Here is a 55,558-nt window from a genome sequence, read left to right on the forward strand (position 1 = left end):
TCAAGGTGCTGGACAGCAAGGTCAAGCAGGCCGCCACGCTGGCCAAGTGCGACCTGCTGACCGACATGGTCGGCGAGTTCCCCGAGCTGCAGGGCATCATGGGCGGCTACTACGCACGCCACGAGGGCCTGCGCGACGGCGTCGCCATCGCCATCGAGGACCACTACAAGCCGCGCTTCGCCGGCGACGCGCTGCCGCGCAACCACACCGGCACCGTCGTGGCCCTGGCCGACAAGCTGGAGACCCTGGTCGGCCTGTTCGGCATCGGCCAGCTGCCCACCGGCGACAAGGACCCGTTCGCGCTGCGCCGCCATGCGCTGGGGGTCATCCGCATCCTGGTCGAGAAGAACCTGCCGCTGGACCTGCCGGCCCTGATCGAGGCGGCCCTGCCGTCGTTCGGCGAGCTGATCGAGAACCCGGTCGGCACGCATGAGGCGCTGCTGTCCTTCTTCACCGACCGCCTGGCCGTGAGCCTGCGCGACCAGGGCTACAGCGCCCAGGAAGTCGACGCCGTGCTGGCGCTCAACCCCGCGCGCCTGGGCGATGTGCCCAAGCGCCTGGAGGCCGTGCGCGCCTTCGCGGCCCTGCCCGAGGCCGCCTCGCTGGCCGCCGCCAACAAGCGCGTCGGCAACATCCTGAAGAAGGTCGAGGGCGAGCTGCCCACCGAGGTCAAGGCCGCGCTGCTGCAGGAGTCTGCCGAGCAGGCCCTGGCCGCTGCGATTGCCGAAGTGCAGCCGCAGGCCGACACCCTGTTCGAGCAGCATGACTACACCGGCTCGCTGAAAGCTCTGGCCGCCCTGAAGGCGCCGGTCGACGCCTTCTTCGACGACGTGATGGTCAACGCCGAGGATGCCGCCCTGCGCGCCAACCGCCTCGCGCTGCTGGGCCGCCTGCACGCCGCCATGAACCGGGTCGCCGACCTGTCGCGCCTTGCCTAAGACCCCCATGCGTGCCGATCACGCCCACGGCATGAAGCTCGTCATCCTCGGGCGGGACGGCACGCTCAACCGCTACCGCGACGACCACGTCAAGGCGCCCGAGGAGCTGGACCCGCTGCCGGGCGCGATGGAAGCCGTCGCGCGCCTCAACCACGCCGGCTGGCACACGGTGCTGGCCACCAACCAGGCCGGCATCGGCCGCGGCCTGCTGGACATGGCCTCGCTGAACGCCGTGCACCTGCGCCTGAACCAGCTGCTGGCCGAAAAAGGCGGGCGCCTGGACGCGGCCTTCTTCTGCCCGCACACGCCCGAGGAAGGCTGCGACTGCCGCAAGCCCCTGCCCGGTCTCATCAAGCAGATCGGCGAACGCTTCGATGTGGCACTGGGCACCGTGCACATGGTCGGCGCCTCCCTGACCGACCTGCTGACGGCGCAGAACGCCGGCTGCATCCCTCACCTGGTGCTGACCGGCCCCTTCGGCAGCCTCGGCACCGAGGAACTCGCCAACCTGCTCGTGCAGGTGCCGACAGCCCGCGTGCATGACGACCTGACGAGCTTCGCTGAAACCATCGTCCAGGAGGAGCGCCGCCGCCTGGCCGAGGCCCGCGGCGAGGCCCTCACCCCCGACACCCAGGCCGGAGACCTGCACTGATGTCCACCCTGCTGAGCGCCATCCGCTCGCTGATCTTCGTCATCGTCCTCATCGTGACGGTCATCCCCTGGGCGCTGGGCGTGCTGCTGCTGTCCATCTTCCGCCGCGGCGACCCGGTCTACTGGGCCTGCGCCGGCTGGCTCAAGGTGGCCATCTGGAGCGCGCGTTTCATCTGCGGCGTGCGCTGGCGCATCCAGGGCATGGAGAACCTGCCGACCGCGTCGGACCGCCGCGCCGGCGTCGTGCTGCTGTCCAAGCACCAAAGCACCTGGGAGACCTTCGCCTACCCGGCCTTGCTCAGCCATCCGCTGGCCTATGTCTTCAAGCGCGAGCTGCTCTACGTGCCCTTCTTCGGCTGGGCGATGGCGCGCATGGACATGATCCACATCGACCGCGGCCGCCGCACCGAGGCCTGGAACAAGGTGCTCACCCAGGGCAAGCGCCTAGGCGGCATGGGCAACTGGGTCATCATGTTCCCCGAGGGCACGCGCATCCCGCGCGGCCAGGCGGGCGAGTACAAGACCGGCGGCACCCGCCTGGCCATCGAGGCCGGCCTGCCCGTCGTGCCGATTGCGGCGACAGCCGCGCGCTGCTGGCCACGCAAGAGCTTTTTGCTGCGCCCGGGCGTCGTCGACATCTCCATCGGCCGGCAGATCCGCCCCGAGGGCCGTGCGCCCGCCGAGCTGATGAACGAGGTCAGGGACTGGATCGAGAGCGAGATGCGCCGCCTCGACCCCGAGGCCTACCAAAACCCTCCGCCCGCCGGCGTGGCCGGCGCCGCCAGCCAGCACTGAGCCCCATGCCGCCCAAGCGTCCGGCCCCGCTCCTGCAAGACAGCCAGCTGTCGCTGTTCGACGTGGCGTCGGAGATCACGCCGGCCGAGCCCGGCACGACGCGCTCGCAGCGCGAGCTGTGGCTGGGCCAGCACCGCATCGGCTACGAGCTCAAGCGCGCCCGCCGGCGCAGCATCGGCTTCGTCGTCGGGCCTCAGGGCCTGCGCGTCAGCGCGCCGCGCTGGGTGCCCGTCAACGAGATCGAACGCGCCCTGCACCACAAGGGCGAATGGATCCTGCGCAAGCTCGTCGAGCAACGCGAGCGCCAGCAGCGCATCCAGGCCTCGCGCATCGAATGGCTGGATGGCGGCAGCCTGCCTTACCTCGGCGCGCCGCTGACGCTGGTGCTGGCCCCCGCCGACCGCGAGGTGGTCTGGGACGAAGCCATGCGCTGCTTGCGCCTGCCGCTGCCCGGGGGCGCGTCGGCCGAGCAGATCCGCGACCTGACCCAGTCCTGGCTGCAGGCCCGCGCGCGCGAGGACTTCCTGCCGCGATGCCAGCGCTTTGCCGAACTGCTGGGCGTGACGATGAAGACGCTGCGCCTGTCGGCCGCCCAGACCCGCTGGGGCAGCGCCAGCGCCGATGGCAGCATCCGCCTGAACTGGCGCCTCATCCACTTCGCGCCGGCCATCATCGACTACGTCGTCGCCCACGAGCTGGCCCATCTGCGCGAGATGAACCACAGCCCGGCCTTCTGGGACACCGTGCGCTCCGTGCTGCCCGACTTCGAGCGCTCCCGCGAGGCGCTACGCGAGGAATCCATCGTCGTGCAGTGAGCCGGCCGGCTCAGGCCCGACCTGCAATGGTTTGCTTGTGAATATTCCCGCAGGGCCGTCACCGCAGCGCCTTCACGTTCAGCAACACTCCGCGCCGACGCTGTCATCACAGGTGCCCAATGCCGGCTCGGCCGGTGGGAGCGAGGTACCGGGCAAGACGAGACCGCCGCCGATCCATGATCGGCGGCGTTTCTTTTTGCGCGGGACGAATCAGCCAGGCCGGAAGCGGTAGACGCCGTCGGCGCCCAACTCGCGCTTCAGATCGCCCTGCAGCCACAGCGCGTTCAGGTGGGCGATTGCCTCGCCCATCGCGAAGGTGGTCTGGTGCAGGTCGAGCTTGCGCTTGAACAGCACGCTCAGCAGGCCCGCCGCATGGGTGGGCTCGGCCGCGCAGGCGGCCACGACCTCGGCCAGCCGCTCGTCATGGTGCTCGCGCAGTTGGTCGATGCGCTGGTGCAGGCCGGTGAAGGGCTTGCCATGCGAGGGCAGCACCAGCGTGTCGGCCGGCAGCGCCAGGTAGCGGGCGAGTGAGTTCAGATAGAGCGTCAGCGGATCGGCTTCGGGTTCGACATCGACGACGGACACGTTCGTCGAGATGCGCGGCAGCACCATGTCGCCGGAGATCAGCAGTCGGCCTTCGTCGCAGAACAGGCTGATGTGCTCGGGCGCATGGCCGTAGCCGGCGATGCAATGCCAGGTGCGCCCGCCGATCTCGACCTCGGTGCCGTCCATCAGCCGCCGGTAGCTGGCCGGCACCACGGGCACCATCTTGGGGTAGTAGTCGGCGCGGGCGCGGATCTTTTCGAGGGACTCGGGGTCGGTCAGCCCATGGCTGCCAAAGAAGGCCGCGGCCGAGGCCCCCCCCATGCCCACCGTCGAGCTGCTGGCCAGGCGCGCGAGGTTGAAGTCCGTCGCGCTCATCCAGAGGCGGCAGCCCCATTTTTCGGTGAGCCAATGGGCCAGACCGAGATGGTCGGGATGGAAATGCGTGGCGATGACGCGAAGCACCGGCAGGCCGTCCAGGCGCTCGGCAAAGACCTTCTCCCAGTTGGCCCGTGTGTCGTCGCTGGCAATGCCGCAGTCGACGATGGTCCAGCCCTCGCGGCCGTCGATGCGGTCGCGCAGCAGCCAAAGGTTGATGTGGTCCAGCGCAAAGGGCAGGCCCATGCGCACCCAGCGCACGCCCGGTGCCAGGTCCAGCGCCTCGCCGGGCTGGGGCAGGGTTTCGCCGAGGGGATAGTGGAGTTCGGATTCGCGTGGATTGCCCATGACCGTTCTAGACTGACGTTTACGTCAATCGAGTGTAGCCATGCCACCCCGCCGCCCTGTCACCGCCGCGACCGAAGCCCCTCAGCCCACGTTCACCATCACCGAACTGGCCGCCGAGTTCGACATCACGCCGCGCGCCATCCGCTTCTACGAGGACATGGGCCTGCTGGAGCCCGGCCGCAAGGGCCGCAACCGCGTCTACACGCCGCGCGACCGCACGCGGCTGAAGCTGACGCTGCGCGGCAAGCGCCTGGGCCTGGCGCTGCAGGAGATCAAGCAGCTCGTCGACATGTACGACAGCCAGGCCAGCGCAGCGCCGCAGCTGCGCGCCTTCCTGGCCATCCTGGCCCAGCACCGCCAGCAGCTCGAACAGCAGCGCCACGACATCGAGGTCACGCTGGCGGAGATCCAGCAGCACGAGAAACGCTGCCGCGCGCTGCTAGGCGCCTGATCGAGAGGACGGGCCCCGCCGGCCAAGCGTGACGTTTTTGCCGGGAGCGACCCAATTTCTGTCCCGGCCGGGACAAACCCCGCTGACGCCATCCTCAAGCCTGACTAGAGTCCGCCCCTCGGCCCAGGTGCCCCCGCCCGGGGTCGGACCGTCTTTGTGGAGCCGTCATGACACTCGGACCGCGCCCCCGCCTGGCGCTCGCCCTGCCCGCCATCACGGGGGCCCTGCTGATGCTGGCCCAGGCAGCCGTTGCCCAACAAGAAGCGCCCAAGGCGGAGAGCCTGGAGCGCGCTCAGAAGGCTGCCGACGCGGTCTTCCACTGGATCAAGCTGAACGCCGACAAGGGCGCCAACCGACAGCAGCCCGCGACGCCAGCCCCCGCGCCGGCACCCGCCCCCAAGAAGCCGGCGCCCGTCGCCGCGGCGCCCAAGCCGGCGCCCTCCCCTTCGGCCGCGCCGGCACCTGCGCCGGTGGCAGCCGCCGCCGTCGCAGCACCGCCAGCCGTCGCGGCGGCGGCCCAGCCGGCCTCCGAGCCCGAGCCTGATCGCGCGCCCGTCGTGCTTGCCTCCGCTGCACCGACACCCGCTCCCGCGGCGCCGATGGCGGCTGCGGCCCAGGCCGTGGAGCCGCCACCCAGGGCCGCGGCCCAGGAAGAGGCGGAGGAGCCGCTGAAGCTGCTGTCCAAGGTCGACCCCACGCTGCCACGCCAGATGCAGCAGTCCAGCTTCCGCAACGGCTTCGCGCAGGTGCAGTTCACGGTCGCACCCGATGGCTCGGTCCAGCAGGCCTCCGTCATCAAGGCCAGCCACAGCCGCCTGGGCAATGCCGCCGTCGACGCGGTGCGCCAATGGCGCTTCGCGCCCATCCGCAAGGCACGCGAAGCGGCCGTGGAGGTGGCCTTCAACAGCGACGGCGACTGAATCCAGTCTCGTACCGCTCCCGATTGACGCGGCCGCCAGGGCCGCGGATGCTCCCGCCGCCGCCAGAAGTCCTGCGGCAATCTTCAGGGAGATTCCATGTCCATCCGTCTGCTCGCCCGCGCACTCGCGGGCTTCGGTCTTTGCGCTGCCGTGGCGGCCTCGGCCGCCCCCTACTCCGGTCTCGTCGTGTTCGGCGACAGCCTGTCCGACAGCGGCAACAACGCGCTGCTGCTAACCCCGGTCTTCGGTGGCGCGCTGCCGGCCGTGGTCATCCCCAGCGACGCCACCTACAGCCAGATCCCTTCGGTGGCGGGCACCTATTCCAACGGCATGGTCTGGACACAATACCTTGCGCAGTCGATGGGCCTGCCGCTGGCGCCCTCGCTGGCGGGCGGCACCAACTTCGCCTTTGGAGGGGCCCAGACCGGCGTGGACGGCACCGACATCGCCGCCGTCCCGGGCTTCCCCTACAGCATGCGCAGCCAGCTCAACAGCTACCTGGGCGCAACCGGCCATGTCGCCGACCCCAACGCCCTCTACATCGTGGCTGGCGGCGGCAACAACATCCGTGCGGCGCTGGAGGCGATCGCCGCCGGCGCCGACCCCAACGCCACCGCGGCAGCCACGGTGACCGATTACGCCACCGACATGGCCGGCCTCGTCGCCAGCCTGCGGATCGCCGGCGCCCAGCATGTGCTGGTGCTGAACACGCCCAACTTCGGCCTCACGCCGCTGGCCAATGCGATGGGCGTCGGCAGCCTGGCCACCGGGCTGAGCTTTGCGATGGACACCGCGCTGGCGGGCGCGCTGGCGGGCAGCGGTGTACAGACCTTCGACATGTTCAGCTTCATGACCGGCGTCGTCGGTGCCGGCGCGGCCTCGGGCTTCAGCAACTGGACCAACGCCTGCGCGGCCGCGGTCAACGCCTGCGACGTCAACACCTCCCTGTTCTGGGACGGCATCCACCCGACGACGCTGGCCCACCAGCAGCTGGCGGCAGCCATTTTTGCGGCCGCCGTGCCCGAGCCCGATGTGGCAGCCCTGCTGGCGCTCGGCCTCGCCGTCCTCGCGGTCTCAGGCCGGCGGCGTCGGGCAGTTGTCCAGCAAGGCTGACATCGCTTCCAGAAACACCCGGGTGCGCAGCGGCATCAGCCGCCGCTCCGGGAACACTGCCCAGGCCGTCGAGCCGGGCAGATGCCAGTCCGGCAGCAGGCGCTGCAGCCGGCCCAGCGCCAGCGCCTCGCCAACGATGAGCCGGTCGATGCCGGCGATGCCGACACCGCTCTGCGCCAGCTGGGCCAGCAGGCTGGGCGCATTGGCCAGCGTGCGCTGCGCCGGCCGGGCCACATAGGGCTCCGCCCCGTCCCGCATCAACTGCCATGGCACGGCCTCGCCGGTGCGGGTCAGCAGCATCAGGCCGTGCATCGAATCCAGTGCCTGCGGCAGCAACGGCTCGCCGACGCGCGCCAGGTACGCGGGCGAGGCATACAGGCCCCAGTGCGTCGTCGCCAGCTTGCGCGCCGCGAGCTGGCTGTCCTCGTCCAGCTGGCCCATGCGGATGACGAGGTCAAAGCCCTCCCCGATCAGGTCCACGCGCCGCGGTGTCAGGTCCAGCTCCAGTTGCACCTCGGTATAGGCCAGCGCGAACTCGGCCAGCATGCCGGCGGCCACCTGCTGGGCAAAGTCCGCCGGCATGCTGACGCGCAACCGCCCGCTGGGCTTTTGCTGGCGGTGCAGGGCCAGGGCCAGCGCGCCGTCGACCTCGGCCGCCACGGCCCGCGCATGCTCCAGCACGCCCGCGCCGAAGTCGGTCAGCGACAGCTTGCGCGTGCTGCGCAGCAGCAGCTTCTCGCCCAGCCGCGCCTCCAGCGCCGCAATGCGCCGCGACACGGTGCTCTTGGGCCAGTGCACCCGCTCGGCGGCGCGGCTGAAGCTGCCAGCCTCCATGACCCGGGCGAACAGCAACAGGTCGTCGGCATCTGATTCCATGTTTTCACCTTATTGATCCGCCAGTGGAACAATCTTACGCAAATCGGCGGCTTCCGGTGCCGATTGAGCAATCCTAGAGTTCATCCCATCGCAACCGCCTGCCCAGGAGCACCAGATGAACATCCTGCAAATCAACGCCAGCGCCCGCCGTGCCACCGACGACCAAGGTTCGGTCTCCACCCGCCTGGCCAGCGAACTGACCGCCGGCCTGCGCGCCGCCAACCCCACCGCCACCGTCACCGTGCGCGACCTGACGCTGACGCCCCAGCCCGTGCTCGACGAGACCGCGCTCGCCGCCCTCTTCACGCCGGCCGACAAGCGCAGCCCCGAGCAGGCCGCCCGCGTCGCGCTGGACGACGCGCTGATCGCCGAGCTGCAGGCCGCCGACACGGTCGTCATCGGCGTGCCGATGTACAACTTCAACGTCACCGCCCAGTTCAAGAACTGGATCGACGCGGTGGCCCGCGCCGGCGTCACCTTCAAGTACACCGAGAAGGGCCCGGTCGGCCTGCTGACGGGCAAGAAGGTGTTCGTCGTCACCAGCCGCGGCGGCATCCACCGCGACCAGCCCAGCGACCAGATGACGCCCTATCTGCGCACCGTGCTGGCCTTCCTCGGCATGACGGACGTCGAATTCGTCTACGCTGAAGGCATGGCCTTCGCCGCCGAGCAAGGCCTCGCCGCCGCCCGCGCACAGATCACCGAACTCCTTGCAGCCTGAAGATTGAGGAACCCGCCATGAGCACCGTCGCCGCCCCCCTGTTGAACCAGCCCCGCGAGGTCGAGCGCCTCGTCGCCGGTCAGCCGACCAGCGACGGTGCCGGCGTCAAGCTCAACCGCGTGCTGACGCAGAACCTGCAGCGTCGGCTCGACCCCTTCCTGATGCTCGACCACTTCGGCTCGGAGAACCCCGACGACTATGTCGCCGGCTTTCCCGACCATCCGCACCGCGGCTTCGAGACCATCACCTACATGCTGCAGGGCCGCATCCGTCACCGCGACTCGGCCGGCCATGAAGGCCTGGTGGCCGATGGTGGCGTGCAATGGATGACCGCCGGCCGCGGCGTCATCCACAGCGAGCTGCCCGAGCAGCGCGAAGGCCGCATGGCCGGCTTCCAGCTCTGGCTCAACCTGCCCGCCAAGGACAAGATGCGCGAGCCCTGGTATCTGGACGTGCAGGGGCCGGACGTGCCCGAGTTCGAGCGCGAAGGCGTCACCGTGCGCGTCATCGCCGGCGAGAGCCATGGCGTGGCCGGCGCCGTCCGGCGCGAGCACACCGAGCCGCTCTACCTCGACCTGCACCTGCCCGCCGGCGCCCGCTTCGAGCAGCCGCTGTCCGCCACGCACAACGCCTTCGTCTTCGTCTACGACGGCGCGCTGCGCTTCGAGAGCGGCTGCCAGCTGCCGTCAGGCCGCATGGCCATCCTGGCCAACACGCCGGGCAGCGACGGCGTGCGGCTGCAGGCCGGCGACGCCCCGACCCGCGCCATCCTCGTGGCCGGCCAGCCGCTGGGCGAGCCGATCGCACAGTACGGACCCTTCGTGATGAACACCGAGGCAGAGCTGGTGCAGGCGGTGCGCGACTTCCAGGCCGGTCGCCTGGCCTGACCGCGCGCGCCCTCCTCCGTGCCGGGCCCAAAATGCCCGGCATGGACCGTCTGCAAACCATGGAGGTGTTCGTCGCCGTCGTCGACAGCGGTGGCTTCGCCAGCGCCGCCCGCCGGCTGGACCTCTCCGCCCCGGTCGTCACGCGCGCCGTGGCCGAGCTGGAGGCGCGCCTGGGCGTGCGCCTGCTGACGCGCACCACCCGCACCGTGCGCGTCACCGAGGCCGGTGCCCGCTATGCCGAGGACTGCCGGCGCATCCTCGCCGACGTGGGCGAGGCCGAAGCCACCACCAGTGGCAGCCGCAGCCAGTTCAAAGGCCTGCTCAGCATCACGGCACCGGTGCTGTTCGGCAACCTGCACGTGACACCCATCGTCACCGACTATCTGCGCCGCTACCCGGACGTCGATGCGCAATGCGTGTTCGTCGACCGCGTCGTCAACCTCGTCGACGAGGGCATGGACGTGGCCGTGCGCATCGGCCAGCTGCCGGACTCCTCGCTGCGGGCCGTCGGCGTCGGCCAAGTGCGGCGCATGCTGCTGGCCTCGCCGGGCTATCTCGCCGCGCACGGCCACCCGCGGCGCCCCGAGGATCTGGGCGCGCATGTGCTGATCCAGCCCACCCAGGTGGCGCCCTTTCCCGAGTGGCGGTTTGCCGAGGGCGGCCGGCCGCTGGTGCAGCGCATCCGGCCGCGGCTGCGCACGACCACCAACGACGCCGCGCGCTCCTTCGCGCTGGCGGGCCTGGGCATCGTGCGCCTGCTCGGCTACCAGGCGGCCGATGCGCTGGCCCGCGGCGAGCTGCTGCCCGTGCTGGAGGCTTTCGAGCCCGCGCCCATCCCCGTGCACATCGTGCACCATGAGGGCCAGCACATGAACCAGAAGGTACGTGCCTTCGTGGACCTCGCCGTGGCCACGCTGCGCGCCAATCCGGCCTTGCGCTAGGGCCTGTTCTGCGGCGCCCAGTCGCGAAACCGCCACCGCAGCGGCAGCGCATCGCGCAGCCACCAGCCCTCGTCGAGATGGAAGCGCCAGGCGCGCTCGGCGCCCTGGAGCGCAGCCAGTTCCGGCCCGTCCCAGACGATGTCGGCGCGCCCCGTCAACGTCAGCAGGTCGCCGCGCTCGAAGTCGATGAAGAGCAGGCCCGCGCGGCCATCGAGCTGCAGATTGCCCAAGGTCATGAACATGCGGTTGCCCGAATAGTCGGGCACCAGCAGCTCGCTCGCGCCGGGCTGCCGGATGAAGCCCCTCGGCCCGCCGCGGTGCGAGACATCGGCCCCGGCCGCGCCGGCATGCGTGGCGACGAAGCAGGTGTCCGCTGCGGCGATCAGCGCCGCAGCGTCACCCGCCAGGCTGTCCAGGCGCTCGACAGCGCGCGGCCGCGTGTCGGCGGCATCGCGCACCCAGGCGTGGTCGCGGCCCTGGATGTATTGCGGACAGTTGCCCACCGTCTGGCTCACGCGCAGGCGCAGGCCCGCCGGGCCGGCCGCCAGCAGCTCGCCGTTGACGCGATTGCGCCGCCGCGTGTGCAGCTCGATGCCCAGCAAGCCCAGTGGCGCGCCCGGCCTCATGCCGGCGGCGGCCGGGTCGCCCGGCATGGGCGCGGCGGCGAAGCTCAGATGCCAGGCATCCGGCGCCTGCACGAAGCCCGGCTGCCCGACCAGCACCGTCGCCCAGGGCCGGCCCGCCGGGTCCACGCTGCCGGCCAGCATCAGCGGCAGCTGCTCGTAGAAGCGCCGATGCTGCTCGGGCATGTGGTCGCGCACGACGCGGCGACCGATCTCGTCCATGCGTTCGGCCACGCCGAGACGCGACTGCACGGCGACTTCACCGGCATGAAAGGGTGCGGCGTCCATGACGGTCAGGCGGCAGCGCGCAGGCCGGCCGGCGTGGTCTTGAAAGGCACGAAGCCCGGCAGCGCTTCGATGCGGGTCAGCCAGGCGCGCAGGGCCGGGTAAGGCGCCAGGTCCACATTGCCTTCTGGCGCATTGACGACATAGCTGTAGCCGGCGATGTCGGCCAGCGTCGCGTGCTCGCCGACGAGGAAGGGCCGGCGCGACAGCTCGGCCTCCATGACCTTGAACAGCGCATGGGCGCGGGCAATGACCTCGTCGGCATCGAAGCGTGCGCCGAACACCGTGACGAGGCGCGCCGCGGCGGGGCCGAAGGCGATCAGCCCCGAGGCCACCGACAGCCAGGCCTGCACGGCCGCGCGGCCGGCAGGGTCCTGCGGCAGCCAGCGGCCGGTGGCGTCGTACTTGCTGGCCAGGTAGACGAGGATGGCCGTGCTGTCCCAGACGAATTGGCCGTCGTCCTCCAGCAGCGGCAACTGGCCGAAGGGGTGGCGCGCGAGAAATTCCGGCGTCTTGTGGGCGCGGGCCGCGAGATCCACGTCGATCAGTTCGTGCGGCAATCCCAGCAGGGACAGCGCGAGCTCGGCGCGGTGGGCGTGGCCGGACAGGGCGTGACGGTACAGCTTGAGGGTCATGTAGGCTCCTTGGAAAACGACCGGGCTCACTGTGCCCAGCCATCCGCCGCCGGGAAACAGCGCACGCCGCAAGTCATTCTTTCCGCACCCGAGGAGAGTGGCGCCGCACAATCCACGCGCCATGACTCATGACGAACGCCGCCACAGCCCTGCCGCCGAGCGCAACGCGCCGCACATCCTCGCGGCGCTGCAGCGGCTGCTGCCGCCCGCGGGCGTGCTGCTGGAGATCGCGAGCGGCAGCGGCCAGCACGCGGCCTTTTGCAGCGCCGGCCTGCCCGGCTGGCGCTGGCAGCCCAGCGACGCCGATGCCGCGTCCCTGCCTTCCATCGCGGCCTGGTGCGAAGGCCTCGCCAACGTGGCGCCGCCCCTCGCGCTGGACGTGCTGGCCCAGGTCTGGTCCGGCGTGCCGCGCGAGGTCGACGCGATCTACTGCGCCAACATGATCCACATCGCACCCTGGGCCTGCACGGCGGCGCTGATGCGCGGCGCGGTGCGCCACCTCGCGCCGCAGGGGGTGTTGATCACCTACGGCCCCTATCTGCTGGACGACCAGCCCGACGCGCCCAGCAACCTGGCCTTCGATGCCGACCTGCGTGCCCGCGATGCGCGCTGGGGCGTGCGGCGGCTGGCCGACGTTGAGGCCGAGGCCGCGGCGGCCGGCCTGCGCCTGCAACAGCGGCTGCCCATGCCGGCCAACAACCTGCTGCTGGCCTGGGGCCGTTGAAGCCCGGCGGCCAGGCGGGTCGTGGTGGCTTGCATGAAGAACGCCTTGCGATGGCAGGTTGCGGATCGGTCGATCCATGCCAGGAATTCTGTTCAATCAGCCCCGCTCAGGCTTGAACGAAACGGCTGACCTTAAGCCGTTCGTGATGCTCAAGCCTTGACCGCGCCGAGATAGGTCTCGATGACGCGCGGGTCGGCCGCCAGCTGATCCGCCGGCCCGCTCAGGCCGAACTCGCCCGTCTCCAGCACATGGCCGTGGTCGGCCACGCGCAGGGCCGCTCGGGCGTTCTGCTCGACGAGCAGGATGCTGACGCCGGTGGCGCGCAGGTCTTCGACGATGTTGAAGATCTCGCGCACGATCAGCGGCGCGAGACCCAGGCTCGGCTCGTCCAGCATCAGCAATTTCGGCTGGCCCATCAGCGCACGGCCCAGGGCCAGCATCTGCCGCTCGCCGCCCGACAGCGTACCGGCCGCCTGCACGCGGCGCTCCTTCAGGCGTGGGAAGCGCGCGTAGACGCTCTCCAGCCCGTCGCGCCAGCGCCGGTCGCCCAGCTTCTTGGGCCGCCAGCCACCCAGCAGCAGGTTGTCTTCCACCGTCATGGTGCCGAAGAGCTCGCGCTTCTCGGGCACCAGGGCCAGGCCGGCCAGCACGCGCTCTTCCAGCGTCAGGCGGGCGATGTCCTCGCCGCCAAAACGCAGGCTGCTGCTGCGCGACGGGATCAGGCCCATCAACGCGCCCAGCAGCGTGCTCTTGCCGGCACCGTTGGGGCCGATGACGGTGACGACGCTCTTCTCGGGCGCCGCAAAACTCAAGCCCTGCAGCACCTCGGCGCGGCCGTAGCCGGCGTGCAGGTCCTTCACTTCCAGCAGCGCGCTCATTCGTCGGCTCCCAAGTAGGCCGCGCGCACGGCGGGGCTGGCCTGCACTTCGGCGGGCGTGCCGTCCATCAGGTAGCGGCCGAACTCCATGACGACGATGCGGTCGGTCAGCTTCATGACGAAGTCCATGTCGTGCTCCACCAGCAGCAGCGACAGGCCCTCGGCCTTGAGCTGCCTCAGCACCTCGGCGAGCGCGGACTTCTCCTTGTGGCGCAGGCCGGCGGCGGGTTCGTCCAGCAGCAGCAGCGAGGGGTCGCTGGCGAGAGCCCGAGCGATCTCGACGAGGCGCTGCGGGCCGAGGGCGAGATTGCCGGCCAGCTCGTGCGCCTGCTCGGCCAGGCCGATGCGGCGCAGCTGGCGCATGGCCTCGGCACGGGCCTGGGCTTCCTCTGCCTTGTTCAGGCCCAGCATCGCCCGCAGCGTGCCCGTGCGGGTGCGCAGGTAGGTGCCCAGCGCGACGTTCTCCAGGACCGTCATGTCGGGCACCAGCTTGACGTGCTGGAAGGTGCGGCTCAGGCCGGCACGCGCGATCTCGCGGCTGCCGCGCCCGTCCACGCGCTGGCCGAGCAGTTCGACCTCGCCCGAGGTCAGCGGCAGCACGCCGGAGACGAGGTTGAAGGTGGTGCTCTTGCCGGCGCCGTTGGGGCCGATGAGGCCCACGATGTCGCCCGCCTTGATGGCGAAGCTGATGTCGTTGACCGCCGTGAGGCCGCCGAACTGTTTGCGGATCTTGCGAACGTCCAGCAGCGGCGCGCCGCGCTGCGGGTGACTGCGGGCGCTCAGGCGGGGGGCGTTCTCGTCCACCGCCCTGTTGCCGCGGGCCGGCAGCCAGCGCGCGAAGAGCGGCCACAGGCCGTCCGGCGCGAAGCGCAGCACCAGCACCAGCACGACGCCGAACACGATGATCTCGTAGTTGCCCGAACCGCCGAACACCAGCGGCAGCACTACCTTGAGCTGGTCCTCCGCCAGTTTCACCAGCGCCGCGCCGGTGAAGGCACCGCCCACCGTGCCGATGCCGCCCAGCACGGCCATGAAGAGGTACTCGATGCCGAACTTGATACCGAACGGCGAGGGGTTCACGCTGCGCTGCATGTGGGCGTAGAGCCAGCCCGACACGCAGGCCAGCAGCGCCGCGACGACGAACATCGTCAGCTTGTAGCGGAAGGTGCTGGCGCCCATGGCCTCGGGCATCGTCGCGCCGCCACCGCGGTTGGTGTTGAGCGCGCGCATGATGCGGCCGGGCCGCGAGTCCAGCAGCCTTGTGACGCCCACCGCCGCCAGGAGCGCGGCCAGCCAGATCAGCAGATAGATGCGGCGCTCGCTCTGGAAGCTGAACTCGCCGATGGACAGCGCCGGCAGGCCCAGCAGGCCGTCGTACTTGCCCAGGCTCTCCAGGTTGCCGACGAGGTAGTACAGCGCCAGGCACCAGCAGATGGTGGCCAGCGGCAGGTAGTGGCCCGACATGCGCAGCGTCAGCGCGCCGATGACCAGGGCCAGCGCCAGCGTGAGCGCCAGGCCGGCCACCAGCCCCAGCCAGGGCGACAGGCCCAGCACCGTCGTCAGATAGCCGGTGGCATAGGCGCCCACGCCGGCGAAGGCGGCCTGGCCGAAGGATGTGAGCCCCCCCACGCCCGTCAGCAGCACCAGGCCCAGCACGACGAGGGAGAACAGGCCGATGTAGTTGAGCTGCGTGATCCAGAAGTCCGGCACCGGCGCGAAGGGCAGCACCAGCAGCGCGACGGCCGCAGCGATGGCCAGATGTGTGCGCTGCATGTCAGTGCTCCTCGTGGTGCGGGTCCACGAAGGACCGCCACAGCAGCACCGGCAGGATCACCGTGAACACGATGACCTCCTTGAACGCACTGGCCCAGAACGAGCCGAAGCTCTCGATCAGGCCCACGCCGATGGCGCCGGCCAGCGCCATCGGGAAGCTGGCCAGCCCGCCGAACACCGCGGCGACGAAGCCCTTCAGGCCAATCAGGAAGCCGGTGTCGTAATAGATGGTGGTGGACGGCGAGATCAGCAGGCCCGACAGCGCACCGATGAAGGCCGCCATCGTGAAGCTCAAAGACCCCGCCGCGTCACCCGAGATGCCCATCAGCCGCGCACCGGTGCGGTTGACCGAGGTGGCGCGCAACGCCTTGCCGGTCAGCGTGCGCTCGAAGAAGACGAACATCGCCACCAGCAGCGCCACCGAGGCGCCGAAGATGATGAGCGTCTGGCCGGTCAGGCTCAGCGGGCCCACATCGAAGCGCGCCTCCCAGAAGGCCGGCGTGCGGTAGCCCTCGGCGCCGAAGAACACCAGGCCGATGCCGGTCAACCCGAAGTGCACGCCGACGGACACGATGAGCAAGGTCAGCACGCTGGCCGCCGACAGCGCGCGGTAGGCCAGGCGATACAGCAGCGGGCCCATGGCCGTGACGATGGCCAGCGTCAGCAGCACCTGCAGCCACAGCCCGGGCTGGCGGGTCAGCAGCATCGGCGCGAGCACGGCCATGGCGATGGGGAAGCTCAGCGTCTGCAGCAGGCCGAGGGCGATCTTCGCGACGGCCCGGCGCTCGCGCAGGCCCTGCACGAGATCCAGCAGCGCCGCAGCCGCGGCCAGCAGCAGCAGCAGCCAGACCGTGCCCGGCACCTTTCCCATCTGCAGCGAGGCCAGCGTCAGCGCGCCGAAGGCGACGAACTCGCCCTGCGGGATGAAGATGATGCGGGTGACGGAAAACACCAGCACCAGGGCCAGCGCGACGAGGGCGTAGATGGCACCGTTGGTCAGGCCGTCGAGGCCCAGGATGGCGGCAATCGTGAGGTCCATGGCGGCACGGCTGTGAAGGCAGGCCATGGTATCGGCGATATGCCGACCGCACGGTCGGGAATTCACCCAGGGCGGGCGGCGGCACGTCCTACAGCCGGGGTCGCGCCCGTCCCACGCCGGGGTCATCGACGGGCCGGGAGCATGGCCGCATGAAGTCCGCCGTCAAAGCCATGGGCGCCGCGGTGCTGGCCGCTGTCGCTGCGGCCGCCGGGCTGGAATGGGCCGGCTGGCCGGGCGTGGCCCCGTGGCTGGCCGCGCGCGCCGGCCGCGGACTGGCCTTGGACGCCGGCTCGCGCCTGCACCTGTTGCCCAGCCCCCGCCTCGAAGCCCCGTGGCTGCGCGTGACCGGCCCCGGCGGCGAGCCTCTGGCCGAGGCGAAGGCTGTGTTGCTGAATTGGCAGTGGCGCGACCTCCGGGCCTGGCACCTCGGCGCACCGCTGCGACTGCGCGCCGTGCAGGCAGACACCCTGAGCCTGAACTGGCAGCGCGACGCTGCCGGCCGCACCGCCTGGCCGGTGCAGCCCGGCGGCCGGCGCGAGCAGCCGGCCGAGCTGCCGCAGATCAACCATCTCGTCATCCGCCAGGGCAGCGCCCGCCTGGACGACGCGCCACTGCGGCTCCAGGGCGAAGCCCGCTTCGCCACCCAGGCCGACGGCCGCTGGACGGCAGAGCTGCAGGGCCAGTTGCGCGGCCAGCAGCTCGCGCTGAAGGCCGAGGCCGGCGCGGGCCTGGCCCTGCTGGCCCCCGCCGAGGCCGGCCTGCCGCCGGTGCAGCTGCGCGCCGAGCTGACGCAGCGCGACGGCCGTCTCGGCTTTGCCGGCACGGCCGCCTCGCTGCTGGACGCACGCGCGCTGGACGGCCTGCTGCGGGTGCGAGGCCGCTCGCTGGCCGACATCGGCCGGCCTTTCGGCATCACGCTGCCGCGCACGCCGCCGGTGGCGTTGAGCGGGCGGCTGCGGCATGCCGCGGGCGTATGGCAGCTCGACGGTGCCGTGGCACGCGTGGGCCAGAGTCAGCTGGGCGGCGACTTCGCTTTCGACACGCGCGGCCCGCGCCCCCGGCTCAGCGGCCTGCTGCGCGGCGGCCCGCTGCGCCTGGCCGACCTGGGCCCCGCCGTGGGCGCGGACACGCCGCGCAGCCGCCCGGGGCGCGTGCTGCCCGACCGGCCGCTGGACCTGCCGGCCCTGAACGCGATGGATGCACGCGTGGCCGTGGCGCTGAGCCAGCTGGACCTGGGCACCGCCCGGCTGGCGCCGCTGATGCCGGTGAGCGCCAGCCTCGTGCTGGAGGACGGCGTGCTGAGCCTCGGCGACATCGACGCCGGCATCGGCGGCGGCGCGGTGACGGGCGCCGCGCGGCTGGACACCCGCCCCAGCCCGCCGCTGTGGCAGGTCGGCCTGGACGTGCGCGGCATGGCGATCGAACAGTGGCTGAAGTTCCAGCCGGGCAGCCTGGCCCAGCATCCCGTGACGGGCCGGCTGCGCGCCGCCGTCGACGTGCAGGGCCGCGGCCGCAGCCCCGCCGAGCTGCTGGGCAGCCTGGACGGCCCCGTGCGCCTGCAGCTCGACAAGGGCAGCATCTCCCACCTGCTGACCGAAGGCCTGGGGCTGGACCTGGCCCAGGGCCTGGCCGTGTGGCTGCGCGGCGACCGCCGGCTGGCGCTGAACTGCGCCCGGCTGGACGGCCGCTTCAAGGCCGGCGAGCTGAGGCCGCGCACCGCCATCGTCGACAACCACGACAGCCGCATCGACATCGACGGCCGCATCAGCCTTGCCGACGAGACGCTGGATCTGCGCCTCGTCGCCCGCCCCAAGGACTTCTCGCTGCTGACGCTGCGCTCACCGCTGCGCGTGCAGGGCACGCTGGCCGACCCTCGCATCGCGCTGGAGGGCCGCGCCCTGGGCGGCAAGGCCGTCGCGGCCATCGCGCTCGGGGCCCTCGCGCCGCCGGCGGCGCTGCTGGCCTTCGTCGACCCCGGCGAAGACCTGCCGCCCGTCAGCTGCGGCGGCGCGACACCGGTGGCGTCGGCTCCTTCCTACCCGGCAGCGCGGCCGAAGCCGGCACACCGCGCGGGAACCGCGCCCTAGATTGGCAAGACCAACAGTCCCATTCACAAGGAGACCCCTCATGCTGCGCTACGCCATCATCTTTTTCGTCATCGCCCTCGTGGCGGCCCTGTTCGGCTTCGGCGGCATCGCTGCCAGCGCGGCGGGCATCGCCCAGCTGCTGTTCTACGGCTTCGTCGTCCTGGCCATCGTCAGCCTGGTGGTGGGCCTGATCCGCCGATAGTGCCTTCCGGCAGACCCGCACAGGCGATGCGCTTGCCGAAGGGCTGCGGCACGAGCCGCGGCGCCGTCGGCAAGGCCGACCCAGGTACGCCTCCTGCAAGGGGCGCCAGCTCAACGGCCGCGGTGCGGCTGCTCCTGGACGGCGTCGAGGAACTCGCGCAGCGTGCCCACACACGGCCCCTGGGGGCAGAGGAAGAGGCCCTCAGCCTCGGCCGGAACGTCGGCGGGGAAGCCCAGCGTGCCCAGGGAGTTCATCGCGTCGCCGCACAGCGCCACCGTGCGACCGCAGCGCCAGGCCATCTTCAGCAAGGCCTGCAACCTGGCGCAACCCGTGGGCGCGGCCCAGGCGTCGGAGTTCAGCACGATGACACCGTCTGCCCAGTCGGCCTCGACGGGCGGCTCGCCGAACTCGTCATCCAGGCGCCAGTCCAGCCGGTGCACGCGCCGGTCCGCCGCAAGCACCGCCAGATCGACCTCGGCGTCGCGCATCACCTCGGCCGTGCCGACCACGCAGATCAGCACGTCGGCCTGTTGCAGCATGTCCGGTGCCGCCACATCGGGCGGGCTGTCCGTCGTTGTGTTCATGGTGCGGCTCCGCGGTAAGGGATGCTCCAACTCTGGCGCCCTGAAGCCGCAGCCACCGTGAGGCTGCGGCGCGAGTCCGCGTAGGACGGCATCCCATACCCGGCATTCACCCTGCTGCCATGCCTGGACACCGGCTGACGCACACTGCGCGCCCATGCCCGACGCCAAGCACCACGCCCCCGCCTTCACGCCCTACCAACGCTTCGCGACGGGGCTGCTGACGCTGCTGCAGTTCGCCGTCATCCTGGACTTCATGATCATGTCGCCGCTGGGCGCGATGATCATGCCGGCCATGGCCATGACGGCCCGGCAGTTCGGCCTGGTCGTGTCGGCCTACGCCTTCAGCGCCGGCCTCTCCGGCATCCTCACCGCCGGCTTCGCCGACCGCTTCGACCGCAAGCGCCTGCTGCTGTTCTTCTACGGCGGCTTCCTGCTCGGCACGCTGTGGTGCGGCCTGGCGACGAGCTTCGAGTCGCTGCTGCTGGCGCGCATCGTGACCGGCCTGTTCGGCGGCGTCATCGGCTCCATCGTGATGGCCATCGCGGCCGACCTGTTCGAGCCCGCGCTGCGCGGCCGCGTCATGGGCCTGCTGCAAGGCGGTTTCGCGGCCAGCCAGGTGCTGGGCCTGCCCTTCGGCCTCTTCCTCGCCACGCGCTGGGACTGGCATGCGCCCTTCCTTGCGCTCGTGGCCTTCGGCGCCGTGGGCGGTCTCCTGATCGCCTGGCGCATGCAGCCGGTGGACGCCCACCTGAAGCTGCAGACCGACCGCAGCGCCTTCGCCCACCTGTGGCACACCGTGGCCAGGCGCCGGCATCTGCACGCCTTCCTCATCACCGCGCTGCTGACGACGGGCGGCTTCATGATCATGCCGTTCGCCAGCGCCTTCTCCGTGCACAACGTCGGCATAGCTCTGTCCGACCTGCCCATCGTCTACCTCGTCACCGGCATCAGCACCATGGTCGTCGCGCCAACGGTGGGACGGCTGACCGACCGCTTCGGCCCGCTGCCCGTGTTCTTCACCGGCAGCACCATCACGGTGGCGATGGTGGCCGTCTACACGCGGCTGGGGCCTTCGTCGCTGACGACACTGGTGGTCATCAACGTCGTCATGTTCGCCGGCATCTTCTCGCGCATGGTGCCCTGGCAGGTCATCGTCACCGGCATCCCGGCGCCCGAGCAGCGCGGCGCGTTCACGGCCATCAACGCGGCGCTGCAGCAGCTCGCCGGCGGCCTGGCGGCGCTGGTGTCCGGCCACATCGTGACCATCGGCACCGACGGCCGGCTGGCGCATTTCGACTGGGTCGGCAACGTGATGATCGGCACGACGCTGGTTGTCGGCCTGCTGGTCTGGCCGCTCGGGAAAAATCGACCGTGACAAGCAGGGCGCTGCCATCCGGCCCGGCATCCAGGCGGCGGCCAGGCGGTCGCGCACCAGGGCTTCCATTACGGCCTGTGCGCCGCTGCGTGACCTGGCCTTGCAGTCGCCGTGGCGGGCCGGCCTGAGCGCCCGGCCGCTGCTGCCGGGCGATCCCCTGCCGACCGCGTCCGCCGTCTGCCTTGCCCTGAGCAGCGGGGCCGTGCCGCGCGCTGGCGGGTCGGGCGTGTGGGTCACCGAGAACGCCAGGGCCTCGGCCACCGTTCAGCTTGTCACCGGCGCCGAGGCAGAGCTGGCGCCCGCCCTGCTCGCCACCCTGACCTTGCAGTCGCTGCTGGCCGACGTGGCTGCACAGACAAAAAAGTGAGGGTCCCCGCCGTCAGCCGACGGGGCCCTCACCGAATCGCCAGCGGGCCACACCCGGACCGCTGGCGCAGACACAGGCTTTGAACTGTCAGAAGCTCGCGCGCAGGCCCACCTGGTAGGTGCGACCGGGCTCGTAGATCGCGTAAGGCGCGTTGGCGAACTGGAAGTTGGTGCGCTGCGAGGCCCGCGTGACGTTGAAGACGTCGAAGGTGGCCTGCAGGTCCTTCTTCCAGCCGATGGCCGCGCCCAGGATCTCGCCGACGTTCAGCCGTGAGGTGAAGTCCACCTGGGCGTAGTCCATGCCGTAGAAGGCCGCTGCGGTGATGCCGTTCTGGCCGGTGCCGCTGGACTGCGTGCCCTTGGTGAAGTTCTTGGTCACACGGAAGCCCCCGTAGGTGCCTTCGTAGTACGCCGCCAGGTTGTAGGTGTAGGGCGGCACACCGATGGCCACGTTGGCGCCCGACTGCTTGACCTTGGTGTAGTTGGCGCTGACGCCGAAGCCCTTCAGGTAGGACGAGATCAGGTCCAGCGGCTGCTGCACCGTCAGCTCCAGGCCCTTGATGTAGAGCTTGTCAGCCGTGTTCTGCGTCTGCGACAGCGTGATGGGCAGCGCGTTGATGTCGGCCAGCGCCTGGCCGGTGGGCAGCGCGTCCAGGTCCGTCGGCGGGTTGGCGTAGCCGGCACGGATGTAGAGGGCGCGGCGCTGGTCGCGGCTCAGGCCGCTGGTCCAGTTGATGCCGTACTGGCTCAGGCTGCTGAAGGGCACGCTGAAGTTGCGGCTGGCCGTGAAGCCCTTGATGCCTTTCTTGAACCAGGCGAGCGCCACATAGCCTTCACGCCCCGTGTACCACTCCAGGCCCAGGTCGGTGTTCTTGGACTCGTAGGGCTTGAGGTCGGGGTTGGTCAGCGTGCCGTTCTGGGCCGAGGGGTCGGTGAAGCTGGCCGTCAGCGCGCGCAGCGAGGTGGGGTCGGCACGCGTGATGGTCTTGGACATCGACGCGCGGGCCAGCAGGTCGTGGCGCAGGTTGTAGGCCAGACTGGCCGAGGGCAGAAAGTTGCCGTAGGTCGTCGTGGTCAGGCTCTCGACGATGGGCGTCGGGTAGCGGCCACCGTCCAGCAGCGTGGCGTTGCGCGGGTCGGCGGGCGTGCTGAGCGACGCGAAGGTCTGCTCCGTCGTTGCGTAGCGAGCGCCGGCGTTGTAGCGCAGGTTGTTGCCGAACACCGTCGCCTCGCCGTTGGCCTCGGCAAAGATCGACGTGACCTTCTCCTGGAAGAAGCCGGGGTTCACGCCGGTGTTGGTACCGCCGGCACCAGGCACCGCGGCCTCGTGGGCGGCGGCGTAGTTGGCGTCCTTGGCGAACTTGCCCCAGTCCAGCGCGACGAAGCCGCGCGAGTTGGCCGACAGATAGCCCGGGATGGATGCGTTCGGGATGGCCGAGCCGAGGTATTGAAGGCCGGTCTGGCCCGCGGTGTAGCCCGTGCCGTAGCCCGGGTAGTCGGCCGCGGCCGAGCCGGCGGCGCCCGTGCCGTTGCAGCCGTTCTTGTTCGTCGTGTTGGGCGAGGGCAGGTAGACGTTGAGGTTGCGGCCGCAGACGATGTTGGACCAGTAGGCGTCGTTGTTCAGCGAGTCGATGCGGCGCGACACGTTGTCCCAGGCGCCGCCGACCTTGATGTCCACGAGGTCGGTGTCGAGGTTGAGGGCGCCGCGCAGGCCCGAGGTGCGCACCGCGCGCTTCTCTTCCTGCACGTTCACGCGGCCGCCGTTCCAGCCGAAGGCAGCGGGCGTGTTCAGGATGTCGGTCGCCCCCGTCAACGTGTTGGTCGCCTTCAGCATGGGCACGCCGCTGGTGTTGTCGTACTCGGTCGTGATGCCCGAGCCGAGCACCGTCTGGAACAGCACCGTGGGCGACTGGCGATGAAAGTCGCTGCGCGTCTTGTTGGCCTGCACGTCCACGCTGATCACGTCGGTGATCTTCAGGTTGACGCCGGGGTTGATGCTCTGGAACTTGGTGTCCTCTGTGTAGGGCCGGTATTCCAGGAAGTACTGCGAGTTGGCGAAGGTGCCCTTGGTGACCACGCAGCCATTCGCGCAGTCCGTGCGATCCACCTGCAGGTTCAGCGGGATGGACGAGCCGTTGCGGCCCACCCAGTTCATGTCGCTGCGCTCGAACTCGTTCTTCTTGTGGCCGTAGATGGTGTCCAGGAACAGGCGCACCGAGCTGTTGGGGCGCGCTTCCAGCGACAGGATGGCGTTCTGGCGGTCGCGGCTACCCTCGGCCACCATGGCCCGGCCCAGGCGCGGGATGATGGCGTTGTCGATCTGGTCGATCGTCAGGCCCGGGTTCTTGGCCAGCAGGAAGGCCTGGTCGATCGTGGTGCCGGCGGTCAGGCCGTTGCCAGCGTTCGCGGGCACGGTGCCGGGGATGGTCCAGTTGCCGCCACCGGTGCTGTTGCGCGTGGCGCTGCTGCTCTGCGAGGCCAGCAGGTTGGCGTTGGTCCAACCGATGGATTCGAAGCCGGTGGTCTTGACCTTGTTGGTGGACCAGGCCACGCCGGCCAGCACGCCAAACGTGTCGCCCCAGGTGTTGCTGACCAGGGCCGAACCGCGGTTGCCCCAGTGGTCGGCCTGCTGGTTCTTGGTGCCGGTCAGCGTGAAGGCGGTGCGAAGGCCCTTGCGGTCGAAGGGGCGGGCGCTGCGCATGTCGACGATGCCGGCGGCGCCGCCTTCCAGCATGGAGGCCGTGGGGCTCTTGACGACGGTCACGCGGCTGAACAGTTCGCCGGGCAGGAAGTCCATGTCGACTTCGCGGTTGGCGCTGCCCGAGTCCACCCGGCCTGTGGATGCCGAGGCCACCGGCGCGCCGTTGAGCAGCACGCGGGTGAAGTTGGTGCCCAGGCCACGGATCTGGATCTGCAGGCCTTCGCCAGTGATTTCACGCGTCAGCGTGACGCCGGGAATGCGCGAGATGGATTCGGCGATGTTGCTGTCCGGGAACTTGCCCATGTCCTCGGAGCTGATCGAGTCGATGAAGCCGACCGCGTTGCGCTTGGCGTTGGCCGAGCTCTCCAGCGAAGCGCGGATGCCCGTCACGACGACCGTGTCGAGCTTTTGCGCATCCTGGGCCTGTGCCGGCGTCTGGGCGTAAGCCTGCGCGATCAGGCTGGCCAGCAAGGTGGTGCCCAGGGCCAGTTGCCGGCGCGCGTGGCGCGTCGGTCGCATCAAAGGTTGGTTCATCGTTGTCTCCGTGTGGTTCTGAGATCCGGCGCCATGACCAGTCGAAAGCACTGGCACAAATGAAATGGTAGCGCGCACATTTCCAATTTACGTTCACCACCAGACAGCGTCAACAAGGGTGTGTACTAATGTATTAGTGGCCGATCAAGGCGACGCTGCGCTCCGACCGACGTTGTCGCACGGCGAGCTGGATAGCGCTCTCAGTCCGGAGCTTCTCCGCCGACCCGGCCGCTGTGGACCATCGGGCGCCACCGCCTCGTGTGGGACCTGCAACGAAAATGGCGCCCGGCCATTGCGTGCCGGCGGCAGACCTGATCAACCCGACATGAACTTCACGCTAGATTCCACCCGCCACGCCGCACCGCAGGTCGTCGAAGCCCTTCGGTCCGCCATCGTTTCGCTGGAACTGGCCCCCGGGAGCGCTCTCGACCGCGCGGAGCTGGCCAAGGGCTTCGGCGTCAGCCAGACGCCTGTGCGCGACGCGCTGATCCGGCTCAGCGAGGAAGGGCTGGTCCTCATCCGGGCCCAGTACACGACGCAGGTCAGCCGCATCGACGTGCCGGCGGCCCGCGAAGCCCATGTGCTGCGTCGCGCCATCGAGATCGAGATCGCGCGCCAGCTGGCCGGCGCACACGACGACGCCGTCATCGACGAGCTGCGCCAGCAGCTGTCGGTCCAGGCGGAGCTGGCGGCAAAGAAGGACTTCCCCGGCTTCATCGCCGCCGACAAGGCCTTTCACCGCCTGATGTACGAAGCGGCCGGCCTGCCGCGGCTCTGGGCGGTCGTCGCGCGCATGTCGGGCCATGTGGACCGCCTGCGGCTGCTGCACATCCCGACGGCCGGCAAGATCGAGCAGATCCTCGGCGCCCACCTGAGCATCCTGGAGGCCATCGCATCGCGGGACGCGGAGGCGGCGCAGCAGGCCGTCCGGGAGCATCTGTCCGGCACGCTCGCCTCGGTGGACGAGATCCAGAAGCGCCATCCCGAGTACCTGATCGTCTGACCCGCCCTCTGGTGCGGGCGGGGGCACCCCGATTGGCAGCAAATTTGGTTGCGCTCACAATTGAACTGCCCACCATCAGATTCCCCGCGCATGCCTCGGACACCCGAACTCCTCCCGACTGACGCCGACAACGCCCTGCTGCTCGGCCGCATCTGGCGCGACGACACCGGCGGCCCGGCCCTGGTGGCCGTGCGCCGCGGCGAGGTGGTCGACCTGTCGGCCCACGCGGCCACGATGGCCGAACTGCTGGACCACCCCGAGCTGCTGCACGTCGCCCGCCGCGCACCGGGCATGGCCCTGGGGCCGGCGCAGACGCTGATGGATGAAGCCCTGGCCGACCCGCCGCGCTCGCGCCTGCTGGCCCCCTGCGACCTCCAGGCCATCAAGGCCTGCGGCGTGACCTTCGCCGTCAGCCTGCTGGAGCGTGTCATAGAGGCCCAGGCCGGCGGCGATGCGGCACGCGCCCATGAGCTGCGCGAGCAACTGAAGGCGACGCTGGGCGGCGACCTGTCCGCCATCCGCCCGGGCTCCGAAGCCGCGCAACGCCTGAAGGCCGAGTTCGTTGCGCGCGGCGCCTGGTCGCCCTACCTGGAGGTGGGGCTGGGCCCGGACGCCGAGGTGTTCACCAAGGCCCAGCCCATGTCGGCCGTCGGCTTCGGCGCCGCGGTGGGCCTGCACCCCGACTCGCAGTGGAACAACCCCGAGCCCGAGGTCGTGCTGGCCGTCAACGGCCGCGCCGAGGTCGTCGGCGCGACGCTGGGCAACGACGTCAACCTGCGCGACATCGAGGGCCGCAGCGCGCTGCTGCTGGGCAAGGCCAAGGACAACAACGCCTCCTGTGCCATCGGCCCCTTCATCCGCCTGTTCGACGAGCATTTCACGCTGGACAGCGTGCGTGCCGCCGAGGTCAGCCTGCGCATCACGGGCGCGGAAGACGGCTTCGTGCTGGACGGCATCAGCCGCATGCAGGCCATCAGCCGCGACCCGCTGGAGCTGGTCGGCCACGCCTGCGGGCCCCACCACCAATACCCCGACGGCTTCATGCTCTTCCTGGGCACCATGTTCTCGCCCATCCAGGACCGCGGCGCGCCCGGCGCCGGCTTCACCCACCGCCTCGGCGACCGCGTGACGATTGCCAGCCCGGCACTGGGCGCCCTCGTCAACACGGTGCAGCGCAGCGACGCGCTGCCACCCTGGACCTACGGCGTCGGCGCGCTGATGAAGCATCTGCGGAGCCGTGCGCGATGAACCGCAAACGCCTGCGCTCCCAAGACTGGTTCGACAACCCCGACCATGTCGACATGACGGCGCTCTACCTGGAGCGCTTCATGAACTACGGCCTCACGCCACAGGAGCTGCGCTCGGGCCGGCCCATCATCGGCATCGCCCAGAGCGGCAGCGACCTGAGCCCCTGCAACCGCATCCACCTCGACCTGGCCCGGCGCGTGCGCGACGGCATCCGCGACGCCGGCGGCATCGCGATGGAGTTCCCGCTGCACCCCATCTTCGAGAACTGCCGCCGCCCGACCGCGGCGCTGGACCGCAACCTCGCCTACCTGGGCCTCGTCGAGATCCTGCACGGCTACCCGCTGGACGCCGTCGTGCTGACCACCGGCTGCGACAAGACCACGCCGGCACAGGTCATGGCCGCATCGACGGTCGACATTCCGGCCATCGTGCTGTCCGGCGGCCCGATGCTGGACGGCTGGTTCGAAGGCCAGCTCGTCGGCTCCGGCGCCGCCATCTGGGCTGGGCGTCGGCGCCTCGCGGCGGGCGAGATCGACGAGGCCACCTTCATCGAGATCGCCGCCGCCTCTGCCCCCTCGGCGGGCCACTGCAACACCATGGGCACGGCCTCGACGATGAATGCGCTGGCCGAGGCCCTGGGCCTGTCGCTGACGGGCTGCTCGGCCATCCCCGCGCCCTACCGGGAGCGCGGCCAGATGGCCTACGAGACGGGCCGGCGCATCGTCGAGATGGCCCGCGAGGACTTGAAGCCTTCACGCATCCTGAACCGCGACGCCTTTCTCGACGCCATCGTCGTCAACGCGGCCATCGGCGGCTCCACCAACGCCCAGCCCCACCTGACCGCCATGGCACGCCATGCCGGCATCGAGCTGACCGCCGCCGACTGGACCGAGGTCGGCCAGCGCGTGCCGCTGCTGCTGAACATGCAGCCCGCCGGGCAATTCCTCGGCGAGCGTTTTCATCGCGCCGGCGGCGTGCCGGCCATCATGTGGGAGCTGCAGCAGGCCGGCCTGCTGCGCACCGCGCGGCCCACGGTCACCAGCCACACGATGGCGGAGAACCTCGCTGGCCGCGAGACCCGCGACCGTGAGGTCATCTACCCGTTCAGTGCGCCTCTGAAGCCAGACGCCGGCTTCGTCGTGCTCGGCGGCAACCTGTTCGACTTCGCCATCCTGAAGGCCAGCGTCATCTCGCCAGCCTTCCGCGCGCGCTACCTGAAGGACGGCGCCTTCGAGGCGCGTGCCATCGTCTTCGACGGTGCCGACGACTACCACGCGCGCATCAACGACCCGGCGCTGGACATCGACGAGGGCTGCATCCTCGTCATGCGCGGCGCGGGGCCGGTGGGCTGGCCGGGCTCGGCCGAGGTGGTGAACATGCAGCCGCCGGATGCGCTGATCCGCCGCGGTGTGATGAGCCTGCCGACACTGGGCGACGGCCGCCAGTCCGGCACGTCGGACAGCCCCTCCATCGTGCACGCCTCGCCCGAGAGCGCCGTGGGCGGCGGCCTGGCCTGGCTGCGCACGGGCGATGTCATCCGCGTCGACCTGAACACCGGTCGCTGCGACGTGCTGCTGGGTGACGAGGAGCTGTCACGCCGGCGTGCCGAAGCCCCGCCCACCGTGCCGGCGAGCCAGACGCCCTGGCAGCAGCTTTACCGCTCGACGGTGGGCCCGCTGTCCACCGGCGCCTGCCTGGAGCTGGCCGTGCCCTACCGCGGCGTGGTGGACACGCCACCGCGGCACAACCACTAGGCTCAGGCCCGGCGACGCCGCACGACCGCGGCACCGAACAGCGCCAGCCCGACCAGGCTCAGCGATGCCGGCTCGGGTAGGGCAAGGCTGTCGTCGCGGACCAGCAGGCCATGGATCTCGCCCACTCCCGAGACGCCGCCGCCCACGCGCGCGGAAATGAAATAGTCGCGCGACAGGCCTTCGGTGATATGGGTCGTCGTGCCGACACCTTGGAACCACAGCAGCACGCCCGCATCGAAGTCGAACAGCGCATCCACGACGGAGCGGTCAGCGCTGAAGGTCACCGAGATGTCGTCGCGGTCGTTGTCGTTGCTGCCCGGGTCGAAGTTGACGAGGTCAGCCAGTGTGTTGGTGTAGCCGCCTCCGACCGAGCTTGTGATCCTGGCATCGACGATGTTGCCGGTGACGCCCGTGAAGCCGCCCGCCGCGACGGCCGCGTCCGTGAAGGTCATGCTCATCGAGAAGCCGGCGTCGCTCGCGCAGCCAGGGCTGGCACAGACCCATTTGTAGGTGACGTCGGCGGAGGCTGCACCGGCGGTGGCGAGCAGGCCGGCGGCCAGCAGGACGCGAATCTTCGTGAACATGGGAACCTCCGGGTGGTGGATGGGACGTGCCACAGCGGCATCGCTGGCGCCATCGTCCCCACCCGTCGTTTCAGCCCGGTTTCGCCGGGCCGCAGCCCCGGTTTCAATTGTTCTGGGCCACGCGCCCTCAGCGCTGCGCCGGCGCCACCCGGGCCGACCACAGCGGCTGCCGGGCCAGTTCCGCCGCGGTCGCGTCGTCGGCCGTCACCGCGTACTCGCTGCTGCTGCACTCGACGAAATAGGCCGAGCGGAAGCGTTGCAGCAGCCCGCCCAGTGCTCGACGAGCATGGGCGGCAGGGCCGTTGAAGGTGAGGGTCAGGGTGGTCATGAGGGTGCTTTCGTCTGATCGACCGATGGCCGTTGCCACCGGTACTGCTTGAACGCACGCACTGCGGCACGGTTGACGGCCGGACGGGATACAACTTGTGAATGGACGGCCGAAGACAATCCGGCCGCCATGCCGCGCCGACTGCCCCGCGATCACCACCACGTCTACGTCGTGCTGTTGTCCGAACGCGTGTGGAACGAGCCGGCGTTCCGCAAGGCCAACCCCGGCCACGACGTCACCAAACCCTGCGTCTATGTCGGCATGACCGGCCTGGACCCCGACCTGCGCTTCGACCGCCACATGGCCGGCGTGCAGGCCAACCGCTTCGTGCTGAAGTACGGCGTGCGCCTGATGCCGGAGCTCTACGAGTTCTACAACCCCATGCCCTACGACGCGGCCCGCGACATGGAGGTGGAACTGGCCATCGGCCTGCGCGAAGCGGGGTATGCGGTGTGGCAGGCTTAGCAGCCGATGCCTCACGAATGGATGCCCATGACTCAACTCGCCCGTGGTTCCTGCTTCTGTGGTGCCGTGACCGTCACGGTGCCGGGGCCCCTTCGCCGCCCTGGCAATTGCCACTGCGGCGAGTGTCGCCGCCTGAGCGGCGCGGCATTCACGACCTGGATCACGGCGCCGCGCGAGCAGGTCGTCATCGTCAACCCCGAGGTGCTGACACGGTTCGAGCCGACGACCAATCTGGAACGCGCCTTCTGCAGCCGCTGCGGATCGCATGTCTTCACTGCGGATGCGCGGCTACCGAAGGTCTACGGCTTCGCCGCGGGGCTGTTTGAAGGCGAGGCAATCGAAGCGCCGAGCCAGAACTATTTCCTCGAATACAAGGCCTGCTGGTACAGCCTGGCGGCCTGAATTCAGGCCACCGCGCCGCGCGTGTTCACGTAGAGCGCGTACAGCGAGTGCGTGCTGGCCATGAAGAGGCGGTTGCCCTTGGCGCCGCCGAAGCAGAGGTTGGCGCAGCGCTCGGGCAGGTGGATGTGGGCCAGCAGCTTGCCCTCGGCGCTGTAGACGCGCACGCCATCGAGCTGTGACGGGTCCGCGGCCTTGCTGCCGTCGCCGCCGAAGCCGCACCACAGGTTGCCCTGCACGTCCACCGCCATGCCATCGAACGCGCCGGGGCCGCCGGCATCGATGAGCAGGCGCTTGTTCGACAGCTGCGCGCCGTCCGCGTCGTAGGCCCAGATCAGCCGATGCGGCCTTGCGCGGCTCTCGATGACGTAGAGCGTCCTGCCGTCAGGGCTGAAGGCCAGGCCGTTGGGGCCTTGCAGGTCGTCCAGTTGCAGCGTGAGCTCGCCCGTCGTGCCGTCGATGCGGTAGACGCCGTGGGCCAGTTCCTGCTCGGCGCGCTCGCCCTCGAAATCACTCGCGATGCCGAAGCTCGGATCGCTGAACCACAAGCTGCCATCAGGTCCGCAGGTGATGTCGTTGGGCGAGTTCAGCCGCTTGCCGTTGAAGCGATCGGCCAGCACGGTGATGCGGCCGTCGTACTCGGTGCGGGTGATGCGGCGCGTGAGGTGCTCGCAGCTCGCCAGCCGCCCCTGCCGATCGCGCACATGGCCGTTGGCGTTGTTGCTGGGGTTGCGGAAGTCGCTGATGGCGCCGGTCGTCTCGTCCCAGCGCAGGATGCGGTTGTTGGGGATGTCGGAGACCAGCAGGTAGCGCCCGTCGCCGAACCACACCGGCCCTTCGGCCCAGGCCAGGCCGGTGGCGATCTGCTCCACGCCGGCCGCGAACAGGCGCAGTGGCAGGAAAGCGTCGTCGAACACCTCGATGGCCGGGTCGGGCCGGCGCGCGTTGGGGGCGAAGGCGATCTTCATGCGGCCGGGTCTTTCTCGAAGGGGCCCAGCACCACGAAGCCGCCGCCCTGGCAGCGAACCTCGGGGCGGCTCGGATCGACGTAGGGCTGGGCCGTCTCGACCTCGGCGCGCCAGGGCTCGGAGCTGTCCTGCGGGCGGTAGCCGATGTGGCTGGATTTGCTGTTATCCCACCAGGTCGAGCGGTTGTCGCTCATGCCGTAGATGACGCTGTGGCCCACCACCGGCGCGCTGAGCGCCGCGACGATGAGGCGCTCCAGGTCGTCGAAGCTCAGCCAGCTCGACAGCATGCGCCGGTCGGTCGGCACCGGCCAACTGGAGCCGATGCGCAGGGACACCGTTTCCAGGCCGTAGCGGTCGAAATAGAACTGGGCCAGGTTCTCGCCGAAGGCCTTGGACAAGCCGTAGTAGCTGTCCGGCCGCGGCGTGGCCTGCGGCGTCAGGGTCTCGCCCTGGCTGTAGAAGCCCGTCACGTGGTTGGAGCTGGCGAACACGATGCGCTTGGCGCCGCGCTGACGTGCGGCCTCGTAGACGTTGTAGGCGCCGACGATGTTGGCCGGCAGCACCACGTCGAAGGGCTTCTCGATGGACACGCCGCCGAAGTGCAGGACGGCGTCCACGTCCTTCAGCAGCGACTGCATGGCAGCCAGGTCCTCCAGCGGCGCCTGCATCACCTCCTCGCCATCACCGGCGGGGTCCATGGGGGCGAGGTCGGACAGGCGCAGCACGTCGCAGTAGGCCTTCAGGCGCGGGCGCAGCACGCGCCCCAGGTTGCCGGCCGCGCCGGTGAGCAGCAGGCGCTTGAAGCGGGGGGCAGAAAGTGGCGTCATGAAAGAGGCCCGCAGGGGGCCGAGGTCAGGAGGCGCCGCCGATGCGCAAGGGAGGGCGCAAGCGGGGGGCGGCGTCGGACTGGCGTCGGACCAGTTCGAAATCCTTGAGCTCATGCTCGCAGGGCAGAGGCTCTCCGGTGCGGCGCGCCTTGATGTGGCGCACCAGCAGGTCCACCGCGGCGCCGGCCATCTCCATGATGGGCTGGCGCACGGTGGTGAGTTCGGGCCAGATGGTCGTGGCCAGGGGGGCGTCGTCGAAGCCGACGACGGTCAGGTCGCTGGGCACGTCCAGGCCCAGGCGGTGGGCGATGGCCACGGTGGCCGCGGCCATGTCGTCGTTGCTGGCGAAGATGGCGGTCGGGCGGCGTTCCTGCGACAGCAGGAACTCGGCGGCGTCCAGGCCCGAGCGGTAGGTGAACATGCCCTGGGCAACGACCTCTTCTTCCTCGATGTTCAGGCCGGCGTCCGCCATGGCCGCGTGGAAGCCCGCCAGGCGGCGCGAGCTGCTGCTCTGATAGGGATCGCCGATGATGAAGCCCAGGCGGTGGTGGCCCAGGTTCAGCAGGTGGCGCGTCATCTCGTAGGCGGCCTGGTAGTCGTCGATGCCGACGGCGCAGACGTCCTGCGGCGGCTGGCCGGCCGAGACGACGACGGCGGGCGTGTCGGTGTCGGCCACCAGCTTGAGGAGGGGCTGAGAGTCGCAGAAGGGCGGCGGCAGGATGAGCCCGTCGATGCCGTTGGCGATCATCTCGGCCACCGGCTTTTCCTCGCCGTCGCGCGCGGCTTCGCAGCGCTGCACAACGAGCTGCACATGGCGCAGGCTGGCCTTGTTCAACAGGCCGATGAGGAACTCGTTCAGGTAGCCGGCCGTCGGGTCGATGTAGAGCATGCCGATGCGGATGGGCTCCGAGCCGGCCAGGTGGCGGGCAGCCTGGTTGGGCACGTAGTTCAACTCGGCAACGGCGGCCTGCACCTTCTCGCGCGTGCCGGGGCGCACGTTCTGCTCACCGTTGATGACCCGCGACACCGTCATCGGCGACACCCCGGCCAGCTTGGCCACGTCGGCAATGGTGGCGACCTTGGTGCTGCGCCCGGCCCGTGCGGTTGGCTTCAAAGGGGTCCCTCGGATGGTGATGGGGTTGTTTGCGCAATCATATTTGAGGGGCTCACCCGCCGCGGCCCGGCGCGAAATTGAAGCGCATGGCCTTGTACTGCTCCAGGGTCATGGCCGGGGACTGCGCCCCTTGCGGCCAAGGCAGGCCCGACACCGACTGGAAGTAGGCCAGGCAGGCGTCGCGCCACCAGCGGGCTTCGGCGGCCTGCACGGCCAGGTGGGCGGCGACGTCGGCATGGCGGGCGGGATCGATGTCGGCCTGCAGCGCGGCCCATTGCGAGCGCATTGTGGCAACGCCGGCGACGCCGCGGTCGTAGTGGGCGACGAGTTCGGCCCACAGCGTGCGCCCCGACGCCATGCGGTGGTCCCAGGGCAGATGGTGGAACCACAGCAGCAGGTTTTCCGGCGTCGTCGCCGGGTTGGCGAATTGCCGCGCGACCCCGGGCGCGTACTGGGCCACGGCGTTGCTGCCGGCGGGTGTGCGGTCGAAGCCGATGCCGTCACGGCCGGCGCGGTGGAAATAGACCGGGTTCCAGTCAGCCCGCTCCAGGTTGTCGACCCATGGCGCCGGGCCGTGGTGGTGGCCCGTGCCCATCAGGTGGTGCAGGCCCAGCGGCGTCATGTAGTTGACGACGGCCTCGCGCGAGGCCAGCATCATCGACACGACGCCGTCCACGGCCCGGGGTGCGGTGGTGAAGGTCTGCTGCACCCACTCGCGCGCCACGGCGCCGGCGGCCAGCCCCGGGTCCCAGGCCATGCGGCCGAAGGCGTACCAGTTGGCCTGGTCGAAGTGGGAGCCGCTCCAGTTGCGGTCGGTGCCGATGTTGGCCACGCCGGCCATCGCGCGGATCTGGTTCGCCACAGCCGCGCCCTCGGGTTGGCGGCCCGTGTCGGCGCGCAGCACCTCCTCGAACAGCGGGCCGAGGTAGACGAGGTGGGTCGAGAAGCCCAGGTACTCCTTGGTGATCTGCAGTTCCAGCGCCAGCGGCGTCTTTGGCATGGCGCCGAACAGCGGGTGAAAGGGCTCGCGCGGCTGGAAGTCGATGGCGCCGTTCTTGACCTGCACGATGACGTTGGCGGCGAAGCGCCCGTCTAGCGGCTGGAACTCGGCGAACGCCTGCTTGGCGCGGTCGCTGGTGTCGGGCGCGTAGACGAAGGCCCGCCACATGACGAGGCCGCCATGGGCGCGAAGGGCCTCGGCCAGCATGTTGGCGCCGTCGGCGTGATCACGGCCATAGTCCTGCGGCCCCGGCTGGCCCTCGGAATTGGCCTTGACGAGAAAGCCGCCGAAGTCCGGGATGGCCTGGTAGATCTCGTCGGCCTTGGCCTTCCACCAGGCGCGCACGGCGGGGTCCAGCGGGTCGGCGGTCTTCAGCCCGCCGAGGTCGACCGGCGCCGAGAAGCGTGCCGACAGCCAGACCTTGATGCCATAAGGCCTGAACACGTCCGCCAGGGCCGCGGCCTTGGCGATGAACGGCGCGGTCAGCGACTCCGCCTTGGCGTTGACGTTGTTCAGCACCGTGCCGTTGATGCCGAGCGACGAGTTCGCCCGCGCATAGTCCACGTAGCGAGCATCGCGGATGTCGGGCAGCTTCCACCAGTCCCAGATCGACGCACCGGCGTAGCCGCGCTCCACCGTGCGGTCCAGGTTGTCCCAGTGGTTGAGCAGGCGCAGGCCGACCCCGGGGGTAGCGCGCTGGTCCAGCCGAGACAGGTCGGCGCCCGTCTGGGCCGTGCGCAGCCAGGCAAAGCTGCCGTAGAGCAGGCCGACATCGGTGTTGGCCGCGATCAGCGTCACGGCCCGGCCCTGCAACCGGGCGCTGCGCAGCGCGTAACCCTCGCGGCCGAGGGCGGCCCAGGGCAGATCGACCCCGGCGGGCGCGGTGGCCGGCGTCATGAGCATCAGCGCGCCGGCCGCAGGCCGGGCCGTCACCACGGGCTCGCGCCCGGTCAGCCCCGCCACGCCGCGCTTGAGCTCCGTCACGGCGGCCCGCAGCGTGGGCGACTCCGGCCCGGCAAGCACCACGCTGCGGGCCTGCGCCGCCACCCGCGCCTGAGCCGGCGCGGGCAGGCCGCGGTAGCGCAGCCAGAGGTCGTGGCCATCCTCCACGGCGGCCCATGCCGGCAGCAACGCCAGCCCAAGCAGCGCCGCTGCCAGGCTCTTGGCCCAAGTCTTCATCCTGTCTCCTGCGGTGTCCGCCCCGGCCAAGCCTCGGAATTGCGGGAATGTTAGAGATTTCTCGCTTGCACAAAGCAAAATGGTAGCGCTACATTTGAGCCCATAGCAAGCCTTGAATAGAGGCGCCAACGAGCGCCGCGCCCCTGGAGACAGCACGTTGAACCCTGACCACGCCACCCCGGCTCCCGCGCCCCTCGCCCGCGCCTGCACGCCCGGGTCGACCTCGCTCAGGGCGGCGTGATGGCCGGGGCTGCCGCCACGCCGCTGGGCCGCCGGCGCTGGGTCATCTGCGCGCTGCTGTTCGTCGCGACGACCATCAACTACATCGACCGCAACGCGCTGTCGGTGCTCAAGACCAGCCTGCAGCTGCCCGTGGCCCAGGGCGGCCTGGCGCTGACCGACGCCGACTACGGCTGGATCACCTTCGCCTTCACGGCCGCCTACGCGGCCTTCCCACCGCTGATCGGCGTCGCCATCGACCGCTTCGGCGTCAAGCGCAGCCTGGGCGCGGCCCTGCTGCTTTGGTCGGCCGCGGCGGCGGCGCACGGTATGGTGGCCTCGGTGCTGGGGCTCATCGTCGTGCGCTTCCTGCTCGGCATGGCCGAGGCCGCGCACTTCCCCGCCGCCATCAAGGCGGTGGCGATGTGGTTCCCGCAGCAGGAGCGGGCCCTGGCCACCGGCATCTTCAACTCGGGCACGGCGCTGGGCATCATCGCCTCGCCCGTCACCGTCTGGCTGGCCGTCACGTTCGGCTGGCAGTTCGCCTTCGTCGCCATCGGCGGCGCAGGCCTGCTCTGGCTGGCGTTCTGGGGGCGGGGCTTCCAGGCGCCGGAGCGGCATCCGCACGTGTCGACCAACGAGCTGGCCTTCATCCAGGCCGGCCAGCCGCCGCAGCAGGCGACGGTCAAGCTGCCCTGGACGGCCCTGCTGCGCTTCAAGGCCATCTGGCCCTTCCTGATCGGCAAACTGTTGACCGACCCGGTCTGGTGGTTCTTCCTGTTCTGGCTGCCGTCCTACCTGGAGCGCGAACGCGGGCAGAACCCGCTGAAGAGCGCCGGCCTCGTCGCGCTGATCTACCTCGGCTCCAGCGTCGGCTCCATCTTCGGCGGTTGGCTGTCGAGCACCCTCGTGCGCCGCGGCTGGCCCGTCGGCCGTGCCCGCATGACGGCCATGGGCGCCGCAGCGGCCTGCATGCCCGGCGCCATCCTGGCCTACTACAGCGACAGCTTCGCACTCTGCGTGGGCCTGATCACGCTGGCCACAGCCTGCCACCAGGCCTGGTCGGCCAACCTGCTGACCTCGGCCACCGACCTCTTCCCGACCAAGGTCTCGGGCGCCGTCATCGGCCTGGGCGCCACGGCCGGCGGCATCGGCGGCATGTTCATCGCGCTGCTGGCGGCCCTGGCCGTGCAGTGGACGGGCACCCAGCAATGGGTGTTCGTCTTTGCCGGCCTGATGCACCTGACCAGCCTGGGGCTGTTCTGGCTGTGGTTCCGCGGCCGCTTCGAGCGGGTGGACGTCGATGCCGGGGTCGACATGCGCCAGGCCCACCGCGGCCTGCTGACGGCGGGCGGGCTGCTGGCGACCGCCGGTGCGCTGCTGGCCTCGCTGATCGCCTCGAACTGGGATGCCTGCGTGGCCGCCGCCAGGTTCTCGGGCGCGGCCCAGGCCCTGACCGCCGCCATTGGCGTCACGCTGATCGGCCTGGCCCTGCTGCACGCCGGTCGCCCCCGCACCCAAGCCATTCTTCAAGTCGCCTGACATGCAGTTCACAGCCGACCAGCACCTGCTCAAGGACCTCAACCGCATGGCCATCGTGCGGCAGCTGAGTGCCTGGCCGGGGCAGTCGCGCGCGGCCCTGGCCGAGGCGCTGCAATTGACCAAGTCCACCGTAAGCGCGCTGACCAAGGAGTTGATCGCCGAGGGCTGGCTGCTGGAGCGCGAGGTGGTCGCCACCGGCGAGCTGGGCCGCCGGCCCACGCCGCTGTTCGTCGACCCCGGCCGCCTCGTGCTGCTCGGCGCCGAGCTGGGCGTGGACGGTGTCAACGTCGTCGCCACCTCGCTGACCGGCGATGTGCTGGCCCGCGCCCGCTCGCCGCTGAACGCCGGCCGCGACCCCCAACTCGCCCTGGTGCGCGCCGCCAAGCTGATGCAGCAACTGCAAGGCCGCCTGGACACGCCGGCCCAGCGCGTCATCGGCATCGGCATCGGCCTGCCCGGTGGTGTCGACGAAGCGCGCGGCCATCTGCACTTCGCCCACAACCTCGGCTGGCGCGACCTGCCCGCCGGCCGCCTGCTGGCCGAGCATCTGCGTGGCACGTTGCTGCAGGGCGTGCCGCTGTTCGTGCAGAACGACGCCGACATGGCGGTGATGGGCGAGCTGGAATTCGGCACCGCCAACGAAGCCACGCCCGACCCGCTGATCTATCTCAGCCTGGGCCTGGGCGTCGGTGCCGGCATCGTCGTCGAGGACCGGCTGCTGACCGGCGCCCACGGCCTGGCCGGCGAGGTCGGCCACACGACGCTGGAGATCAACGGCCCGCGCTGCAGCTGCGGCCGCCGCGGCTGTGCCGAGGCCATGATCGGCTTCAGAGCCATGCTGCCCGAGGTGGACGCCGAGGCTGGCCTGGCCGAAGTGCAGCGTCGGCTGCATGCCAAGGCGCCCGGCAGCGCCGAGGCCGTGGCCCAGGCAGGCCGCTACCTCGGCATGCTGCTGGCCAACCTCTGCGCCGCCTACGACCCCGGCCGCATCGTGCTGGGCGGCAGTGCCGTCGAACTCGGCGCGCCTTTCCTGCACGCCGCCTTCCAGACCCTGGAGGGCTTTGCCACCGCCGCCAACGTGGCCACGCCCACCGTCACGCTGACCCGTTTCGGCCACGACGCCGTGCCCGTGGGTGCCGCGGCCCTGGCCCGTTACCGACTCACCCGCCCCCTGATCGCCGCCAGCCGCCTGGCCGCGGCCGCTTGATTCCGCCGTACTGACCCATGATCACCAATCCCATCCTGCCGGGCTTCCACGCCGACCCCTCGATCTGCCGCGTTGGCGACGACTACTACATCGCCACCTCCACCTTCGAGTGGTGGCCCGGCGTGCGCATCCACCATTCACGTGACCTGAAGCACTGGCGCCACCACAGCTATGCCTGCACGCGCAAGAGCCAGCTCGACCTGACCGGCCACCCCGACTCGGCCGGCGTGTGGGCGCCCTGCCTGAGCTACTCGGGCGGCCAGTTCTGGCTGATCTACACCGACGTGCGCTCCACCATTGGCGCCTTCAAGGACACGCACAACTACCTCATCACCGCGCCCAGCATCGACGGCCCCTGGAGCGAGCCCATCTACCTGAACAGCTCGGGCTTCGACCCCAGCCTCTTCCACGACGAGGACGGTCGCCACTGGCTCGTGAACCAGCAATGGATCCACCAGCCCGGCAAGCACCACTTCAACGGCATCCTGCTGCAGGAGTACGACCACGAAGCCAAGCGCCTGGTCGGCCCGGTGAAGAACATCTATGCCGGCACCGAGCTGCAGGTCGTCGAGGGACCGCACCTCTACCGCCGCAACGGCTGGTACTACCTGCTGACGGCCGAGGGCGGCACCTTCTACGAGCATGCCGTCACGCTGGCCCGTTCGCGCAACATCGACGGCCCCTACGAGACCCTGCCCGGCAACCCGCTGCTCACCGCCTGGCAGCAGCCCACCGACGGCCTGCAGCGCAGCGGCCACGCCAGCCTCGTGCAGACGCAGCGCGGCGACTGGTACCTGGCTCACCTCTGCGGCAGGCCGCTGGAATGGAGCGGCCCCAATGCGGACAAACAAAACGGCGTCTACGAGAACCTGCACTGCCCGCTGGGCCGCGAGACCGGCATCCAGCGCATCCACTGGCGCGACGACGACTGGCCCGAGATCGAGGGTGGCGGCAATGCGCCGCGGCTGCAGACGGCCGAGCCCGGCCTGCCCGAGCATGTGTTCCCGGCCGAGACGGAGCGCGACAACTTCGATTCGACGACGCTCAACCACCACCTCAACTCGCTGCGCGTGCCCTTCGACGAGAGCTGGATCTCGCTGACCGAGCGCCCCGGCTTCCTGCGCCTGAAGGGCCGCGAGTCGCTGATGAGCCTGTTCGACCAAAGCCTGGTCGCGCGCCGCCAGCAACACTTCAACTGCCGCGTCGAGACCCGTCTCGAATTCGCACCCGAACTCTTCCAGCAGATGGCCGGCCTGGTGGCCTACTACAACACCAGCAACCACGCCTATCTGCACGTCAGCCGCGATGTGGACTCCAACCAGCGCGTGCTGCGCCTGACCGTCAACCGCGACGCGGCCCTGACCGAGCCGGCCACGGCCGTCGAGCTGGCGGACGGCGCCGTGGACCTGGCCGTCGAGTTCAGGCACGACCGCTACCAGTTCCAGTTCCGGCAAGACACCGCCGCCTGGCAGGACATCGGCCCGGCCCTGGACGCTGCCATGCTCAGCGACGAGTTCGCGACCCAGTTCGTCAACGGCTTCGCGCGCAGCTTCGGCTTCACCGGCAACTTCATCGGCATCGCCTGCCAGGATCTGTCGGGCCAGCGGCTCGCCGCGGACTTCGACTACCTCTCCTACGAAGCGCGGCCCTGAGATCGCGCTCGACACATAACGACAGAAGAGACAAACCCATGGCCACCACCCATCAGCCCCTGTCCTTCGTGGAGAAGGCCGGTTACAGCTGCGGCGACGCTGCAGCGAACCTGGTCTTCATGTCCATGATCCTGTTCCAGCTGAACTTCTACACGGACGTGTTCGGCCTCAGCGCCAACACGGCCGCGGCCATCCTGCTGTGGCCCAAGCTGTGGGACGCCTTCTTCGACCCGGTCATGGGCGTGCTGGCCGATCGCACCAACACGCGCTGGGGAAAATTCAGGCCGTGGGTGCTTTGGACCTCGGTGCCCTGGGCCATCGTCATGGTGCTGGCCTACACGGCGCCCGACCCGGCCTGGGGCTGGAGCACCGGCATGGTCATCGCCTACGCCGGCATCACCAACACGCTGCTGATGACGCTGTACAGCATGAACAACATGCCCTACTCGGCCATGAGCGGGGTCATGACGGCGGACCTCAACGAGCGCACCAAGCTCAACTCCTTCCGCTTCGTGTCGGTCAACGTCGCCCAGTTCGCGGTGGGCGGCCTCACGCTGCCGCTAGTGGCCAAGTTCGCGCAGGGTCATGACCGCGCGCATGGCTGGCAGGTCACGATGACCATCTGGGCCGTGGCCTGCCTGGTGCTCTTCCTCGTCACCTTCTTCACGACGCAGGAGCGGGTCAAGCCCATCCAGGAAACCGGCTCGTCGCCCAAGCAGGACTTCGCCGACCTGCTGAAGAACGGCCCCTGGATCACGCTGGTGCTCTACACCCTGTTCCAGTTCGCGATGCTGTCGCTGCGCGGCGGCGCCCACTTCAACTACTACCACCACTACGCCGATAAGGCGGCCATGTTCGACTTCCTGGCCGCGGTGGGCCTGACCACGCCCGATGCGGCCGGCACCGGCAGCTTGGCCGACACCCTGGGCTACATCGTGCACGGCACGCGCGACCAGCTCGCGCAGTCCAACGCCGCCGATGTGTTCAACAGCATCATCAACATGGCCGGCACGCTGACGACCATCATCTTCATCATGGCCTCCATGGGCTTGTCGGCCCGCTACGGCCGCCGCGCCATCGGCATCGTCTGCTTCGGCCTGTGCGCCATGAGCGCCTGCGCCATGTACCTGCTGCCGCCCGACGCCGTCTGGGCCATGCTGGGCCTGCACGTGCTCTCGGCCGTGTTCTACGCCCCCACGGTCGCCGTCATGTGGTCCATGTATGCCGACGCGGCCGACTACTCCGAATGGCAGACCGGCCGCCGCTTCACCGGCATGGTGTTCGCCACCATCGGCTTCTCGCTCAAGGTCGGCCTGGCCCTGGGCGGCGCCGGCTTCCTGTGGCTGCTGGCCGGCTTCTTCGGCTACGACACCCACCTGCCCACGGCGCCCAACGCCGTCGAGGGCTACCGCGTCGCGTCCAGCTTCGTCGTCGGCGGCCTGTTCGCCGCCTGCACGCTGTGCCTGCTGGCCAACAAGCTGGACAAGGGCACCACGCTGCGCATGTCCGACGAACTCGCTCAGCGCCGCAGCAAGGCCGACGCCAGACCCGATGAAGACGCAGGCCCGGCCAACGCCGTGCCCGCCACCGCCTGATTCCCCCCACCCCTCGCCCTGATCCCGCAGTAAGGACCCCCGCCATGAGCACCGTCTATTCCGACCTCCCCACCGTTCAATACGAAGGCCCCTCGTCCACCAACCCGCTGGCCTACCGCTGGTACGACGCCAAACGCGTGGTGCTGGGCAAGACCCTGGCCGAGCACCTGCGCCCGGCCGTCTGCTACTGGCACAACTTCTGCTGGAAGGGCGAGGACGTCTTCGGCCTGGGCAACACCGTGTTCCAGCGCCCCTGGTTCAACGAGGCCGACCCGGTCAAGGCGGCCTATATGAAGCTGGACGCGGCCTTCGATTTCTTCGGAAAGCTGGGCCTGCCCTACTGGTGCTTCCATGACCGCGACGTGGCCCCGGAAGGCGCCAACCTCGCAGAGTCCAACCGCATCCTCGACGGCCTGCTCGAAGCCGCCGCCAGGAAGATGCAGGACGGCAAGGTGCAACTGCTGTGGGGCACGGCCAATCTGTTCTCCAACGGCCGCTTCATGAGCGGCGCGGCCACCAACCCCGACCCCGAGGTCTATGCCTACGCCGCCGCGCAGGTGAAGCATGTGCTGGAGTGGACCCACCGCCTGGGCGGCGCCAACTACGTGCTCTGGGGCGGCCGCGAAGGCTACGAAACCCTGCTGAACACCGACCTCAAGCGCGAGCTGGCCCAGTACGGCCGCTTCCTCGCCTCGGTCGTCGAGCACAAGCACAAGATCGGCTTCAAGGGCGCCATCCTCATCGAGCCCAAGCCGCAGGAACCCACCAAGCACCAGTACGACTACGACAGCGCCACGGTCTACGGCTTCCTGAAGACCTACGGCCTGGAGAACGAGGTCAAGGTCAACATCGAGGTCAACCACGCCACGCTGGCCGGCCACAGCTTCGAGCATGAAGTGGCCACCGCCTGCGCGCTGGGCATCTTCGGCTCGCTGGACGCCAACCGCGGCGACGAGCAACTGGGCTGGGACACCGACCAGTTCCCCAACAACCACGCCGCCCTCGTGCCGGCCATGCTGGAGATGATCCGCCACGGTGGCTACACCACCGGCGGCACCAACTTCGACGCCAAGGTGCGCCGCCAGTCCATCGACCCCATCGACCAGCTCGAGGGCCATATCGGCGGCATGGACACCATGGCCCGCGCCTTCCTGGCTGCCGCTGCGCTGTACGAGAGCGGCCAGCTCGAGAAGGTCGTTGCCGACCGCTACGCCGGTTGGAACGGCGACCTCGGCAAGAAGATCCACGGCGGCGCCAGCCTCGATGACCTGGCTTCACTCGTGCACGCGCAAGGCATCTCACCCCAGCCGCGTTCGGGCCGTCAGGAGCGCCTGGAAAACATCGTCAACAACTTCGTCTGATCGGGATTCGGCTGGCCATGTTTCTTGGTATCGACCTCGGCACTTCCGAGATCAAGCTGATGCTGCTCGACGAGCAGCATCACATCGTCGCCACCACCGGTGTGGCGCTCACCGTGCAGCGGCCCCAGCCGCTGTGGAGCGAGCAGCACCCCGCCGACTGGTGGGCCGCGCTGGACCAAGGCATGGCCCGGCTGAAGGTCGAACACGGCGCCGCGCTCGCGCAGGTGCGCGGCATCGGCCTGTCGGGCCAGATGCACGGCGCCGTCACGCTGGATGCCGCCGACCGCGTGCTGCGGCCGGCCATCCTGTGGAACGATGGTCGCAGCGGCGCTCAGTGCGCCGAGATGATGGCCGACTGCCCCGAGCTGCCGGCCATCACCGGCAACCTCGCGATGCCCGGGTTCACGGCGCCCAAGCTCGCGTGGATGCGCCAGCACGAGCCCGAGCTGTTCGCCCGCGTCGCCAAGGTGCTGCTGCCCAAGGACTGGCTGCGCCTGCAGCTCAGCGGCTCCTACGTCAGCGAGATGAGCGACGCCGCCGGCACGCTGTGGCTGGACGTCGCCCGCCGCCGCTGGTCGCCCGAGGCGCTGGCGCTGACGGGCTTGAACGAAAGCCAGATGCCCCGCCTCGTCGAAGGCAGCGAGCCCAGCGCCGGCTTGAAGCATGAGCTGGCCGAACGCTGGGGCCTGAAGGCCGGCATCCCCATCGCGGGCGGTGGCGGCGACAACGCGGCCAGCGCCGTCGGCATGGGCGTCGTCAAGCCCGGCGACGGCTTCCTGTCGCTGGGCACCTCGGGCGTCATCTTCCTGTGCAACCCCGCCTTCAGCCCCAACCCGGCGCGCGCGGTGCACGCCTTCTGCCATGCCCTGCCGAACACCTGGCACCAGATGAGCGTCATGCTCAGCGCGGCGAGCGCGCTGCGCTGGGTCACGCAGCTGCTGGGCGAACCGGGCGAAGCCGAGCTGATCGCCAAAGTGTCCCAGCTCACGCCGGCCCAGCGCGAACGCGCACCGATCTTCCTGCCCTACCTCAGCGGCGAACGCACGCCGCACAACAACGCCAACGCGCAGGGCGTGTTCTTCGGCCTCACGCACGAGCATGACGCGGCGGCTCTCGGCTATGCCGTGCTGGAAGGGGTGGGCTTCGGCCTGCTGGACGGCTGGCAGGCCCTGCAAGCTGGCGGCGGCACGGCCGAGTCGCTGTGGCTGGTGGGCGGCGGTGCGCGCAGCGAGTGGTGGGCGAAGTTGCTCGCATCCCTCTTGAACGTGCGCCTGGTCAACGGCGTCGGCGCCGAGGCCGGCGGCGCGCTCGGCGCGGCGCGCCTGGCCTGGCTGGCCTGCGGCGGCAATGTCGACGAGGTCTGCCGCACGCCCGAAATCGCCCGCGTGGCCGAACCCGATCCTGCACTGGCCGCGGCACTGCAGCCGCGCCATGAGCGCTTCAAGCGCCTGTACAGCGCGCTGCGCGCCGAGTTCTCCTGACCCCCACCACACCACGCCATGCCGTTCGCGCGGCAGGCTCCGTCACGCCCATGAAAAGCCTAGCCCAGCTCCGCCAATACACCACCGTCGTCGCCGACACCGGCGACTTCGACCAGCTCGCGCAATTCCGGCCGCAGGACGCGACGACCAATCCGTCACTGGTGCTGAAGGCCGTGCAGCAGCCGCGCTACCGCCCGCTGCTGGAGCAGGCCGTCGCGGCGAATCCCGGGGCCTCGGCATCGACGGTGTCCGAACATCTGCTCGTCGCCTTCGGCGTGGAGATCCTCAAGCTCGTGCCCGGCCGCGTCTCCACCGAGATCGACCCGCGCCTGTCGCACGACACGGCCGCGTCCATCGCCACGGCCCAGCGCCTCATCGGGCTCTACGCCGCTGCCGGCGTGCCGCGCGCCCGCGTGCTGATCAAGCTGGCATCCACCTGGGAGGGTATCCAGGCCGCACGCGAACTGGAGCGGCAAGGCATCCACACCAACCTCACGCTGCTGTTCTGCCTGGCCCAGGCCCGCGCCTGCGCGGATGCCGGCGTGCAGCTCATCTCGCCTTTCGTGGGCCGCATCTACGACTGGTTCAAGAAGACTGCCGGCAACAGCTGGGACGAAGCCGCCATGGCCGGCCCCGACGACCCCGGCGTGCGCTCGGTCGAGGAGATCTACGGCCACTACAAGCGCCACGGCATCCGCACCGAGGTGATGGCGGCGAGCTTTCGCAACACCGGCCAGATCGTCGCGCTGGCGGGCTGCGACCTGATGACCATCAGCCCGGCCCTGCTGGCCGAGCTGGCCCTGGCGACGGCGCCGGTCGAGTGCCGCCTCACACCCACGGCTCAGCTGAGCGAACCGCCTCCGGCCTTGACCGAGGCCGAGTTCCACGCCGCCCTGGCCGCCGATGCCATGGCCCGCGACAAGCTCGCAGAGGGCATCGCCCAGTTCACCGCCGACACCGAGACCCTCGAACAACTCATCCGCGCCGCCCAAGCATGACCCCCGACCTCACCCTCGCTGCCAATGCCCTGCGCATGCTCGCCGTCGACGCCGTGCAGCAGGCCAACTCCGGCCACCCCGGCATGCCCATGGGCATGGCCGACATCGCCGCCGTGCTGTGGAGCCGCCACCTGCGCCACAACCCGGCCGACCCGGCGTGGCCCAACCGCGACCGCTTCGTGCTGTCCAACGGCCACGGCTCCATGCTGCTCTACGGCCTGCTGCACCTGAGCGGCTACGACCTGCCCATGGAGGAGTTGCGCAACTTCCGCCAGCTGCACAGCAAGACGCCCGGCCACCCCGAGGTGGGCCTGACGCCCGGCGTGGAGACGACCACCGGCCCGCTGGGGCAGGGCATCGCCAACGCCGTCGGCATGGCGCTCGCCGAGCAGCTGCTCGCGGCCGAATTCAACACACTCGGGCATCCGCTCATCGACCACCGCACCTTCGCCTTCTGCGGCGACGGCTGCCTGATGGAGGGTATCTCGCACGAGGCCTGCTCGCTGGCCGGCACCTGGGGCCTGCACAAGCTCGTCGTCATCTACGACGACAACGGCATCTCCATCGACGGCGATGTGCACGGCTGGTTCAGCGACGACACGCCGGCCCGCTTCGAGGCCTATGGCTGGCGCGTGATTCGTAACGTCGACGGCCATGACGTGGCCGCCATCGACGCAGCGCTGCGTACCGCCGCCGCCTCCACCGACAAGCCCGTGCTCATCTGCGCCCGCACGCAAATCGGCCGCGGATCGCCCAACAAGGCCGGTGGCCATGATGTGCACGGCGCACCGCTGGGCGCCGCCGAGGTCGCCGCCGTGCGCGAGGCGCTCGGCTGGCCGCACGCACCCTTCGTCGTGCCCGAGGCAGCACGCCAGGCCCTGGACGCCCGCGAGCGCGGCGCCGCCGACCAGCGCGCATGGCAAGCTCGGCTGGACGCCTACCGCAGCGCCCACCCCGCGCGCGCCGCCGAGCTGGAGCGCCGCCTGCGCGGCGAGCTGCCGGCCGACTTCGATGCCCGCTGCGCCGCATTGCTGGCCGCCGCCGCCCAGCGCGGCGAGACCATCGCCTCGCGCAAGGCTTCACAGAACAGCCTCACCGCCCTGGCCGGCCTGCTGCCAGAGCTGCTGGGGGGCTCGGCCGACCTGGCGCCGTCCAACCTGACGCAATGGAAGGGCTGCCGCCCGGTCGCCAAGGCGCGCGATGGCGGCAACTACCTGCACTACGGCGTGCGCGAGTTCGCCATGGTGGCCATCCAGACCGGCATCACGCTGCACGGCGGCCTGCGACCGTTTGCCGGCACTTTCCTGATGTTCTCGGAGTACGCCCGCAACGCCATCCGCATGGCGGCGCTGATGCGCATCAACCCCATCTACGTGTTCACGCACGACTCCATCGGCCTGGGCGAGGACGGCCCCACCCACCAGCCCGTCGAGCAACTCGCCACGCTGCGCCTGATGCCCAACCTCGACGTCTGGCGCCCGGGCGACGCGGTCGAGACCGAGGTGGCCTGGCAGACCGCCGTGCGCCACCGCCACACGCCCACCTGCCTCGTGCTGTCGCGCCAGAATCTGGCCCACCAGCCGCGCGATGCCGACACGCTGGCCGCCATCGAGAAGGGTGGTTATGTGCTGTTGAAGGAGCGTGCAGAGCAGCCGCTGCAGCTCGTGCTGATCGCCACCGGCTCGGAACTCTCGCTCGCCGTGGAGGCCCACGAGGCGCTGGCCGGGCGTGGCGTGAACGCCCGCGTCGTCTCCATGCCCTCCTGCTTCGCCTTCGAGCAGCAGGACGCCGCCTGGCGCCGCGCCGTGCTGCCGCCCGCCGTGCCGCGCGTGGCCGTGGAGGCGGGCGTGACAGCGGGCTGGCGGCAATACGTTGGCCTGGAAGGCGCCGTCGTCGGTATCGACGGCTTCGGTGAATCCGCGCCGGCCGGTGCGCTGGCCAGGCACTTCGGCATCACCGCCCAGGCCGTCGTCGACGCCGGCCTGCGCTGCTTCGGCCACTGAAGCGCGCAAGCGGCCGCGTGCATTTCACACGCAGGATGCGCCCACCCTCGAATTCGGGGGTGGCTGCCCCCAGTCCTGCGCTGGCCATCGGGCGGCGGAAGCGCTACAAAAACCCCCCAGCTTTTCCCGAGGAGTTGCGATGAGCTTCCAGCGCGCTTTCCTGTCGATGATCTGCGTCATCGCCCTTGTGGGTCTGGCCTTCCTCGGGCTTGCCCTGGGACATGCGCTGAAGCTCGGCGACCTGGGCACCATTGCGCATCACCCGCTCTTCGGCTCGGGCATTGCTTCGTTGAACACGGCCGCGCTCGGCGGGCTGTTGCTGCTGGCGCTGAGGCGGGCGCCGCACTGAGCCCCGGCCTCAGACGAAGCGCGTCGACAGCCTCACCACCAGCTCGGGCTCGGGCGCCACGGCGTGCGGCCGGCGGTGGGCCAGCAGGTCCAGCATGGCAGCCACCGCGCGGCGGCCCAGTTCGGCCGGCGACAGGTTGACCGTCGTGCGCGGCGGGCAGGCGTGGGCCGCGGCCAGCACGTCGTCGAAGCCGACGACGGAGACGTCCTCGGGGATGCGCAGGCCGTGGCGGTACAAGGCCTGGGCGGCGCCCGTCGCCATCTGGTCGTTCGCGGCGAAGAGGGCCGTGAACCCGATGCCACGGCGCAGCAGGTCTTGCGCGCCGCGTTCGCCGCTGGGCTCCTGGTAGTTGCCGCGCACCACCAGCGCGCGGTCCGGCGCGATGCCGGCCTCCTCCAGCGCCGCGCGATAACCCTGCTCGCGCTCGATGGCGTCGGGGTGGCTGGGGTCGCCGGTGATGTGGGCGATGCGCCGGTGGCCGCGCTGGATCAGATGCCGCGTCGCGGCGCGGGCGCCTTCGAAGTCGTTGGAGTGCAGGCAGTGCAGGCCCGGTGCCTTCAGCTCGCGGCCGGTGACCACGACGGGCAACTCCAGCGCCAGCTCGGTCAGGAAGCCGTCGTCCAGCGTGCCGGTCAACACGATGATGCCGTCCACGCGGCGCGCCTTCAGCGACTGCACGCAGCGCTCCTCCTCGCGCCGGTCCCAATGCCCACTGGCGACGACAAGGCCGTAGCCGGCATTGGACAGCGCCTCCTCCACGCCGCGCAGCGTCCAGGCATAGCAAGGGCTCTCGAAATGCTGGACGACGATGCCGATGGTGCGCGAGCGCCCATCCGCCAGGGCCCGGGCAATCGTGTTGGGCACGAAGCCCAGCCGCGCGATGGCGGCCAGCACGGCCTCGCGCTTCTCGGGCCGCACATGCGGCGCGTTGTTGATGACGCGCGAGGCGGTCGTCGTCGAGACGCCGGAGGCGTCGGCCACCATGCGCAGGGTGGCGGCATGGGAAGGGGCGGGATGGCTTTTCATGAAACCGGACGAAATGACAACGTTGTCAAGTTGAATGCAATCGTGCATCAAATTCCGGAATTCGGCAAGCCGGGGGCGGTGAATTCGGCCCGCTTGTCGATTCGGCGCGGCCTCGTTCGTCGCGGGGTGAGATGGCGGAACCGGTCCGCCTCGCCCGACCTGGAGACGAGCATGCGATTCCTTTCCATGATCCGTGTCGATGAAAACGCGGGGCAGAGCCCCAGCGAGCAGTTGATGGCCGACATGGGCCGGCTGATCGACGAACTCACTCGCAGCGGCCAGTTGGTCGGCACCGCCGGCCTGCGGCCGACATCGGAAGGCATGCGCGGGCGGCTGCACCGCGGCGGCCGGCTGTCCACGGTGGACGGCCCCTTCACCGAAACCAAGGAGGTCATTGCCGGCTATGCCATCTTCGAGGCACCGTCCCGCGAGGCCGCGCTGGCGCTGACGCAGCGCTTCCTGAAGCTGCACGGCACGGACTGGGACATCGAGTGCGAGCTGCGCCAGCTCGACGGCCCCGAAGCCGGCTGCACGCCCTCTGGATCCTGAACAAAGCAAGGGGCTGGCCATGTCTTCCTGGACGACCACCATGCGCGAGCACTACCGCTGGGTCATCGTCGCCGCCGGCGGCCTGCTCGGCTGCGTGGCCATCGGCGCGCTCTTCTCCCTGCCCGTGCTGCTGCGCCCCATCGCGCTGGACACAGGCTGGTCCACCACCGGCATCTCCACCGCGATGACCCTCGCCTTCGTGGCGCTGGCCGTCGGCAGCGTGGGCTGGGGCGCGCTGTCCGACCGCACAGGTCCGCGTGCCGTGGTGGTGGCGGGCACCATGCTGCTCGTCGGCGGCCTGGTGCTGGCCAGCTTCGCCGGCTCGCTGGGCGGCTTCCAGCTGTGGTTCGGCGCCCTCGTCGGCATCAGCGCGGCGGCCATCTTTGCGCCGCTGATGGCCTGCGTCACCGGCTGGTTCGACACGCGGCGCAGCCTGGCCGTGTCGCTGGTGTCGGCCGGCATGGGCATGGCGCCACTGACCATGTCGCCGCTGGTGGCCTGGCTGGTGCAGACCCAGGACTGGCGCACCACGCTGCAGATTGTCGCGGCCGTGGTGGCGGGCCTCATGCTGCCGGCGGCGATGTTGATCCGCCGCCCACCGGCATTGGCCGCCTCGGCTCCCGGCGAGTCGCAGGAGCCCGGCCCCTCCGTCGGCCAGGCCGTGCGCTCGGCGCCCTTCCTGGTTCTGGTACTGACGAGCTTCCTCACCTGCGCCACCCACTCGGGGCCGATCTTCCACTCCGTCAGCTATGCCGTCACCTGCGGCATTCCGCTGATGGCCGCCGTGTCCATCTACAGCCTGGAGGGCCTGGCCGGCATGGGCGGGCGCCTCGTCTTCGGCCTGCTGGGCGACCGCTTTGGCGCCGCGCGCACGCTGGTTGTGGCCTTGCTGGGCCAGGCCGTGGTGGTGCTCGGCTATCTGTACGCCCGCGAGCTGAAGAGCCTCTACACCGTGGCCGCGCTGTTCGGCTTCACCTATGCCGGCGTGATGCCGCTGTTCGCCGTCATCGCGCGCGAGAACTTCCCGCTGCGCATGATGGGCACGGTGATCGGCGGCACGGCGATGGCCAGCAGCATCGGCATGGCGCTCGGCCCCGTGCTGGGCGGGCTGATCTACGACGCGTTTTCGACCTATAGCTGGCTTTTCATCGGTGCCTTTGCGCTGGGCCTCGGCGCTCTCCTGTCGGCGCTGATGTTCATGCGGCTGCCGCGACGGCCGCTAGCCGCGGTACCCCATGCGCTCACCAAGCCCTGAACCGCCCCGTCACATGCAGCATCGCCATGAACTGCAGCAGCCCGTCGTAGTAGCGCCATTGGCCTGAGGGCGGCTGCAGTGCCCACAGATCGTTGACGAAGCGCTCGGCCAGCGGCCTGTCGACGAGCAGGGCCGCGACGGCATTGCTGGCCATGAGCCCTTTGGATGCCTCGTCGTTCAGCGGCTTGCCGTCCAGCGTGTAGAGGTGGGGATAGGGCTTGCCGCCTTTGCCCTGCGAGGCGAAGAAGCCCAGCAGCTTGCGGCTCAAGCCGGCGGCCTCGGGGTTCCTGTCCCACCAGGCCTGGTCGACGCTCCAGTTCACCGCGGTGCGGAAGGCGTCGTAGCGGAAGTCCTCGTGGCCCTCGTGCTTGCGCGGGCGGCCGTCGAACTCGGCGTAGTCAGGAGTGAGGCCGGTCTTCGGGTGGGCGGCCACCGAGAAATAGGCGCGGCTGATGTCGGCGATCTCGGCCCAGCGCCTGCGGTCCTCGGGCTTGTTGGCGCGCCGGGCCCAGATCTCGTAGAAGGCGGGCAAGTGGTAGGAGGGGTCGCTGAAGTCGGCCGCCTCGCCAATCGGCACGAAGACGACCTGGCCGCGGTCGGGCGAGAACATCGAACGCACGCCATCGACGATGCCGCCGTTCATGGTCTCCTTGTGCAGCATGGTGCTGAGCAAGGCCTGAGCCTGGGCGTTGTAGTCGTAGAGGCCCTGGGCGTTGCCCCAGCGCGCGGCCGCCATCAACAGCGCAGTGGCGAAGTAGGCCTCGCCATCGGAGGCCGGCACGGCGTCCTTGTCGCAGCCCCGGGGCTGGCATTGCCAGCGGAAGTAGCCCTTGCGCGGGCCGGAGGCGTAGCGCATGTGCGTGGCCGCCCAGTTCCACAGCGCGTCGAACTCGGCTTTGCGGCCCATCTGCACGGCAATCATCATCCCGTAGGACATGCCTTCGCTGCGCACGTCGGCATTGCCGACATCCAGCACATAGGCGGCCGGGCCATCGGGCGTGGCGGCCGCGGGGTAGACGACGCGCTGCTCGGCGCCGCCTTCGAACAATGACCGCCAGTAGCTCGCCAGCTTGCGATCGATGTCGGCCTCGCTGATGCCGGCGCGGATCTCGCGCAGCAGATTGCGGTAGTTGCCGGTGACCGCCGCGCCGCGGGGGGCGACGGTCACCGAGGCCAGCGGCGCCAGCACGAGCTGGCTCAGCACCGCGTTGTCGTCCAGGCGCCAGACCTTGATCACATGGCGGCCGGGCTGCAGGGCCTTGAAGCTGGCCTTGAGCACGAAGTCGTTGTCCTTGACGGCCTGGGCCCAGTCCTTCTCCACGCGGCTCAGCTCCGGGCCGGCGGTGGGTGCGAGGTTGAGCCGGAGTTCCTGCGCGGGCTGCTCGTCGATGCCAACGGCCAGGCGCATGCCGCCGGCATTGCGCGTGTCCAGCGTGGGCACCATGTGCAGGCTCAACAGCATGTCGCCGCCCTGCGCGGTGTCGACTTCGTACTCCAGCCGCACGCCATCGGCCAGCGTCGTGGCGGCGCGGCCTTGAGGCAGGGCCGTCACTGCGCCGAGGCCGGGGCCGAGGTTGGGGATGGCCGTCCACGCCAGGCCTTGGCTGTTGACGGCGCGGGCGAAGCGCGGTGCCTCGATGGTGATGGCCTTGGCCGCCACAGGCACGCCGCGCGCCAGCTGCCGATCCACCTCGATGGCATCCGCACTGCCAGGCACGCGCTGCACGGCCGGCATGATGTTCTTGTCCGGCTGCTGCCAGCTCGTGTAGCCGATGTGGGTCTGCAGCATCATGCCGGCCCACTTGCCGCCGGCTAGCGCGTGGTACTGGTCGGCGATGGCCTGGTCGCGCGCGAAGGCGGCCTCGGCGCGCTCGGCGAAGACGTTGGCGCGTGCATCCCCGGCCGCTGCCAGCTTGCGGTTCCAGGCCGCCGCGTAGTGCAGGCGGTAGAGGTTGGCCAGGGCCAGCACCGGATGCTCGACGAGCTGGAAATAGGCGTCGAGCTGATCGGGCCGCAGCCTGGCCTTCACGGCGGCCACGCGCGCCTCCAATGCAGTCCACTGGGCCACGCGGCGGCCGAAGTCGCCGCCGTCCAGCGCATCCGCCGAAGCCGCACCGAGCGGGAAGCTCGTCGGGTCGATCAGCTCGGGCTTGCGCCGCGCCGCGTACTGGCTGTAGCGCGTGACCAGCTCGCCGATCTCGGTCGCCTGGGTCGGCCCGAAGGTCTGCGCCGCCCAGTCTTTCGGGTAGGCCGCCAGCGCCGTCGGCGTCATGGCTTTCGGCGACCAGGCCATGTCCAGGAAGAAGCTGATCGGGAACTCCATCGGCTTGATGTCGCCGACATTGACGATCCACAGCGCATCGGCGCCATGCTCGTGGGCGAGGTTCATCTGCTGCCAGGTCTTCTCGATCTGGTTGGTGTTGAGCCACTTGTAGTTGCGCGGCCCGCCGACGTAGTCGAAGTGGTAGTAGACGCCGTAGCCGCCACGGCGCTTGGCGTCGGTCGTCGGCAGGCGGCGGATCTGGCCCCAGTTGTCGTCGCAGAACAGCAGCAGCACGTCGTCGGGCACCTGCATGCCCTTGTCGTGGTAGTCCTGCACCTCCTTGTAGAGGGCCCACATCTGCGGCGTCTGGTCGGCTGGCTTGCGCGTCACCTCGGCCAGGATCTGACGCTGGTCCCGCACGATGCCTTCGAGCAGGCTGATGGCCGTGCCCTCGCTCATGGGCTCGTCGCCGTCGCCTCGCATGCCGATGGTGACGAGGCTGTCGAACGCCCCGCCGCCCGGCCGACCCATCATGCGCTGCACGCCTCCGCGCCAGAACTCGCGCAGCTTCTCGCCGTTCTTGGCGTAGTCCCAGCGGCCCCCCTTCTCGCGGGCCCACTCGTCGTGGGCCCGCATCATGGGCTCGTGGTGGGAGGTGCCCATGACGACGCCCATCTCGTCGGCCAGCACCATGTTCTTCGGGTCGTCGGCGCCGAAGGCGCGCGGCTGCCACATGGCCGGCCACAGGTAGTTGCCCTTCAATCGCAGGATGAGCTCGAAGACATGGCCGTAGAAGGCCGCGTTGGTGCCGCCGAACCTGGCCTGCGCCCAGGTCGAGAGGGCCGGCGCCTCGTCGTTGATGAAGATGCCGCGGTACTTCACGCCGGGCTGGTCGCTTCGGGTTCCAGCCGCGATGAAGACATTGCTCTTCTTCTCGACCGGCACATCGGCCCACCAGGCCCAGGGGCTGACGCCGATGCGGGCCGACAGGTCGTAGGTGCCGAACACGGCACCGCGCCGGTCCGCGCCGGCGATGACGAGGGCGCGCGCCACGCCCGGCCAGGGCTGCTCGACCACCGTCTGGCGGTAGGCCTCCCACTGACCCTTCAGATCGTCCAGCTTGAGCTTGTGGCGGGCAACGAGGTCATCGAGCACCGCGCTGCGCCCCAACTCGGCAATGACGACGATCTCGCCGCGGGCGTCGCCGATGCGGTTCAAAAGCACCGCCGGCTGGCCTGACACGCGTTCGAGGTCGGCGGCGAAATTGCGGCTCGCATGCTGGAGCGCCGCATCGGCGCCGGCGTCGACATAGACGGCCGCCGGCTGCCCCGCCTTCACCAGCGCCAGGCCCTTGCCGGGGTCGCGCGCGCAGACAGATACCGGGGTGTCGCAGGCCTGTGCCGGCAAGGTGCAGCAGACAGCCGCCAGCAGCAAGGCCAGCCGAGCGAGGACCGGGTTCATGGGCCTGTTCATCCTGATTTGTCTCCACGGCGGCGTGATGCCCGACCGTCGCTTGAATGGTTACGCAATCAGGCAGGTTTGCCCTGAGTGCGTGCAGCTTTGTTTTGATTTATGGTAGCGCAATCTTTTTGCCTGTCTGCAGGGGTTCACCCGCTCCTGAGGCGCCGCGCCCATGATCCGCAACCCCGTGCTGCCCGGCTTCAACCCGGACCCGTCCTTCTGCCGTGTCGGTGAGGACTTCTATATCGCCACCTCCACCTTCGAGTGGTACCCGGGCGTGCAGATCCACCACTCGCGCGACCTCGTCAACTGGACGCTGGTGACCCGCCCGCTGAATCGCAAAAGCCAGCTCGACCTGCGCGGCAACCCCGATTCCTGCGGCGTCTGGGCGCCCTGTCTCTCTCACGCCGACGGCAAGTTCTGGCTGGTCTACACCGACGTCAAGCGCTTCGAGGGCAATTTCAAGGATGCGCACAACTACATCGTCACGGCGCCGAGCATCGAGGGCCCCTGGAGCGACCCGGTCTATGTGAACTCCTCGGGTTTCGACCCGTCCCTCTTCCACGACGACGACGGCCGCAAGTGGTTCCTCAACATGCTGTGGAACCACCGCACCGGCTCCATCGGCGGCCAGCCAAAGGCGCCCGCCTTCGACGGCATCCTGCTGCAGGAATGGGACGCCGAAGCCGGCCGGCTCGTCGGCCCCGTCACCAACATCTACAAGGGCACCGACCGCGGGCTGGTCGAAGGCCCCCACCTCTTCAAGCGCAAGGGCTGGTACTACCTCATCACGGCCGAGGGCGGCACAGGCTACGGCCATGCGGTGACGATGGCGCGATCGCGCCAGCTGCATGGGCCCTACGAGACGCATCCTCAGCAGCACGTCGTCAGCAGCCGCGACGCGCCCGAGGCGCCGCTGCAGCGCGCCGGCCATGGCCAGGTGGTGGAACTTGACGACGGCAGCACCTACCTCGCCCACCTCTGCGGCCGCCCGCTGCCGGGCACCAGCCGCTCGCCGCGTGGCCGCGAGACGGCCATCCAGAAGTGTGTCTGGGGCGAGGACGACTGGCTTTACCTCGAACACGGCGGCATGGTGCCGGCGGTGGACGTGCCGGGGCCGTTCGCCGACGTCGACCCCCGACCGCGCGAGGCACTGCGTCGCAGCTTCGTCGACTGCCCGGCCCTGCCGCCCGAGTTCCAGTGGCTGCGCACGCCCGAGCCCGAGCGACTGTTCACACTGACTGGCAACGCGCTGCGACTGACCGGCCGCGAGTCGGTGGGCAGCTGGTTCGAGCAGAGCCTCGTGGCGCGCCGCCAGGAAGACGCCAGCCTGCGCGCAGAAACGGTGCTGGCCAGCTTTTCACCGAACAGCTATCAGCAGGCCGCCGGCCTGACCCACTACTACAACCGCCACAAGTTCCACGCCCTGCTCGTCACCTGGCAGGACGGCGTCGGCCGCGTGCTCACCCTCCTCTCCTGCCCTGGCGACTGGCCCGACAACCGGCTGGAATTCCCCCTCGTGCAGCCCGTGAAGCTGCCCGACATC

The 55,558-nt window shown here is 70.0% G+C and carries 49 protein-coding genes (2 of these 49 only partly in view); 32 read left to right on the forward strand and 17 right to left on the reverse strand.

The annotated features are described in order from the left end of the window. The 4 genes in view from glyS to AC07VX_RS02520 are tightly spaced (at most 7 nt apart) and all read left to right on the forward strand, a layout consistent with a single transcriptional unit that may run on beyond the window. Positions 1 to 938 carry the end of a glycine--tRNA ligase subunit beta gene (glyS, locus tag AC07VX_RS02505; RefSeq protein WP_493163303.1) on the forward strand. It extends 1,207 nt beyond the left edge of the window, so the window shows 938 of its 2,145 coding nt (coding positions 1,208-2,145); its start codon lies beyond the left edge, outside the window; the stop codon is at positions 936 to 938. A gap of 7 nt (positions 939 to 945) precedes the next feature. Continuing rightward, positions 946 to 1,590 carry a D-glycero-beta-D-manno-heptose 1,7-bisphosphate 7-phosphatase gene (gene gmhB / locus AC07VX_RS02510; RefSeq protein WP_493163302.1) on the forward strand — a complete coding sequence of 215 codons (645 nt, stop codon included), beginning with the start codon at positions 946 to 948 and terminating at the stop codon, positions 1,588 to 1,590. After that, positions 1,590 to 2,384, forward strand: coding sequence for a lysophospholipid acyltransferase family protein (locus AC07VX_RS02515; protein WP_493163301.1), 795 nt, complete (start codon positions 1,590 to 1,592; stop codon positions 2,382 to 2,384). The genes gmhB and AC07VX_RS02515 overlap by 1 nt, the downstream gene beginning before the upstream one ends. A 5-nt stretch (positions 2,385 to 2,389) precedes the next feature. Beyond that, complete coding sequence (locus AC07VX_RS02520) at positions 2,390 to 3,199, forward strand: M48 family metallopeptidase (protein WP_493163300.1); 810 nt, start codon at positions 2,390 to 2,392, stop codon at positions 3,197 to 3,199. 210 nt (positions 3,200 to 3,409) lie between these two features. Here the strand turns inward: AC07VX_RS02520 and AC07VX_RS02525 are convergent, their stop codons facing one another. Next, on the reverse strand, positions 3,410 to 4,468 hold the full coding sequence (locus AC07VX_RS02525) for an MBL fold metallo-hydrolase (protein WP_493163299.1): 1,059 nt from the start codon (positions 4,466 to 4,468) through the stop codon (positions 3,410 to 3,412). Positions 4,469 to 4,508: 40 nt separating this feature from the next. On the opposite strand from AC07VX_RS02525, the gene AC07VX_RS02530 reads away from it, so the two are divergent. From AC07VX_RS02530 to AC07VX_RS02540, 3 genes are all read left to right on the forward strand, one after another. Beyond that, positions 4,509 to 4,919 (forward strand): MerR family transcriptional regulator, encoded by a 411-nt coding sequence (locus tag AC07VX_RS02530; RefSeq protein ID WP_493163298.1) that lies wholly within the window; start codon positions 4,509 to 4,511, stop codon positions 4,917 to 4,919. Positions 4,920 to 5,086: 167 nt separating this feature from the next. Continuing rightward, positions 5,087 to 5,839 carry an energy transducer TonB gene (locus AC07VX_RS02535; protein WP_493163297.1) on the forward strand — a complete coding sequence of 251 codons (753 nt, stop codon included), beginning with the start codon at positions 5,087 to 5,089 and terminating at the stop codon, positions 5,837 to 5,839. 96 nt (positions 5,840 to 5,935) lie between these two features. Beyond that, positions 5,936 to 6,952, forward strand: a complete 1,017-nt coding sequence (locus tag AC07VX_RS02540; RefSeq protein ID WP_493163296.1) for an SGNH/GDSL hydrolase family protein — start codon at positions 5,936 to 5,938, stop codon at positions 6,950 to 6,952. Here the strand turns inward: AC07VX_RS02540 and AC07VX_RS02545 are convergent. After that, positions 6,914 to 7,828, reverse strand: a complete 915-nt coding sequence (locus tag AC07VX_RS02545; protein ID WP_493163295.1) for a LysR family transcriptional regulator — start codon at positions 7,826 to 7,828, stop codon at positions 6,914 to 6,916. The genes AC07VX_RS02540 and AC07VX_RS02545 overlap by 39 nt on opposite strands. Positions 7,829 to 7,943: 115 nt before the next feature. Here AC07VX_RS02545 and AC07VX_RS02550 point away from each other — a divergent pair, with 115 nt between their 5' ends. The 3 genes from AC07VX_RS02550 to AC07VX_RS02560 are packed head-to-tail and all read left to right on the forward strand — an operon-like array spanning position 7,944 to position 10,377. After that, entirely contained in the window at positions 7,944 to 8,549 is a 606-nt protein-coding gene (locus tag AC07VX_RS02550; RefSeq protein WP_493163294.1) for an FMN-dependent NADH-azoreductase, read from the forward strand. A gap of 17 nt (positions 8,550 to 8,566) precedes the next feature. Then, positions 8,567 to 9,436, forward strand: a complete 870-nt coding sequence (locus tag AC07VX_RS02555; protein WP_493163293.1) for a pirin family protein — start codon at positions 8,567 to 8,569, stop codon at positions 9,434 to 9,436. Between the two features lie 41 nt (positions 9,437 to 9,477). After that, on the forward strand, positions 9,478 to 10,377 hold the full coding sequence (locus AC07VX_RS02560; RefSeq protein WP_493163292.1) for a LysR family transcriptional regulator: 900 nt from the start codon (positions 9,478 to 9,480) through the stop codon (positions 10,375 to 10,377). Here AC07VX_RS02560 and AC07VX_RS02565 read toward each other — a convergent pair. Continuing rightward, positions 10,374 to 11,288, reverse strand: coding sequence for a pyridoxamine 5'-phosphate oxidase family protein (locus AC07VX_RS02565; protein WP_493163291.1), 915 nt, complete (start codon positions 11,286 to 11,288; stop codon positions 10,374 to 10,376). The two genes, AC07VX_RS02560 and AC07VX_RS02565, sit on opposite strands and share 4 nt — an antisense overlap. A 5-nt stretch (positions 11,289 to 11,293) precedes the next feature. Beyond that, positions 11,294 to 11,920 (reverse strand): glutathione S-transferase family protein, encoded by a 627-nt coding sequence (locus AC07VX_RS02570; protein WP_493163290.1) that lies wholly within the window; start codon positions 11,918 to 11,920, stop codon positions 11,294 to 11,296. Between the two features lie 121 nt (positions 11,921 to 12,041). Here AC07VX_RS02570 and AC07VX_RS02575 point away from each other — a divergent pair, with 121 nt between their 5' ends. Then, complete coding sequence (locus AC07VX_RS02575) at positions 12,042 to 12,644, forward strand: DUF938 domain-containing protein (RefSeq protein WP_493163289.1); 603 nt, start codon at positions 12,042 to 12,044, stop codon at positions 12,642 to 12,644. A gap of 149 nt (positions 12,645 to 12,793) precedes the next feature. Here AC07VX_RS02575 and AC07VX_RS02580 read toward each other — a convergent pair whose 3' ends face one another. From AC07VX_RS02580 to AC07VX_RS02590, 3 genes are read right to left on the reverse strand one after another with little or no spacing between them, the layout of a single operon-like run. Next, positions 12,794 to 13,522 carry an ABC transporter ATP-binding protein gene (locus AC07VX_RS02580; protein ID WP_493163288.1) on the reverse strand — a complete coding sequence of 243 codons (729 nt, stop codon included), beginning with the start codon at positions 13,520 to 13,522 and terminating at the stop codon, positions 12,794 to 12,796. Next, on the reverse strand, positions 13,519 to 15,294 hold the full coding sequence (locus AC07VX_RS02585; RefSeq protein WP_493163287.1) for a branched-chain amino acid ABC transporter ATP-binding protein/permease: 1,776 nt from the start codon (positions 15,292 to 15,294) through the stop codon (positions 13,519 to 13,521). The genes AC07VX_RS02580 and AC07VX_RS02585 overlap by 4 nt, the downstream gene beginning before the upstream one ends. A gap of 1 nt (position 15,295) precedes the next feature. After that, positions 15,296 to 16,333 (reverse strand): branched-chain amino acid ABC transporter permease, encoded by a 1,038-nt coding sequence (locus AC07VX_RS02590; protein WP_493163286.1) that lies wholly within the window; start codon positions 16,331 to 16,333, stop codon positions 15,296 to 15,298. Between the two features lie 149 nt (positions 16,334 to 16,482). On the opposite strand from AC07VX_RS02590, the gene AC07VX_RS02595 reads away from it, so the two are divergent. Continuing rightward, positions 16,483 to 18,420: an AsmA family protein gene (locus tag AC07VX_RS02595; protein ID WP_493163285.1), complete on the forward strand. Its 1,938-nt coding sequence runs from the start codon at positions 16,483 to 16,485 to the stop codon at positions 18,418 to 18,420. 40 nt (positions 18,421 to 18,460) lie between these two features. After that, positions 18,461 to 18,622 (forward strand): DUF1328 domain-containing protein, encoded by a 162-nt coding sequence (locus AC07VX_RS02600; RefSeq protein WP_493163284.1) that lies wholly within the window; start codon positions 18,461 to 18,463, stop codon positions 18,620 to 18,622. Positions 18,623 to 18,732: 110 nt separating this feature from the next. Here the strand turns inward: AC07VX_RS02600 and AC07VX_RS02605 are convergent, their stop codons facing one another. Further along, positions 18,733 to 19,206, reverse strand: a complete 474-nt coding sequence (locus tag AC07VX_RS02605; RefSeq protein WP_493163283.1) for a hypothetical protein — start codon at positions 19,204 to 19,206, stop codon at positions 18,733 to 18,735. A gap of 154 nt (positions 19,207 to 19,360) precedes the next feature. Between AC07VX_RS02605 and AC07VX_RS02610 the strand changes: the two genes are divergently transcribed. After that, positions 19,361 to 20,581: an MFS transporter gene (locus AC07VX_RS02610; protein ID WP_493163282.1), complete on the forward strand. Its 1,221-nt coding sequence runs from the start codon at positions 19,361 to 19,363 to the stop codon at positions 20,579 to 20,581. Continuing rightward, entirely contained in the window at positions 20,538 to 20,948 is a 411-nt protein-coding gene (locus AC07VX_RS02615) for a hypothetical protein (protein ID WP_493163281.1), read from the forward strand. The genes AC07VX_RS02610 and AC07VX_RS02615 overlap by 44 nt, the downstream gene beginning before the upstream one ends. Positions 20,949 to 21,035: 87 nt before the next feature. Here the strand turns inward: AC07VX_RS02615 and AC07VX_RS02620 are convergent, their stop codons facing one another. Further along, positions 21,036 to 24,182 (reverse strand): TonB-dependent receptor, encoded by a 3,147-nt coding sequence (locus AC07VX_RS02620; protein WP_493163280.1) that lies wholly within the window; start codon positions 24,180 to 24,182, stop codon positions 21,036 to 21,038. A 325-nt stretch (positions 24,183 to 24,507) separates the two neighbouring features. On the opposite strand from AC07VX_RS02620, the gene AC07VX_RS02625 reads away from it, so the two are divergent. The 3 genes from AC07VX_RS02625 to AC07VX_RS02635 all read left to right on the forward strand — a co-directional run bounded on the left by AC07VX_RS02625 (position 24,508) and on the right by AC07VX_RS02635 (position 28,187). After that, positions 24,508 to 25,185 carry a GntR family transcriptional regulator gene (locus AC07VX_RS02625; RefSeq protein WP_493163279.1) on the forward strand — a complete coding sequence of 226 codons (678 nt, stop codon included), beginning with the start codon at positions 24,508 to 24,510 and terminating at the stop codon, positions 25,183 to 25,185. 90 nt (positions 25,186 to 25,275) lie between these two features. Then, complete coding sequence (locus AC07VX_RS02630) at positions 25,276 to 26,433, forward strand: fumarylacetoacetate hydrolase family protein (RefSeq protein ID WP_493163278.1); 1,158 nt, start codon at positions 25,276 to 25,278, stop codon at positions 26,431 to 26,433. After that, positions 26,430 to 28,187 (forward strand): IlvD/Edd family dehydratase, encoded by a 1,758-nt coding sequence (locus AC07VX_RS02635; protein WP_493163277.1) that lies wholly within the window; start codon positions 26,430 to 26,432, stop codon positions 28,185 to 28,187. Before AC07VX_RS02630 ends, AC07VX_RS02635 begins: the two co-directional genes overlap by 4 nt. Positions 28,188 to 28,189: 2 nt before the next feature. Here the strand turns inward: AC07VX_RS02635 and AC07VX_RS02640 are convergent, their stop codons facing one another. Both AC07VX_RS02640 and AC07VX_RS02645 read right to left on the reverse strand, forming a co-directional pair. Next, positions 28,190 to 28,771 carry a PEP-CTERM sorting domain-containing protein gene (locus AC07VX_RS02640; RefSeq protein WP_493163276.1) on the reverse strand — a complete coding sequence of 194 codons (582 nt, stop codon included), beginning with the start codon at positions 28,769 to 28,771 and terminating at the stop codon, positions 28,190 to 28,192. A gap of 127 nt (positions 28,772 to 28,898) precedes the next feature. Beyond that, positions 28,899 to 29,099, reverse strand: a complete 201-nt coding sequence (locus AC07VX_RS02645) for a hypothetical protein (protein ID WP_493163275.1) — start codon at positions 29,097 to 29,099, stop codon at positions 28,899 to 28,901. Between the two features lie 129 nt (positions 29,100 to 29,228). On the opposite strand from AC07VX_RS02645, the gene AC07VX_RS02650 reads away from it, so the two are divergent. After that, positions 29,229 to 29,564: a hypothetical protein gene (locus tag AC07VX_RS02650; protein WP_493163274.1), complete on the forward strand. Its 336-nt coding sequence runs from the start codon at positions 29,229 to 29,231 to the stop codon at positions 29,562 to 29,564. A gap of 27 nt (positions 29,565 to 29,591) precedes the next feature. Further along, a complete protein-coding gene (locus AC07VX_RS02655) occupies positions 29,592 to 29,966 on the forward strand; it encodes a GFA family protein (RefSeq protein WP_493183855.1) in 375 nt (124 codons plus the stop codon). Positions 29,967 to 29,968: 2 nt separating this feature from the next. Here the strand turns inward: AC07VX_RS02655 and AC07VX_RS02660 are convergent, their stop codons facing one another. Genes AC07VX_RS02660 through AC07VX_RS02675 form a run of 4 tightly spaced genes read right to left on the reverse strand, consistent with a single transcriptional unit; the run spans position 29,969 to position 35,051 of the window. Next, positions 29,969 to 30,931 (reverse strand): SMP-30/gluconolactonase/LRE family protein, encoded by a 963-nt coding sequence (locus tag AC07VX_RS02660; protein WP_493163272.1) that lies wholly within the window; start codon positions 30,929 to 30,931, stop codon positions 29,969 to 29,971. Further along, the gene (locus AC07VX_RS02665; protein WP_493163271.1) at positions 30,928 to 31,758 is read right to left on the reverse strand and encodes an NAD-dependent epimerase/dehydratase family protein; all 831 of its coding nucleotides are present in this window, start codon (positions 31,756 to 31,758) and stop codon (positions 30,928 to 30,930) included. Before AC07VX_RS02665 ends, AC07VX_RS02660 begins: the two co-directional genes overlap by 4 nt. 25 nt (positions 31,759 to 31,783) lie before the next feature. Further along, positions 31,784 to 32,872, reverse strand: coding sequence for a LacI family DNA-binding transcriptional regulator (locus AC07VX_RS02670; protein ID WP_493163270.1), 1,089 nt, complete (start codon positions 32,870 to 32,872; stop codon positions 31,784 to 31,786). A 52-nt stretch (positions 32,873 to 32,924) separates the two neighbouring features. Further along, entirely contained in the window at positions 32,925 to 35,051 is a 2,127-nt protein-coding gene (locus AC07VX_RS02675) for an alpha-glucuronidase family glycosyl hydrolase (protein ID WP_493163269.1), read from the reverse strand. Between the two features lie 240 nt (positions 35,052 to 35,291). Here AC07VX_RS02675 and AC07VX_RS02680 point away from each other — a divergent pair, with 240 nt between their 5' ends. The 9 genes from AC07VX_RS02680 (at position 35,292) to AC07VX_RS02720 (ending at position 47,458) form a co-directional block, all read left to right on the forward strand. Beyond that, positions 35,292 to 36,812 carry an MFS transporter gene (locus tag AC07VX_RS02680; RefSeq protein ID WP_493163268.1) on the forward strand — a complete coding sequence of 507 codons (1,521 nt, stop codon included), beginning with the start codon at positions 35,292 to 35,294 and terminating at the stop codon, positions 36,810 to 36,812. Between the two features lies 1 nt (position 36,813). After that, entirely contained in the window at positions 36,814 to 38,019 is a 1,206-nt protein-coding gene (locus AC07VX_RS02685) for an ROK family protein (protein WP_493163267.1), read from the forward strand. A gap of 17 nt (positions 38,020 to 38,036) precedes the next feature. Then, positions 38,037 to 39,671, forward strand: a complete 1,635-nt coding sequence (locus AC07VX_RS02690) for a glycoside hydrolase family 43 protein (RefSeq protein WP_493163266.1) — start codon at positions 38,037 to 38,039, stop codon at positions 39,669 to 39,671. 38 nt (positions 39,672 to 39,709) lie between these two features. Next, positions 39,710 to 41,266, forward strand: coding sequence for an MFS transporter (locus AC07VX_RS02695; protein WP_493163265.1), 1,557 nt, complete (start codon positions 39,710 to 39,712; stop codon positions 41,264 to 41,266). Between the two features lie 44 nt (positions 41,267 to 41,310). Further along, complete coding sequence (gene xylA, locus AC07VX_RS02700; protein WP_493163264.1) at positions 41,311 to 42,627, forward strand: xylose isomerase; 1,317 nt, start codon at positions 41,311 to 41,313, stop codon at positions 42,625 to 42,627. A gap of 17 nt (positions 42,628 to 42,644) precedes the next feature. Further along, positions 42,645 to 44,108: a xylulokinase gene (gene xylB, locus AC07VX_RS02705; RefSeq protein ID WP_493163263.1), complete on the forward strand. Its 1,464-nt coding sequence runs from the start codon at positions 42,645 to 42,647 to the stop codon at positions 44,106 to 44,108. Positions 44,109 to 44,158: 50 nt separating this feature from the next. After that, positions 44,159 to 45,106, forward strand: a complete 948-nt coding sequence (gene tal, locus AC07VX_RS02710) for a transaldolase (RefSeq protein WP_493163262.1) — start codon at positions 44,159 to 44,161, stop codon at positions 45,104 to 45,106. Then, complete coding sequence (gene tkt, locus AC07VX_RS02715; protein WP_493163261.1) at positions 45,103 to 47,109, forward strand: transketolase; 2,007 nt, start codon at positions 45,103 to 45,105, stop codon at positions 47,107 to 47,109. The genes tal and tkt overlap by 4 nt, the downstream gene beginning before the upstream one ends. 139 nt (positions 47,110 to 47,248) lie before the next feature. Then, positions 47,249 to 47,458, forward strand: a complete 210-nt coding sequence (locus tag AC07VX_RS02720) for a hypothetical protein (protein WP_493163259.1) — start codon at positions 47,249 to 47,251, stop codon at positions 47,456 to 47,458. A gap of 9 nt (positions 47,459 to 47,467) precedes the next feature. Here AC07VX_RS02720 and AC07VX_RS02725 read toward each other — a convergent pair whose 3' ends face one another. After that, positions 47,468 to 48,484, reverse strand: a complete 1,017-nt coding sequence (locus tag AC07VX_RS02725) for a LacI family DNA-binding transcriptional regulator (protein ID WP_493163258.1) — start codon at positions 48,482 to 48,484, stop codon at positions 47,468 to 47,470. 171 nt (positions 48,485 to 48,655) lie between these two features. On the opposite strand from AC07VX_RS02725, the gene AC07VX_RS02730 reads away from it, so the two are divergent. Beyond that, positions 48,656 to 49,033, forward strand: coding sequence for a YciI family protein (locus AC07VX_RS02730; RefSeq protein ID WP_493163257.1), 378 nt, complete (start codon positions 48,656 to 48,658; stop codon positions 49,031 to 49,033). A gap of 19 nt (positions 49,034 to 49,052) precedes the next feature. Further along, positions 49,053 to 50,288 (forward strand): MFS transporter, encoded by a 1,236-nt coding sequence (locus AC07VX_RS02735; RefSeq protein WP_493163256.1) that lies wholly within the window; start codon positions 49,053 to 49,055, stop codon positions 50,286 to 50,288. On the opposite strand, the gene AC07VX_RS02740 is transcribed toward AC07VX_RS02735, so the two are convergent. After that, complete coding sequence (locus AC07VX_RS02740; protein WP_493163255.1) at positions 50,275 to 54,012, reverse strand: glycosyl hydrolase family 8; 3,738 nt, start codon at positions 54,010 to 54,012, stop codon at positions 50,275 to 50,277. The two genes, AC07VX_RS02735 and AC07VX_RS02740, sit on opposite strands and share 14 nt — an antisense overlap. A gap of 172 nt (positions 54,013 to 54,184) precedes the next feature. On the opposite strand from AC07VX_RS02740, the gene AC07VX_RS02745 reads away from it, so the two are divergent. After that, positions 54,185 to 55,558 carry the 5' portion of a glycoside hydrolase family 43 protein gene (locus AC07VX_RS02745; protein ID WP_493163254.1) on the forward strand. Its footprint extends 234 nt past the window's final position, so the window shows 1,374 of its 1,608 coding nt (coding positions 1-1,374); the start codon lies at positions 54,185 to 54,187; its stop codon lies off the right edge, out of view.

Source organism: Roseateles sp. GW821-FHT03B02 (assembly GCF_059421025.1).

What these genes read in the sequence shown, in the direction of transcription:
- gmhB (WP_493163302.1), top strand. Translation starts at nt 946, where the DNA reads ATGCGTGCCGATCACGCCCACGGCATGAAGCTCGTCATCCTCGGGCGG.
- AC07VX_RS02515 (WP_493163301.1), top strand. Translation starts at nt 1,590, where the DNA reads ATGTCCACCCTGCTGAGCGCCATCCGCTCGCTGATCTTCGTCATCGTC.
- AC07VX_RS02520 (WP_493163300.1), top strand. Translation starts at nt 2,390, where the DNA reads ATGCCGCCCAAGCGTCCGGCCCCGCTCCTGCAAGACAGCCAGCTGTCG.
- AC07VX_RS02525 (WP_493163299.1), bottom strand. Translation starts at nt 4,468, where the DNA reads ATGGGCAATCCACGCGAATCCGAACTCCACTATCCCCTCGGCGAAACC.
- AC07VX_RS02530 (WP_493163298.1), top strand. Translation starts at nt 4,509, where the DNA reads ATGCCACCCCGCCGCCCTGTCACCGCCGCGACCGAAGCCCCTCAGCCC.
- AC07VX_RS02535 (WP_493163297.1), top strand. Translation starts at nt 5,087, where the DNA reads ATGACACTCGGACCGCGCCCCCGCCTGGCGCTCGCCCTGCCCGCCATC.
- AC07VX_RS02540 (WP_493163296.1), top strand. Translation starts at nt 5,936, where the DNA reads ATGTCCATCCGTCTGCTCGCCCGCGCACTCGCGGGCTTCGGTCTTTGC.
- AC07VX_RS02545 (WP_493163295.1), bottom strand. Translation starts at nt 7,828, where the DNA reads ATGGAATCAGATGCCGACGACCTGTTGCTGTTCGCCCGGGTCATGGAG.
- AC07VX_RS02550 (WP_493163294.1), top strand. Translation starts at nt 7,944, where the DNA reads ATGAACATCCTGCAAATCAACGCCAGCGCCCGCCGTGCCACCGACGAC.
- AC07VX_RS02555 (WP_493163293.1), top strand. Translation starts at nt 8,567, where the DNA reads ATGAGCACCGTCGCCGCCCCCCTGTTGAACCAGCCCCGCGAGGTCGAG.
- AC07VX_RS02560 (WP_493163292.1), top strand. Translation starts at nt 9,478, where the DNA reads ATGGACCGTCTGCAAACCATGGAGGTGTTCGTCGCCGTCGTCGACAGC.
- AC07VX_RS02565 (WP_493163291.1), bottom strand. Translation starts at nt 11,288, where the DNA reads ATGGACGCCGCACCCTTTCATGCCGGTGAAGTCGCCGTGCAGTCGCGT.
- AC07VX_RS02570 (WP_493163290.1), bottom strand. Translation starts at nt 11,920, where the DNA reads ATGACCCTCAAGCTGTACCGTCACGCCCTGTCCGGCCACGCCCACCGC.
- AC07VX_RS02575 (WP_493163289.1), top strand. Translation starts at nt 12,042, where the DNA reads ATGACTCATGACGAACGCCGCCACAGCCCTGCCGCCGAGCGCAACGCG.
- AC07VX_RS02580 (WP_493163288.1), bottom strand. Translation starts at nt 13,522, where the DNA reads ATGAGCGCGCTGCTGGAAGTGAAGGACCTGCACGCCGGCTACGGCCGC.
- AC07VX_RS02585 (WP_493163287.1), bottom strand. Translation starts at nt 15,294, where the DNA reads ATGCAGCGCACACATCTGGCCATCGCTGCGGCCGTCGCGCTGCTGGTG.
- AC07VX_RS02590 (WP_493163286.1), bottom strand. Translation starts at nt 16,333, where the DNA reads ATGGACCTCACGATTGCCGCCATCCTGGGCCTCGACGGCCTGACCAAC.
- AC07VX_RS02595 (WP_493163285.1), top strand. Translation starts at nt 16,483, where the DNA reads ATGAAGTCCGCCGTCAAAGCCATGGGCGCCGCGGTGCTGGCCGCTGTC.
- AC07VX_RS02600 (WP_493163284.1), top strand. Translation starts at nt 18,461, where the DNA reads ATGCTGCGCTACGCCATCATCTTTTTCGTCATCGCCCTCGTGGCGGCC.
- AC07VX_RS02605 (WP_493163283.1), bottom strand. Translation starts at nt 19,206, where the DNA reads ATGAACACAACGACGGACAGCCCGCCCGATGTGGCGGCACCGGACATG.
- AC07VX_RS02610 (WP_493163282.1), top strand. Translation starts at nt 19,361, where the DNA reads ATGCCCGACGCCAAGCACCACGCCCCCGCCTTCACGCCCTACCAACGC.
- AC07VX_RS02620 (WP_493163280.1), bottom strand. Translation starts at nt 24,182, where the DNA reads ATGAACCAACCTTTGATGCGACCGACGCGCCACGCGCGCCGGCAACTG.
- AC07VX_RS02625 (WP_493163279.1), top strand. Translation starts at nt 24,508, where the DNA reads ATGAACTTCACGCTAGATTCCACCCGCCACGCCGCACCGCAGGTCGTC.
- AC07VX_RS02630 (WP_493163278.1), top strand. Translation starts at nt 25,276, where the DNA reads ATGCCTCGGACACCCGAACTCCTCCCGACTGACGCCGACAACGCCCTG.
- AC07VX_RS02635 (WP_493163277.1), top strand. Translation starts at nt 26,430, where the DNA reads ATGAACCGCAAACGCCTGCGCTCCCAAGACTGGTTCGACAACCCCGAC.
- AC07VX_RS02640 (WP_493163276.1), bottom strand. Translation starts at nt 28,771, where the DNA reads ATGTTCACGAAGATTCGCGTCCTGCTGGCCGCCGGCCTGCTCGCCACC.
- AC07VX_RS02645 (WP_493163275.1), bottom strand. Translation starts at nt 29,099, where the DNA reads ATGACCACCCTGACCCTCACCTTCAACGGCCCTGCCGCCCATGCTCGT.
- AC07VX_RS02650 (WP_493163274.1), top strand. Translation starts at nt 29,229, where the DNA reads ATGCCGCGCCGACTGCCCCGCGATCACCACCACGTCTACGTCGTGCTG.
- AC07VX_RS02655 (WP_493183855.1), top strand. Translation starts at nt 29,592, where the DNA reads ATGACTCAACTCGCCCGTGGTTCCTGCTTCTGTGGTGCCGTGACCGTC.
- AC07VX_RS02660 (WP_493163272.1), bottom strand. Translation starts at nt 30,931, where the DNA reads ATGAAGATCGCCTTCGCCCCCAACGCGCGCCGGCCCGACCCGGCCATC.
- AC07VX_RS02665 (WP_493163271.1), bottom strand. Translation starts at nt 31,758, where the DNA reads ATGACGCCACTTTCTGCCCCCCGCTTCAAGCGCCTGCTGCTCACCGGC.
- AC07VX_RS02675 (WP_493163269.1), bottom strand. Translation starts at nt 35,051, where the DNA reads ATGAAGACTTGGGCCAAGAGCCTGGCAGCGGCGCTGCTTGGGCTGGCG.
- AC07VX_RS02680 (WP_493163268.1), top strand. Translation starts at nt 35,292, where the DNA reads ATGGCCGGGGCTGCCGCCACGCCGCTGGGCCGCCGGCGCTGGGTCATC.
- AC07VX_RS02685 (WP_493163267.1), top strand. Translation starts at nt 36,814, where the DNA reads ATGCAGTTCACAGCCGACCAGCACCTGCTCAAGGACCTCAACCGCATG.
- AC07VX_RS02690 (WP_493163266.1), top strand. Translation starts at nt 38,037, where the DNA reads ATGATCACCAATCCCATCCTGCCGGGCTTCCACGCCGACCCCTCGATC.
- AC07VX_RS02695 (WP_493163265.1), top strand. Translation starts at nt 39,710, where the DNA reads ATGGCCACCACCCATCAGCCCCTGTCCTTCGTGGAGAAGGCCGGTTAC.
- xylA (WP_493163264.1), top strand. Translation starts at nt 41,311, where the DNA reads ATGAGCACCGTCTATTCCGACCTCCCCACCGTTCAATACGAAGGCCCC.
- xylB (WP_493163263.1), top strand. Translation starts at nt 42,645, where the DNA reads ATGTTTCTTGGTATCGACCTCGGCACTTCCGAGATCAAGCTGATGCTG.
- tal (WP_493163262.1), top strand. Translation starts at nt 44,159, where the DNA reads ATGAAAAGCCTAGCCCAGCTCCGCCAATACACCACCGTCGTCGCCGAC.
- tkt (WP_493163261.1), top strand. Translation starts at nt 45,103, where the DNA reads ATGACCCCCGACCTCACCCTCGCTGCCAATGCCCTGCGCATGCTCGCC.
- AC07VX_RS02720 (WP_493163259.1), top strand. Translation starts at nt 47,249, where the DNA reads ATGAGCTTCCAGCGCGCTTTCCTGTCGATGATCTGCGTCATCGCCCTT.
- AC07VX_RS02725 (WP_493163258.1), bottom strand. Translation starts at nt 48,484, where the DNA reads ATGAAAAGCCATCCCGCCCCTTCCCATGCCGCCACCCTGCGCATGGTG.
- AC07VX_RS02730 (WP_493163257.1), top strand. Translation starts at nt 48,656, where the DNA reads ATGCGATTCCTTTCCATGATCCGTGTCGATGAAAACGCGGGGCAGAGC.
- AC07VX_RS02735 (WP_493163256.1), top strand. Translation starts at nt 49,053, where the DNA reads ATGTCTTCCTGGACGACCACCATGCGCGAGCACTACCGCTGGGTCATC.
- AC07VX_RS02740 (WP_493163255.1), bottom strand. Translation starts at nt 54,012, where the DNA reads ATGAACCCGGTCCTCGCTCGGCTGGCCTTGCTGCTGGCGGCTGTCTGC.